This window comes from Paenibacillus germinis, from assembly GCF_013141785.1.
Lineage (GTDB): Bacteria > Bacillota > Bacilli > Paenibacillales > NBRC-103111 > Paenibacillus_E > Paenibacillus_E phytorum.
The window spans coordinates 173015-230685 of record NZ_WHOC01000183.1; the positions used below are offsets into that span (position 1 = coordinate 173015).

A 57671-nucleotide genomic window follows, 5' to 3' on the forward strand; every position below is an offset into this window, starting at 1 on the left:
GTAGCCGATGCGCTTGCTATTGCTATTTGCCATGCCCATTCTTCTGCTTTGCAATCTAGGATAAATGAGGTCAGGAAAAGATGATAGATTTCTTAAGAGGGAAAGTTGCTGCACGCGAGAGCGACTATGCGGTGCTGGATGTAAATGGCGTAGGTTATCGTGTGTTTTGTCCGAATCCCTATGCGCTGCCGCATAAGGAAGATGAAGCTGTCACGATGTTCATTCATTATCATGTACGTGAAGATGCTCATTTGCTATTCGGCTTTATGTCACGGGATGAGCAGTCCTTGTTTCGTTTATTGCTCGATGTGTCGGGAATTGGGCCAAAGGTTGCGCTGGGCATTCTTGCTGCGGGCGGAAGACCAGAGGCTGTTATTCTAGCAATTAGCCAGGAGAATCTAGCGTTCTTGACAAAGCTCCCAGGCATCGGAAAGAAAACAGCACAGCGGATTATCTTGGATCTGAAAGACAAATTGGGTTCGGTGAGCTTCTCAAGTCCGGAAGCTGCGGTAGCTTTAAGCGTGGTTGGATCGGCGCAGCTGAGCGATGGCGGTCATGCCTGGAGCGAAGCGAAGGAAGCGTTGATGACGCTTGGCTACACGGAAGCTGAAGCTGATCGTGCTTGGTTGCAAGTGAAGCCCAAAGCGAATCCGTCTGATTCTGTTGATGTGTTGATGAAGCTTGCGCTGCAAGCTTTGTATACGATGTAGTTGAATAGGATTGGGTATGACTTAGCCAATGCTTACGAAGTCAGTTTTGCTAAAGCAAAACTCTTAGGAGGATCAACATGGACAATGACCGGATTATATCGGCTAATTTAATGATGGAGGACAACACGATTGAGTACAGCCTACGTCCTCGTTATTTGGCCGAATATATCGGCCAGAAGCAGGCGAAGGAGAACCTCAAGATCTATATTGAAGCTGCCAAGATGCGTAAGGAAGCGCTTGATCATGTGCTGCTGTATGGGCCGCCTGGCCTTGGCAAAACGACGCTGTCGAACATCATCGCCAACGAGCTTGGCGTGAATATAAGAACGACCTCCGGCCCTGCGATCGAGCGGCCGGGGGATTTAGCTGCCATCCTGACGAATTTGCAGGAGGGCGATGTGCTTTTCATCGACGAAATTCACCGCCTCCACCGTACGGTGGAAGAGGTGCTTTATCCGGCGATGGAGGACTTTGCCCTTGATATTATCATCGGCAAGGGGCCGAGTGCACGCTCGGTGCGTCTAGACTTGCCGGCGTTTACCTTGATCGGCGCGACGACACGCGTCGGATTGCTTTCTGCGCCGCTGCGCGACCGTTTTGGGGTCGTCAGTCGGCTGGAGTTTTATACGGTGGAGGAGCTCACCTACATCGTCAGCCGAACGGCCGACATCCTACAGGTCGGCATCGTCGGTGAAGCTGCGCGCGAGATCGGCATGCGCTCGCGGGGAACGCCGCGAATCGCGAACCGCTTGCTGAAGCGGGTGCGCGACTTCGCGCAAGTGAAGGGCGATGGCATTATCACGCTGGACATCGCCAAAGAGGCACTCAAGCTCATACAGGTCGATGACCTTGGGCTTGATGAGATTGATCATAAGATGCTGCGCGCCATCATTCAAAACTTCCAGGGCGGCCCAGTTGGGCTCGAAACGATTGCCGCAACTATTGGCGAAGAGAGTCAGACGATCGAAGACGTCTACGAGCCTTATTTGCTGCAAATTGGATTCTTGCAGCGTACCCCTAGAGGCCGGATGGTAACGCCTCAGGCCTATCATCATTTAGGGTTACCGGTGCCGGAACAACGGTAATTCGTGATCTTTTGCCGCTGCTGAAAGGCGGGCAAAAGATTTTTTTTGTTTCAAGTCAAGTTGTGCGGCGCTAGAGAGTGTTTATTTCCGTCAAGCTTACTGAGCAAGAAAGTTTCTTAGTTTTAGTCGAGCTTAGCGATACAAGAAAGTTTCTTTGCCTCAGTCGAGCTTAGCTTGTACAAGAAAGCTTGTTGAACTTTCTCCAAATTGAAGGTGTAAGTGAGGGAATCTCTGGCTCGAGCACAATTTATAGCGATGTTGTACTTTCTGCAACAATTTAGGGCTTTAAATGGTTTTACTAAGCGATTGTTGTACTAAGTACAACAGTTTAAGGCCACATCTGCCCATTTGGTCTTCAGCAGTGGAAATTGTTGTATTTTTTACAACATTAGGAGGAGTATGGGGGGAATTCGAACGAATTGTTGCACTTTCTCAACAATCGAGGTCCTGAAGTTTCTTTATGAAATTGCCCCTAAAGTACAACTTCTAAGAGCCAGCCTCAGCTTCAACAAGCAATTTACTAGAGAAATTATTGTTAATTTTGCAATGTTACATGTGAAGCAGCAATGAATCGACGATGTTTTTGCCTATGTAAAATTCTATCAACCAAAACTTCTTCCAATTTCTAGAGTCTAATTTAGTAGAATGCTGCAAAAGAAAGGAAATTGTGTCGAATGAATTGGAGAAATAAGCTGCTTACCCCTAAGAGAATAGCTTTAATAACGACGGCTGCTTTGACCTTTGGAACATTCTCTTCGCTGGTGCCCCATGCAAATGCAGAGGGGATCAAACATTTGGATCAGATTCGTGTTGCACTTTTGATAGATTCAACCAAATATAAGAAAGTAGAACCTGTAGTTACCCTTACTGCATCTGGCGGTCTGGATATTGCTGTACGTAATTCAGCCGGTACTGCTGCTAAACCGTGGGCGTCGATTCCGGATGCTTCAATTCGAATATCGATTGATCAGTATAGTGTAATTATGCTCGAAACGATAGACTACATAGCAGCCAAAGCCTTATATGCTAAATTAGCTGTGATGCCAGAAGATAGCTATGTGTTAAGTAGAGTGAAACAAGGCAGAACCGTGTACCAAGTTTATTACGGCAGCTTCGCCTCTAAGGAAGAAGCCGAGGGTGCTGCGGCGCAAGCGCTCAAAGATACAACCGTTTCGGCATTAACGAAATCAGCTCCTCCTGTATTTAAAGGTCCACTGCATTGGAGTGCGGGTACGTATGCGGATGAGGCGGCTGCTTTGCAGCAGTTGCTTGTATTTAACCAAGCGGGACTCGATGCAGATATTGCGCTGCAAGAAGATGCGGCAGGTAAACTAACCTATAGCGTATGGGTAGGTAATGAAGCTACTACAGGACAGTTAGAAGCAGTAAAACAGGCTGCGTTACGCGCAGCTCCCAACTTGCTTTTACAAACCGTGAATACGAAATCATCCTATTTAATACGCAGATCGGATGTAACGGCTTCCTCGAATGGCTCCGCTTCTGTATCTCATTATGCCGCGGCAGCAGGTGATCAAAAAACGGTTATCCATCCTAAGAGTCAGGGAATTGCAATCAAGGAGCGGGCTAACCTCAGTTACCGTGGAGACATGGAGATAAGTACATATCATGGTAAGTTAGCTTTAGTGAATGAAGTGCCGATGGAGCAATATTTATATGCTGTCGTAGGCTCTGAGCTTAGTTCTGGTTGGCCAACAGAGGCGTTGAAGGCACAAGCTGTAGCTGCCCGTACTTTTGCAATCAAACAGGGGAATAAGTATGAGATAGCACAAGTTACGGATACAACGTTAGATCAGGTTTACTATGGGATACAAAGGGAATTTACTGCGGGAATACAAGCTGTTGATGCAACGAAAGACGAAGTATTATCAGATAAAAATGGACTGATTTCACCTGTATTTTCTTCGAATTCAGGCGGGATGACTGCGGATCCCTCTGAAGTATGGGGGAATCCATTAACATATTTGCGTAGTGTACCAAGTCCAGATGATGGTGCAGAAAAAGGGAAGGCCATCTGGTATCGCATTCAGTTAACCGATGGTCGAACGGGCTACGTACACAGCATGTACCTCAAAGACAGTGGTCAGAAGGGCAAAGAGGGCGCTTCTTACTACGAGGCCACGGAACAAGGTGTAAATGTCCGTACGGCACCTTATGTAGATAATGCAGCTAATCCTTCGATCGCTCAGCTTTCCAATAAAGAGAAAGTATTAGTGTTGGGCCAAGAAAAAGAATCGAATGCCTATTCTTGGATTAGAGGTCCTTACACTGGTAATGAGATTAAAAGTAAATTAGCGGCAGCCAATGTAAATGTAAGCGGAGATCTGCAATCACTTGAAATATCGAAGCGAGGACCTTCAGGGAGGGTAACCGAACTTAAAGCGAATGGAGTTGTGGTGAAGGTGCCTTATCCCGATGCCTTACGTTCGGCACTTGGGGGATTACCCAGCACCCGGTTTGAAATTGTACAAGCAGGAAGTTATACTGGTAATACCCCAGATCCTATTGGCCTAGCGATTGCTGGTGCAGGAAGTAGTGAGACAAGTAGTGCTGGCTCTGATTCGGTCTATGTGCTGTCTGGTGGTCAATCACAGCCTACAGCTTTGAAGATAACCGATTTAACGGCTTTAGGCACAGCAGGACAGTCGAAACCGACGTCTCCGTCAGTAACCCCTGTGATCCCTCCTAATCCACAAACGTCAGGTCAAGGCAATCAGTTCATTTTCCGTGGAACAGGCTTTGGACACGGACTTGGCATGTCTCAATGGGGTGCAAGAGGTTATGCCGAATTAGGCTACGATTATAAGAAAATACTTCAGTCTTATTATGCTGGAGTCAACATAACTAAGGAATGAATACATAATATGGATGTACAAGCTTTCGATTTTGAGCTACCTGAATCATTGATTGCCCAGACGCCGCTGCTTGATCGCACGGCGTCTAGACTTCTTACACTGAACAAACAATCAGGTGAGATAAGTCACCGGACTTTTGAACAGCTTATTGATTATGTAGAAGCCGGGGATTTGCTCGTGATGAATGACACACGAGTCATTCCAGCACGGCTTTTTGGTGCGAAGAAAGACACCGGCGCCAAAGTGGAGATTTTGCTCCTGAAGCCCCTTGGCGAGGATCGCTGGGAAGCCTTGGTAAAGCCTGGAAAACGCATGCAATTAGGGGCTGTGGCGGTTTTCGGCGTGAACGCCAACTCAACCAATGGAGAAAAACCCTTGTTAACGGCGGAAGTTGTGGAAGTTGGAGATATGGGTGGTCGAGTGCTCCAATTTAGTTATACAGGCATTTTCAATGAGATTCTAGATCGATTGGGCGAAATGCCGCTTCCTCCTTATATTAAGGAGCAGTTGTCCGAGCGAGAACGCTATCAAACGGTATACGCAAAGCATGAAGGCTCAGCTGCCGCACCAACGGCAGGGCTGCACTTTACCGAAGCCTACTTGGATAAACTTCAAGCTAAGGGTGTTCGTCTTGCATTTGTCACCTTGCATGTCGGGCTCGGGACTTTCCGTCCTGTATCTGTGGACACCATTGAAGAACACCAAATGCATGAGGAGTATTATATGCTGTCAGCAGAAACGGCAGCACTAATTAACGAAACCAAAATGAATGGTAAGCGTGTGATTGCCGTAGGGACTACATCCGCGCGCACGTTAGAAACGGCAGCTGGCTTAAGCCGTAAGCAAGCAGGTAATGAGACTGATGAACAATTAGTTATTCAACCTTCACAGGGCTGGACTTCAATTTTTATTTATCCGGGATATACGTTCGGTGTGGTGGATGCTTTGTTAACCAATTTCCACTTACCTAAGTCAACCCTGCTTATGCTCATTAGCGCAATGGCTGGGCGAACGAAAGTGTTGCAAGCTTATGAAGAAGCTGTTCGAGAGCAATATCGCTTTTTTAGTTTTGGAGATGCTATGTTAATTTACTAAGATCAGTAGTCAGAAAGACGCTTAGAATAGGAAGTGGATGTATTGGCAGCAGCAGTTACGTACGAACCAATCAAAACATGTAAACAATCCGGAGCACGTCTTGGACGTGTTCACACCCCTCACGGAGTCATTGAAACGCCAGCCTTCATGCCAGTTGGCACACAGGCAACGGTAAAAACGATGAGCCCTGAGGAATTGAAGACAATGGATGCTCATATTATTTTAAGTAATACTTATCATCTCTTTATCAGACCGGGTCATGATATTGTGAAAGCTGCTGGCGGTTTGCACAAATTCATGAATTGGGACCGACCTATTTTGACAGACAGCGGCGGGTTTCAAGTATTCAGTCTTAGTAACATGCGTAAGATTACGGAAGAAGGCGTACAGTTTAAGTCCCACTTGAACGGGGACAAGCTGTTTCTTTCCCCAGAGAAAGCCATGGAGATTCAGAATGCACTTGGTTCTGATATTATGATGGCTTTTGATGAATGTCCGCCTTTTCCGGCAGAGTATGAATATGTGAAGAAATCACTTGAGCGTACGACGCGGTGGGCCGAGCGATGTCTGCAAAGTCATAGCAGACCGAATGATCAAGGATTGTTCGCCATCATTCAAGGCGGCATGCATGAAGATCTTCGGAGGTTGAGTGCTGAGCAGTTGACTTCCATGGATTTCCCGGGGTATGCTATTGGTGGACTGAGTGTTGGAGAGCCTAAGCATTTAATGTATGAAGTGCTGGATTACACAACACCTCTTATGCCTGCGAATAAACCTCGCTATTTGATGGGTGTAGGTTCGCCAGATGCTTTAATTGAAGGCTCTATCCGCGGTATCGATATGTTCGATTGCGTACTACCAACAAGGATAGCTAGGAATGGGACATGTATGACTAGCGAAGGCCGTCTTGTTATTCGTAATGCTAAGCATGCGACCGACTTTGGTCCGCTGGATCCTAAATGTTCGTGCTATACCTGCAAGAACTATAGCAGAGCTTATATTCGCCACTTGATTAAAGCGGACGAAACGTTCGGGATTCGCTTAACAACGATTCATAACCTTCACTTTCTACTACAGCTCATGCGTGATGTAAGAGGAGCCATTCAGGAAGATCGATTGCTTGATTTCCGCGATGAATTCTTTGCTGCATATGGGCTGAATGATAATGAAAGAGGATTTTAAGAAAGGAGGATACCTATGTTATTATCAGCAGACGCTGCAGCGAATACTGGTGCAGTTGGGTATTTGTATACATACGGGCCTTTAGTGCTCATGTTTGTCGTTCTTTACTTCTTACTTATTCGTCCACAACAAAAAAGACAGAAAACACGCAGTCAAATGCTTGGTGGATTGAAAAAAGGGGATAAGGTCGTTACGATTGGTGGGTTACACGGAACGATTATGGAAATCACCGATGACATTTGTGTACTTCGTGTTAATGATGCTACGAAAATGACGTTTGACCGTTCCGCCGTTAATGCTGTTTCCAAAACAACAGCAAAAGAATAAAATAAAAAAGCGAGATCCTTCAATCAGGTTCTCGCTTTTTATTTGGTTTTCTACAAGGATATAAAGTTATTATAGTTCATTATTCTTTAGCCGTTTCAGCAGAGCTTGCTCGCCAAGAACGAGACGGCCATCGGAAATGCGTAATCCCACTCTGGCTGCTACGACACCAAGCACAACACCTGCACACATGTCTGATAACCAGTGGATACCCAGATAAAAGATCGTGAAGATGATGAAGGCCGAAGAGCAGGGCACGAATATTTTCCAAAACGTACTGCGGCTTTTCACTGCGATTACAGCCATCGAAACCGAGATCGATGTATGTAAGCTTGGAAAACAATTATCAAGTCCAGAAAGTGGCCGATAATCTTGCTCAAAGGTTGGGAACACATCTAGTATCAGAAGCTTAACATTAGGATGAAACGACCAAACTTCGTTAACTGGGAAAAACAGATAGAATGGAATGGCGATCATATAGTTAAACATGAGTGCGTAACAAATGGCGTAAAAGAGTCTATAATTTTTCTGGTACGTATAAAGTGCAATCGATGTTATCATTACAGCAGGAAAAACGACCACATAAAAATAACTGATAACTAAAGTCAATGTATCATTATGGAAAAAGTGCTGAATGGCTGAAACAAAGTTGCCTTCAATGCCGTAGATCGACTTGGTAAAATCGGTTTTGATATCGATCCCTTTTTCAACCCACATCTCGACTTTATTAAAAAATAGGATCGTAATCAGTGCCACAAAGTGAAGGAGATACTTACGAGAAGTAAATATTTCTTGAACAAAACTTCCAGCAATGTTAAATGGACTTTTACGGGTTGCAGCGATCAGAAAAATTAAAACAGTAATTACTATATAGACCGTTGCATGTGTCATAGAATGAAAAGGGCTCATGGTGTTTTCCCCCTAATATTGGAAATTATTTGCGGCAATAACTATGATATTATACCACAATCTAAGGGGGAAAGTGATATCTTCACGGAAACGTCTTATTTTTGCGTGTTAACGCCGAGTATTCCGCCCAATGCTCCTGACACGAAAAGAATGCTAAGCAATTGAAGGGATTGAAGATTCAAACCTGCATCGAAAGCAAGAAATCCAACCAAAAAAATGAGGATAAAATAGACAAACCCAACAATACCCCCGTGATACCAGCCGCGGTTTCCAGCTCTTTTGCCTGAAACCCAGCCTCCAATAAATAGAGAAACTGCATGGATAATCGTAGTTAACATATGCAGAGAGCTTTCTTGTGTGATGGTTAAAAGAAGAAATAATGACGTCACTATTGTTCCAATTGTCATCATACATAATGAATAAACAAGTCCGGAAAATAAAGGAGACGTTATTCGAACCTGACTGACCGTTTTCATAGGGTTCACAGGCCACCAATCCTTTCGTATATTCGTTCGTTTCATTAACATCATTGTATGGCCAAGCACATAGAATTAGTACAGACTGTTCAAAGGGAAGGGGATAATTATGACGGAATTTTCTCAAGGTCCAGCTTTATGGCAAGCTATCGTTGCCTTGATCATTTTTGCCGCGGCTTATGTGTGTATCTTGATTGAGAAATGGGATCGGATGTATACAGCATTAGGTGGAGCCCTTCTGATGATAATGTTGGGGATTGTTCCTCTTGGCAAGGCAGTTACAAGTTACGCGAACTGGCATGTTCTTTTACTTATCACAAGCTTATTTGTTATTTCTGGTATTTTCCAGAAAGCAGGAATTATCGATTATACGGCAAGTCATATCCTACGAAAGTTTCGATTAAAGCCTATTTCGGTTCTACTTAGTTTGTCAGTCCTTTCAGCGATAATATCAGCGCTTTTGGGCGGTTTGCTAGCTATAGTTGTACTAGTACCCATCTTGCTGAAGACGACGAAAATGATGAAATTATCTGCAGTTCCTTTTCTGATTAGCATTCTCTTATCCGTGAATATAGGCGGAGCTGCAACGCTCATGGGGAATTTGCCTAACCGAATGATTGGAGCTGCAGAAAACATATCAAATGGGGAGATGCTAATAAAGCTTGGGCCTCTTGTAATCATCTTGCTAGCCATCGTATATCTCGTGATATGGTTAATTTACGGGAAGAAAATGATTGTAGCAGAATCGTATAAAAGAGAGCTGCTTACTTTACAACCCGCATCCTATTTAGCTTCAGATCGAGTATTTCTTACAGGGAGCTGTTTAATCACCGGACTTACATTGTTGGCATTGTTGCTTCAAGGCGTTCTAGGGTGGAATGCCTCGTATATTGCTGCATGTGGGGCAGTGACCTTATTGGCATTAAACTACAAAGAACTAATCCAACTTTTTAAACGAAGAGACTATCTTTCCATATGGCAAGGCTTGAGAGAAACACAATTGCTATTTTTCTTTGGATTATTCATCATGATCGGTGGTTTAACGTATGCCGGAATTACCGGATTTATTGCAGTGAGAGGTTTAGAAATCAGTCAAGGAAACATCCCTTTCTTATCCATTCTTCTATTGTGGCTTACTGGCTTTGGCTCTGCCATGATGGATTACATTCCTTACACTGCTGCCATGATTCCAGTCGTAGAGCGCATGGGGAGTATGCTGCCAAGTGCAGCCGGTATCTCATCCGTTTCTTCATTATGGTGGTCGTTAATCGTTGGAACTGCCATTGGCAGCGGGGTAACTCTTCTAAGTTCTATGACTAGCATGTATGCGGCCGCTCTTTCTGATCAGGAGGGGGGAGGGCTAACTCAGCGTGGATATATGATCGTGGCCGCTCCGATTTCCCTGCTTTTATTCATAACAGCTACAATTTATTTCAAGTTATTTCTGTAGGAATTGCCAACAATTGAATACGTAAATTCTGCATGATGAAGTGCATGAGCGGTCAGAATACCATTGAACTCCGAGAAGCAAGAGCTTAGATCAGGGGAGGCTAACAATGGATATTCTGACCATTTTTTTACGTACCGTGCTGATCTACTTTGTCGTTTTTCTCATGTTAAGGATCATGGGGAAACGTGAAATTGGTAAACTTTCGCTGTTTGATCTTGTGATCTCGATTATGATTGCAGAAATTGCGGTCTTTGTTCTTGAGGATTCCAACAAACCACTCATGGATGGGCTTGTCCCGATGGCAACGCTGGTACTCATCCAAATCATCATTGCGTTTATTACGCTAAAAAGTAGAACCGTTCGAATTCTGTTTGACGGAAAACCGAGTGTCTTGATCCACAAGGGAATGATTGACCGAGAGGAAATGAAGAAGCATCGATATAATTTAGATGATCTGATGCTGCAGCTAAGACAAAATAAGATTATGAATGTAGCAGACGTGGAGTTCGCAGTGTTAGAACCTTCGGGGAAATTAAGTGTAGTCGAGAGAGAAGTAAAAGAGACAGCCGATGTGAATGATGGAGTGAAGGGCACGATTCGCTATGAAGGACTTCCGCTGCCTCTCATTATGGATGGTAAAGTGCAGGACGAGAATTTGGAGAAAATAGGAAAAACCAGATTTTGGTTGAAAAATCAACTCCAAGTTAAAGGAGCCCGTGATTTTAAAGAAGTGTTTTATTGCTCTATTGATCATAGAGGGCGAATGTTTTTGGATCGTAAAAGATAAGCTGCTCATCAGCGTATGATTTTTTTGCCCATGTTCATAAGCCGGGTTATATCTTTTAAGCTAATCAGACGAAATACAGTGATGAACAATAAATATACAATAAATCCTATTAGAAAAGAGGTTGCAAAACGAAGCCAATCGGTTGAAGTCCAAGACGTATACATGACGAAATAGCTGCAAAGCCCGGAAAGCGCCATAGCCGCCCCGATTTTACCGAAGTCACTGCCTTCCATGCGGAATTTCAACAAGCGTACAACACTATTCCAATGCAGAAGCGTTACCAAGACGATGTTCACATTGATGGCGAAAACAGCTCCGTGAATACCCATTTCAGGTTTGCTGGCTAGCCAATATATGAGAATAAGCTTAACAGATGAGCCAATCAACGTGTTGATTAAAGCGGCTCCTGGCTTGTTCAAAGCCTGCAAGGCGGACTGTAACGGAGCTTGAAAATAAATAAATATGGCGATAGGAGCCATCATTTTCAGCATGACCCCTACATCAGGTTGATTGTACATGTATGTACAGATTGGTTCAGCAAGAACGAACATAAGGACAGCAAATGGAGCGCCGGTTACTAAAGCCAACTTCAAGGATTGATGCAGCCGCATGTGAATGGTTTTGATATCTTTGCGGGCGGCTGCTTCGCTTAAGGAGGGAACGAGCGAGACCGACAATGACATCGTAAGTGCGCTAGGCAGAAGTATAATGGGGATAATCATCCCTTGTAAGGCGCCGTATTGGGCTGTTGCCAATGAAGTTGAAATACCCGCTATCGCTAGACTTTGTGCAATGAGAATGGATTCGAACAGGTAGGAGCTTGCCCCAATCAATTTACTTCCTGTTATAGGGATAGAAATTCGCATGATTCTACGAAAATTAGAAAGTCGGCCATTCGTTTTATTCGTGCCAATTTGCGCGATAGGAGCTTTAGGAGATGTTTTCTTGTCGAACTTAAAATGGATGGCTAAGACAACTAGGCCGCCAATTTCCCCCGCTAGGACCCCCATCATGGCACCAGCTGCTGCATATTCGATCCCATAAGGGATCATTACATACGAACAAACGAGAACCATGACAATACGGATGAGTGTCTCCATAATTTGAGAAGTAGCGGTAGGAATCATATTCTGTCTTCCCTGGAAATAGCCGCGATAGACAGCGGAGATACCGATGATCGGGATCATTGGACTCATACACAGGAATGTGTAGTAAACTCGTGAGTCAGTTAATAAATGAGATGTAATCCACGAAGCTCCTACGACACAAGCGCTCGTAAATACGATACTGAGACAGATCGTAATAGCTAATGAAATTTTTAGAATGCTGCGGATTCTCGTTTCGTTGTGTTCAGCCTCTGCTTCTGCTATCAACTTGGCAATCGCGACAGGTATCCCGCCTGTTATAATGGTTAAGATGACGGACAAGAATGGCCAACCCATATGATAAATACCGATACCTTCAGCACCGATGACACGCGGTAAAGTAATCCTAGGTATAAAGCCAAGAATACGGTTCAAAATGCCTGCGGCTAACAGGATCATCGTGCCTCTAATAAACGACTGCTTAGTCACTGCCATTCCCTCTTCCGATACGTGTCATATTCTATGACTATGCGAGGGTTGGCCAAGCTCATGCTAACATTTTGTGGACAGGTCACAGTTTGGCAGGAAAATGGTGGATGAACATCGAATTATTCTAATGAGTAAAGGTAAATCACACCTTAGGAGGTTCTCCCAATGAACGGAGAAGATAACGATCAAGTACCTCATCATCCTGAGGACAAGAAGAATGAACAGGTAGAGGCTAGCGAGACAGCATCCATTGACTCTGAGGAAGAAGGGGTTTCCCTTACCGATCTGGAACTTAATGAGGTTATCGAAAGCTTATGTTTAAGCAAAGTTGAAGAATTTATTATGCTTGGCTACGAACACGTGAGTGGTAAAGATATATGGGATTGCGTTAGCGACAAATACCGCAAAACGGGTGTCCCTTCGCTTCATCAAATCGTAAATGACATTTTGTCGCTTAAATCAACGGCGTTCATGAACTGGATGACGATTAGCATGTATAGAGGAGCCCAATTCTAAGAATGGGCTTATTTTTACGTGAAACGACTTAAATTGACTCGATTTTCAGACCTGAGTATAATAGGCATATTGAGTATGGAAGGGAGACAAGCAAGAGATGGTGGATTGGAAAAGAATATCGTTCTTTTTTCTAACGGTTGTTATTGTTCTCGGAGCGATCGGAGCAACAAGCCCTAGTCTTGTAGAACGAATTAAGCTTGGATTGGATTTAAAAGGCGGGTTTGAAATTTTGTACACCGCAGAGCCTTTGGCAGCTGGTGCACCATTGACGAAGGAAACGCTTACGCAAGCAGCAGAGAGTCTTGCGAAACGAGCTGACAAACTTGGTGTAGCCGAACCTGAGGTTTATCCGGAAGGATCGGATCGCATTCGTGTACGTCTTGCGGGTGTGAAAAATGAAGAAGAAGTTAGAGGCTTAATGTCTAAGCCTTCCGTTCTTACCTTTAGAGGTCCGGATGGAACGGTTTATATGAACGGAACGGATTTCGTGGAAAATGCGGCTAAATTAAGCTACGATCCGAATACGAAGCAACCGATTGTCGAAATCAAGATGAAAAGCAGAGAGAAATTTAAAGAAGTAACGACCAAGCTTACTGGCAGTACATTATCCATTTATTTGGATGATGAAGTGAAGTCGACAGCATCTGTTAATTTTCCCATTGACAGTGATTCGGCGATTATTACACAAACGAGTGTAACAGAAGCAACGAATGTAGCCAAGATGATTAACTTGGGTGCGATGCCATTGAAATTAACAGAGAAATATATTCAGCGTGTGGATGCCACTTTAGGTAGTGCATCGCTGCACCAAACGGCTAGAGCTGGTTTGATTGCTTCGATCTTAATCTTCATCTTCATGGTACTGTATTACCGTGCACCGGGCCTTGTGGCTGCCTTTACGCTGATTACTTATGTATGGGTACTATTGGCAATATTCGACTTTATGAATGCAACATTAACGCTGCCAGGTATTGCGGCCCTCGTCTTGGGAGCAGGTATGGCGGTCGATGCGAACATTATTACTTATGAAAGAATCCGTGAGGAAATACGTGCCGGCAAGAGCATTCTTTCATCTTTGAAATCAGGTTCGAAACACTCTTTCCGTACAATTATGGATGCTAACGTAACGAATTTGATTGCTGGTATCGTTCTGTACTACGTCGGAAACGGCGCAATTCGCGGATTCGCGGTTATTACGATGATGAGTATTATTATCAGTATCTTAACGAACGTATTGTTCTCCAGATGGCTGCTGCATCTTATCATACGGGGCAACTTGCTGAAAAAGCCAAGTTATTTCGGTGTGAAGGAGGCAGACATTCGTGGACTCTAAGAAAAAGTTTGATTTTGTAAGAAACCGCAATAAATTTTTTGTCGTTTCAATTGCTCTACTTGTTATTGGACTAGCCGTTATGCTGTTCTCTGGCATGAACTTCGGTGTTGATTTTAAAGCAGGGACCAATATTGATCTTGTCGTTGGCAAACAATTAGACAAGGTCAAGGTTGAAGAGATCTTGCATACTCTTACAACGAATGGCGATTTAAAATCGAACTTTGCGGATCCAACAATCGGCGGTAATAATAGTGACCGTGTCTCCATTCGATTCGATGATGTTCTGAATGATGATACAGTAAATAAGATCCAAAAAGCGTTCGCAACCGCTTATGGTACTGAGGTTTCCAAAGAAATCAACACAGTTGATCCACAATTAGCGAAGGAATTGTTGCTTAAAGCGGTATATGCCGTTGCCATTTCCAGCGTGTTGATTTGTTTGTATGTAAGTATTCGTTTCGAATGGCGCTTTGCCGTAGCAGCGATTATTGCCATACTACATGATGCTTTCATGGTTATCGCTATGTTTGCGATTTTCCGCTTTGAAGTGAACTTACCGTTCCTAGCGGCAGTTTTGACCACGATCGGTTATTCCATCAATGATAAAATCGTTATTTTTGACCGTATTCGTGAAAATCTGCGATTTGCAAAACTCAAAACGGACGAAGATCTCGTTGCATTGGTCAACGATAGTATCTGGCAAACGATGGCGCGTAATATCAATACTGTATTAGTGGTATTGTTAGCCGCAGGGTGTTTGTATATTTTCGGTAGTGAGTCCATTAAACTTTTCGCACTTGCGAAATTAATCGGTTTAACAAGTGGAGCTTATTCGTCTATTTTCATTGCATGTTCACTCTGGTATTTATTGAAAAGAAAATCTTTGCGTAGTTCTAAAAAGAAAGCTGCAGCGTAATAACCATAATAACCGGCCGCGTGAATGTTGCGCGGCCTTTGTATCCGTTCAGGGGGAGTGTCCACGTGAATGACGAGCGTTTTCAAAAGACAGAACTCACTGTCTGGGTAGGTATTGCTGGCAATATTGCTCTTGCCTGTCTCAATGTTATTATTGGGTTTATGTCGCAGAGTAAAGCACTTCTCGCTGACGCGGTACATTCAGCATCTGAGGCAGTAAGTTCATCTTCAGCATTAATTAAACAAAGAACCGAAGAAGGGGCGCCTCAAGAAGCTTACCCCAATCGTCATGATAAGAAGATATCTATCACATCTATTTTAATGTCGATTGTTATTCTAGTCTTAGGTGTTGAACTGGGAATCTCTACCATCAAATCCATATGGGTTGACGTCGAGCATGCTCCTAAGGTGTACGCTCTGGTTGCAATTGGGATTTCGCTCTTGGTGAAAGAGATTATGTTTCAATATACATACAGGAAAGGCAAGCGTTTAGGATCTCAGGAATTAATTGCTAATAGCTGGGGACATCGTTCCGATATATACTCTTCTATTGTAGCTCTTATTGGTGTGCTAGGTGCTTTAATAGGCAATTACCTAAACATATCTTTTCTTTATTATTTGGATTCACTTGCGGGATTATTTATATCTCTAATGGTACTGAAGATGGGGTATTCGTTACTTAAGGAAGCTTTACATACGAAAATGGATTATGTTCTGCTGCAGGAAGATGCCGCTGAATTGATTGCTGCCGTACAGATGATAAAAGGTGTAATAACCGTCGATGACTTGCAGGCAAGGGAACATGGCCATTATGTCGTTGTCGATATCAAAATAAGCGTGAATCCAAGGGTATCTGTATGGGAAGGTCATGAAGTCTCCAAAAAGATCAAACAGCAGTTGATGAAACGATTCCATCATGTTTCCGATGTTTTTGTTCAAGTAAACCCCTATGATGCAGGATATCCTTACAAAAATAATACGGATACCGAGTTAAATGAATTTCCATCCGTTATTCACTAAATATGCGCAAAAACTATGCTTACGAAGAAAGTTTTCCATACGGAAAACTCTAAGACTATGCTTACGTAGAAAGTTTTGCACAGCAAAACTCTAAGGAGGACACCCCGAGTGCTAGCACCGAAGGCAAGATGGAGCATAGGAAATGCGGATGAAATGCTCGTTGAATCATTTGTACGCGAGCTGCAGATAGACCCGCTCGTTGCCAGGATGCTTGTTCTTCGAGATATACGCACCGTGCCAGATGCTGAACAATTCTTGCATGGCGGAGTCCACTATTATTTTGACCCGTATCTGCTTGACGGGATGCTCCCAGCTGTAGAACGCATCCGAAAAGCTATTCAGAATGATGAATTAATACGTGTATATGGTGATTACGATGCAGATGGTGTAAGCAGCACCTCATTGATGGCCCATTTGTTAAAAGGCCTAGGCGCTCGTTTCGATACGTATATCCCTCATCGCATTCGAGAAGGCTATGGGCTGAATCGCTCTGCGATTGAATTAGCCAAAGAACAAGGCGTCATGCTATTAATCACCGTTGACACAGGCATTAGTGCCGTTCAAGAGATAGCCTATTGTCAGGAATTAGGCCTAGATGTTATCGTAACGGATCATCATGAGCCTCCTGAGATACTGCCTCAAGCTTTAGCCGTCATAAATCCGAAGAAGCCAGGTTGCCCATACCCTTATAAGCATCTTGCAGGCGTTGGCGTTGCTTTTAAGTTGGCCCATGCAATACTTGATCGATTGCCTGAAGAACTGCTGGAGTTTGCAGCGCTAGGTACGGTTGCTGATTTAATGCCTCTCACGGGGGAGAATCGTTTAATCGTAAAGCAGGGGCTGCTGCGAATGCAGGATTCTACTTATGCAGGATTTCGTTCACTCATTGGTGTATCCGGTATTGAAAATAAGGAAGTGACGGCATCTCATATTGGTTTCTCGCTAGCACCGAGAATTAATGCAAGCGGCCGATTAGAAGCTGCAGATATAGCCGTGAAGCTGCTCACAACATTGGATGAGAAAGAAGCGGAGCAAATTGCCTTTGAACTGGATATGCTGAATAAAGAACGTCAGCTTATTGTAGAAGACATGGTGAAAGAAGCTTTTGTTCTAGCCGAACAGCAGCAAGCCCAAGGTTTAGATAAAGTGATAGTTGTTGCTAAGGAACAATGGAACGTCGGTGTTGTCGGTATTGTTGCATCCAAGATTGTAGAGAAATTTTACCGTCCGACCTTAGTGCTAAGCATAGATCCACAGACGGGTATGGCCAAAGGTTCTGCTCGCTCGATTGCTGGCTTTGATTTACACAAAGCTTTGACGGCTTGTGATGAGATGCTCGACCACTACGGTGGCCATCAAGCGGCTGCAGGTATGAGTTTGAATAGCAGTCATTTGGAAGCATTCACTCATAAGCTGAACGAACTTGCTGCTGCACTAACGGAACAGGATTTCATTCCACTTCTGAAAGCCGATGCGGCGTGCAGCTTGGCAGATGTTCCGATTGCAAGTATTGAGCAATTAGAGAAGCTTGCGCCCTTCGGTATGGGTAATCCTTCACCGAGGTTCTTGTTCACCGATTTATCGCTCGGCGATATCCGGACGATGGGCAAGGAGAAACAGCATCTTAAGCTAGCCCTGTCCCAAATGAAGGAAGAAGTAAGCTGCTCCGTGGAAGCTGTCGGCTTCGGCAAAGGGAGTTTGGCTGGTCTAATCGCACCTGCCGCTAAGGTAGATGTACTAGGAGAGCTTTCAATCAACGAGTGGAACGGCGTGCGGAAGCCGCAAATCATGATGCAGGATCTTCGAATAACGCATATGCAGCTGTTTGATTGGCGTGGAGCAGGACAATTGAGCACAAAGCTTAGCGTACTTCAGAGCACGATTGCTGCGGGGAATGGTAATCGCACACTCACTCCAGCTATCGTTCTGTTTGACGAAGCAGACGCAGCCTTGTTCACTTCAACAGCGTTTCAGTTAGGTGGATCAGTGCCTTACTGGGTTGTTCAAGATAGTGAACAATTACGGCCGGGTAACGAATCAGCCAAGCAATTGGAATTTGCTAACATGCAGGATATTATTTTGTACACGATCCCACGCAGCGTTGCTAGTTTGCAAAGTGTGCTTCATCAGGCCAGTGGAATGATGCGCTGTTATCCAGTATTTGCAGAGCTAGGGCCTGACAGCGGCAGTACCCTGCCATCCCGAGAAATGTTTAAAATGCTGTATGGCACTTTGCAAAAAGAAGGATCGCTGAATGTTCAGGATGTACGATTAATGACCTCGTTTAGTAAACGATCGGGTCTTTCTCCTGCAATGATTCAATTTATTTTATCCGTTTTTGAGGAGCTTGGATTTGTTGAAAAACAAGGCGGCTTCGTTAAACTGCATGCGTCACCGGCAAAGAGAGATCTAACAGCATCCCGCTTGTATCAACATAGATTGCATCGCCAGGAAGTTGAATCCATTGTCATGTACTCCTCAGCCAAAGAGCTGGAGGAATGGATTGCCGATCAAATAAAAAAAGAAAATCACATTTTGGAGGAAATTATATGAATTTCAAAGAACACATTCGCGTTATCCCGGACTTTCCACAACCAGGCATTCGTTTCAAGGACATCACAACGTTATTGCAAAACGGACCTGTTTATAGAGAAGCTATCGATCAAATGAAAGCATTAATTAAAGATAAACAAATCGATGTTATTGCGGGTCCCGAAGCACGTGGCTTCGTCATTGGCGCTCCGCTCGCTTATTCACTTGGAGTAGGCTTTATTCCAATTCGTAAAAGTGGCAAATTGCCTGGAGAGACGATTGAGGCTGACTATGCTCTTGAATATGGCAAGGATAAATTAGCCATGCATAAGGATGCTATTAAACCAGGTCAAAAGGTACTGATTGCAGATGATTTACTTGCAACAGGTGGAACGATTCAAACATCGATCGACCTGATTAACCAGCTTGGCGGAGAAGTTGTAGGGGCTGCGTTCTTGATCGAGTTATCCTACTTAGACGGTAGAAGTAAGTTTAATGGGATTGACGTGGTTTCCTTAGTTCAATATTAAAATTAAAAGCCCAGAATCGAATGTTAGTGTTCGATTCTTTTTTATACAATTAAAGCTAACAATTCATAAATACTTCAGTGAATTGGGAGAAAATGCTGCTTTTTGTCGAATGCATGGTGCGAACAGTTGACGTGGAGCCTGCCTTGCAGGCATAATGAATAAAAATCGATTAAAGGGAATGGGTAGATGCATGGGTATAGAGCAGCTGCTGGAGAAGGCCGCCACCTATCTGAAAGAGAATGATTTGCAGAGGATTCGGGAGGCCTATGAATTCGCGGATGAAGCCCATCATGGCCAAGTACGCAAATCGGGTGAGCCCTATATTCTGCATCCACTCGCTGTTGCAGATATATTGGTGAACATGCAGATGGATGTTACATCCATCATTGCTGCGCTTCTGCATGATGTCGTTGAAGATACAACAGTTTCACTGGAAACTGTTCTAGATAAATTCGGGAAAACTTGCGCGATGCTAGTGGATGGCTTGACGAAGTTGGAACGGATCAAGTTCAAGTCCAAAGAGGAGCAGCAGAACGAGAACTACCGCAAAATGTTCGTTGCCATGGCGCAGGATATTCGCGTTATCCTTATTAAATTGGCGGACCGTTTGCACAATATGCGCACATTGAAGTACCAATCCGAAGAAAGCCAGCGCCGTATTGCGGAGGAAACGCTGGAGATCTTCTGTCCGATTGCGCATCGACTCGGTATTTCCACGATTAAGTGGGAAATGGAGGATATTGCTCTTCGTTATTTGAATCCGCAGCAGTATTACCGGATCGTTAACCTCATGCAGAAGAAGCGTACTGAGCGTGAGCAATATATTGAGGACGTTATTCACAGCATTAAAGAAAAGCTGGATGAAATGGGCATTCAGGGAGATATTTCCGGAAGACCTAAGCATCTTTACAGTATTTATAAAAAAATGAGCTCCCGCGGCAAGCAATTCAATGAGATTTACGATCTCATGGCGCTTCGTGTTATTGTCGATGGCATCAAGGACTGCTACGCTTCTTTAGGTATTATTCACACCTTATGGAAACCAATGCCAGGACGCTTCAAGGATTATATTGCGATGCCGAAGCCGAACATGTATCAGTCTTTGCACACAACGGTGATTGGTCCTAAGGGAGAGCCGCTAGAAGTGCAGATTCGCACATGGGAGATGCATAGGACGTCAGAGTTCGGTATCGCTGCGCATTGGGCCTACAAAGAAGGCGGTTCTGTTGTACCTTCGGGCACTTTCGAGGACAAAATGAGCTGGTTCCGTGAAATTCTGGAGCTGCAGCACGAGACCAATGACGCCTCCGAGTTTATGGAATCCATGAAGATGGATTTCTTCTCAGACCTTGTTTTCGTCTTTACGCCAAAAGGGGAAGTTATCGAGCTTCCTGCTGGTTCTGTACCTTTGGATTTTGCCTATCGGATTCACACTGAAGTCGGCAATCGCACAATTGGCGCTAAAGTAAATTCACGGATCGTTCCCTTGGACCACAAGTTGAAAACAGGGGATATTATTGAAATTCTAACTTCTAAGCACTCTTACGGACCAAGTCAGGATTGGATTAAAATCGCACAATCCTCTCATGCTCGAAGTAAGATCAAGCAGTGGTTTAAGAAAGAGAAGCGCGAAGAGAATGTCGAAAAAGGGAAAGATATGATTGAGCGTGAGCTCAAACGATTAGCGATCGATCCACCGACTTTGATGAGTGACGATAAAATGCTTGAAGCCGCGAAGAAGTTTAATTTTAGCGATATTGAAGATATGCTGTCAGCCGTAGGTTTTGGCGGTATTACAGCTGCACAAATATGCACGAAGTTAACAGAGAAGCTGCGTAAGGAAGCTGAAGAAGCGCAGGTGCTGAAGCTTACTAGTGAGGTCAAGGAGGTCAAGGCGCAGGCATCATCCGAGCGTAAAAGCCGTCCAACCAACGGTGTCCGGGTCAAAGGCGTCGACAATCTGCTTGTCCGTTTCGCTCGCTGCTGTAATCCTGTACCTGGCGATTTGATTATTGGGTACATCACAAGAGGACGCGGAGTGTCCGTGCATCGTTCTGATTGTACGAACATTCCTTCGAGTATGGGGGAAGAGGAACGGGTCATTGAGGTCGATTGGGCCGAAGCGGTAGAATCCAATTTCAATGTAGAGATTGAAATCACAGGTCATGATCGCCGTGGATTTTTAAACGAAGTACTCCAAGCTGTTTCTGAAAGCAAAACAATGATTTCCGCTGTATCGGGGCGATCAGATAAGAATAAGATGGCTACGATTCATATGACCATTTTAATCAAAAATATAGACCATCTGCAGTCCGTTGTTGAGAAAATTAAACGTGTCAAAGATGTTTATTCCGTTCAGCGTATTATGCAAAGCTAACCGATGTTGTAAAGTTAAGGAGATTAGGACAGGTAATGAGAGTAGTTGTTCAACGTTGTAAACGTGCCGAAGTAACTGTGAAAGATGTAACCATTGGTCGTATTGAACAGGGGTTAATGCTCCTAGTCGGGATTACCCATGACGACACCGAGCAGGATGCGAAGTATTTGGCGGATAAAGTGGCTGGGCTGCGTATTTTTGAAGATGAAACCGGCAAAATGAATCTTTCCGTCTTGGAGACGGGAGGACAAATCTTATCCGTTTCGCAGTTTACCTTGTATGGCGATTGTCGTAAAGGGAAACGACCCAATTTCATGTCAGCGGCAAAACCAGAGCTTGCAGAACCGCTATATGATAAGTTTAATGAGCTGCTAAGGTCTCTAGACATACACGTGGAAACAGGTGCTTTTGGTGAAATGATGGATGTATCTTTGACGAATTGGGGACCTGTTACGTTGGTTATCGACAGCAAATAGGTTGCTCCGAAGGATAATAAACTAGCTGACTGGTTATACTTAATGTGTATATACTAGCGGTTAGGAGCACCCAGATGCGTCAATCGATCAAACACAGAGCCATGACAGCACCGGAGCAGCAACTGCTCCATACCACACTTGCTGAGCGGATGAGTCAAGCACCTGCGCTCGCTGATGTAGAAATTAGTGCAGAATTCACATCCGAACAAGAAAAGATGAAAAGCATTCCCAAAAAATCCTATCGGTAACCATAAAGCCACGCGTGCTGTTCATTCAGCCATGCGCGGCTTTATTTGTTAATGCCGCAATATTTCTCTACACGTTCGAAATGTGGTAAACTAACATGTGATGTTTTTTGGCTAGAAATTAATCAACTGCTCCAAAGAAGCTTATTAAATATCTATCTGGTAAGCCGTATGAAAAGCAGGAGACAAGGTGGGTGCTTTCGTCCTAATGGCAAATTCGAATCGTAACAATTCCACATCCAAAGGATGGCTTTGGTTGATGGGGACATTGATTGTACTTGCGGTGCTGGCAGCTGCAGCATCTCTCTACTATCAGTATAAACACCTTTCACATGGAGAACATAGCTTAAAAAAGCAAGCTATTCAAGAAGTGAAATCAGTAAAGAAAGCCAAAGAGGCATACGACGTCATTGTAGTGGGTACGGACCCTGAGGGGGTTGCTGCTGCCGTTTCGGCTGCTCGTAATGGATTAAGTACACTGCTCGTAGACGGGCGGAATCGGACTATGTTGGGTGGTTTGATGACGCATGGTGGACTTAATACGATTGATATGAACTACGCGCCCAAAACGAATCCGCTCAGCAAACATGAGGTGTTTAACAAGGGCTTTTTCTCAGAGTGGTACAGCAAAATCGAAGGTGATTCCTTCGATGTTAACACAGCTGCTAATGCTTTCTATGACATGGTTCGTGCGGAGAAAAATATAGATATTTTATTGCAAATGCAAAAAATAGATCCTATTCTTGAATCATCAGGATCTGGAAATGTGAAGTTACAAGGCGCAGCACTTACTTTGTCAGATGGAACCAAACAAACGGTGAAAGCAGCCTCTGTCATCGATGCCACACAAGATGCTGATTTTGCAGCTGCGGCGGGTGTTCCTTTTACATTTGGTCGAGAAGATTTGGGTGATCCTCAGTCTAGAATGGCAGTTACACTTGTTTTTCGTCTTAAAAACATAACTCCAGAAGTATGGAGTCTGATGGCAAAGCGTCTAAACGGAGACGATGACGTGAATTCTGGCGTTAATGAAGTTAGTGTTTGGGGCTATAAAGAAATGAGTAATTATCCACCTCTTAATAAAGAACGTGCTAAAATGCGTGGCTTGAACATGGGAAGAGAGAACGATAATACTGTACTTGTGAACTCATTGCAAATATTTGGCGTAGATACATTTAATCCGAAATCTGTTCAAGATGCTTTTGATATAGCCAATCAAGAATTACCGAATGTGGTTACCTATATGCAGAAAACGTTCCCTGAATTTGCAGGTGTGGAGCTAGCGGGGACTGCTTCTGAGTTGTATGTGCGTGAAACACGGCATATACAGGGAGAATACCGAATGAACATAGTTGACGTATGTACGAATGGGGACCAATGGGACCGTATTGGCTTCGGTTCTTATCCTGTAGATATCCAACGTGTAACACCAACTGATTCCGGTAACGTGGTATGTTCTCCGACACAGTACGCTATTCCTTTCCGCAGTATCGTCCCACAGAAAGTGGATGGACTACTTGTTGTCGGTAGAGCAGCTAGTTACGATACGCTTCCGCATGGAAGTGCTCGAGTGATGCCTACTGGGATGGCTGAAGGCGAAGCGGCAGGGGCTGCTGCTATGTTCGCTAAGCAAGAAAAAATGACATTTCGTCAATTAGCTGGCTCCAAAGAAGTTATTGCTAAATTGCAGGATCATTTGATTAAACAAGGCATGGAGCTTCAGCCTATTGCGCTCAAGCCTCAACCTTTTATGGAGCATAAAGCCTATGAAGGTTTGAAATCCGCTCTGATGCTGGGCTTAGCTTCAGGTGCTTATGACAATAACTTTCACTTGGATGACGCGGCCAATCCAAAGCGGATGGTTAATCTCGTCAGTGGCGCGAAGAAGATGAAACCTGATGCCTGGGGCGGGGATGTCAGTCAGGCTATTGCGAATCTGCAAAACGCAGATAAAATACCGCTGACACTTGAACAAGCCAGTTATACAATCACACAAGCGTTAGGGTTGAAAGCTACATCTACTGAAGCGCAATCCAAGCTAATGGAGAATAAGCTGCTCACTGATATGACCGTAAAACTTATTGCCGACAAGCAAAAGTTAACGAATGCGGACACGTATTTGCTTATTAAAGATTTGAAAGTTGGCGTTACTGGTAAGCCATAGAAGAACGAATAAGAGCCTTAATGCCGCTTTATAGATGTGGCACTAGGGCTCTTAACTTTTCGAAGCTAAGGAAGTTTTTGTGACTGCGCTTACATGCTTACTTTGTTCAGTCTGCGTCCGCAGCATCCTCTTCTGCTTGCACCGAATCTTCCGAATCTTCTTCGGCTGATTCTTCACTTTCCGCTTCGGCGTCCTCCTCGGACACATCCTCAGCTTCTACTTCTTCCTCATCAGATGCTTCTTCTTCCGCTTCCTCAGCTTCGTCCGATTCTTCAATGGCCTCTTCTTCGGCTGTTTCTTCAGCTACTTCTTCTTCAACTTCGGCTTCGGTTTCGGAATCTTCAGAGAAGAGCACCACTAGATCTTGCCGTTCCTCTTGAAACTCGTTTTGTATTGTCATTGTTACAGCCTCCTGATGATAAATTCAAGGCCATCTGCCTTGTTGTACATGTATATGTGAAAATGGTCTGAATATACGGTGAAAATAAATGAAAATGATTGAAAATACGGAGAAAATGCTGTAATGAAATTGTAATTTAATTTTCATATCTCTTTAATCAAGAGGGGATATAATAATAGTCGACCCCCTTTAAAATATATATTTATTTGAGGCCTGCAGCCCTTGTGCTGCAGGCTATTTTCTTTACACAAAAAAACCGTCTCAGCTTGAGCTGGACGGTTTAACATCATTTTTACATCAAAGCATCTAAGGAATATTCACCGGCTCCGATAAGTGCAACACCAACGGCGATAGCAATCAGCGTTAAATTGTATTCATAACCATTGGAAGTTACCCAGTAACCGTTTTTGGCATGAACTTTAATAATAGCACCAAGCATAATCAGAACGATAAGAGCAGCACCTAATGGTGTCCAAAGACCTGCGGCGAAGAGCAACCCACCTGCAATTTCCGCTAAACCTGCAAGAACAGCCATGAGCACACCTGGCTTGATTCCTATTGAATCGAAGAAACCTCCGGTACCTTTGGGACCATAGCCACCAAACCATCCAAATATTTTTTGTGAACCGTGCGCCGCGAATGATAAACCGATCACTAAACGAATAATAAGTAGACCTAACGCCATCACTAACAACTCCTCTTTTAATATATTTTGTTTAATTACTTACTTTATGTTAGTATATTATTACGAAGCACTTACTTTTGTCAAGCGACTATGCTAAAATTGTTTATAAGGAGATGATTTATATGGAAGACTATCAACTGTGTCCCAAATTCGAGAATGCTTTTGAACTTCTAGGAAAGCGTTGGACAGGACTTATTGTTCATGTCTTACTTTCTGGACCGAAGCGCTTTAAAGATATATCAGTTCTCATCCCGAGTATGAGTGATCGCATGCTTTCGGAGAGATTCAAGGAGCTCGAGGCTGCAGAGATCATCATCCGTCATGTATACCCAGAAACGCCGGTTCGGATTGAGTATGAATTAACCGCCAAAGGAAAAGGGCTTAAACCCGTTATGGACGAGTTGCAAAAATGGGCGGACTTACATTAACTAATATAGTGGAGGTATAGGAGGATTAGTACCTCTATCTCTTGACTTTGTATCTGCCAATGTTTACAATAAACAATAATGTAATTCGATACTTTTGTGATCCGTTGAAGGGACAAAGTAAGTCGCCCCCACATAAGCAGAGAAGGAAGTCTAGGCTGCAAGCTTCCTAATGATGAGCGAACGAAAAGACCTCCCCGAGGACCGGCTGGGAAAAGCATATTGGCTGATGTCAACTTGTCTAGTAGCAGCTGTGCGTATAGCGGGCGTTAACCGTAAAGAGCAGAATTCTGTTTCGTTGCCTCTGGCAAACGATAGCAGCATTTCTGAATGTGGGTGGTACCACGGGTGAATTTGTTAATCAAATCTCTCGTCCCTGACGTTAGTCGGGGGTGGGAGATTTTTTTGTTGTTATTTGACAGGAACGACAGAGAAGAGGAGGCCCAGCACATGAGCATACAAAAGCCAAAAGGAACACAGGATCTTCTTCCCGGTGAGGTGGAGAAGTGGCAGTACCTAGAGAGCAAAGCAAGAGACTTGTGCCAAAGATTTAATTACAAAGAGATCCGTACGCCGATATTTGAGGAAACCGATCTGTTCATTAGAGGCGTCGGTGAAACGACAGATATCGTAGGTAAAGAAATGTACACCTTTCTCGATAAAGGGGACCGCAGCATGACGCTTCGTCCCGAGGGAACAGCCGGTGTTGTTAGGGCTTATGTAGAGAATAAGCTTTACGGGATTCCGGATTTAACGAAGCTTTATTATGTTGGACCCATGTTCCGCTATGAGCAGCCACAAGCTGGGAGATATCGCCAGTTCCATCAGTTCGGCATTGAAGCTTTCGGGTCCGTTGATCCAAGCATTGACGCTGAAGTGGTTGCGCTTGGTTATACGTTCTATAAAGAAATTGGTCTTAAGGAAGTAACCGTTGAAATTAATTCCGTTGGCACACCAGCGGTTAGAACGGTTTACCGTGAGAAACTGCAGGAGTTCTTTGCACCTGTCAAGCATTTGCTTTGCAAAGATTGTCAGTCCCGATTTGATCGTAATCCGATGCGTATTCTTGATTGCAAGGTGGATCAAAAGTATGGCGAAGGCGCTCCAGAAATTTTAGATTTTTTGGATGAAGAGTGTACGTCGCATTTCGCGCTAGTCCAAGAGCATTTAACAGCGATGGAAATCCCGTATCGGATTAATCCCCGCCTCGTTCGCGGTCTTGATTACTACACGCATACAGCTTTTGAGTACAAAGCAGCCGGAATCGGCGCGATTGATACGATTGGCGGAGGCGGACGCTACAATGGTCTAGTTGAGCAGATTGGCGGCCGCGGCACCGATCAGCCGGGAGTTGGTTTGGGGCTTGGCCTTGAGCGTATTCTGCTCGTACTGCAGGCACAAGGAGTCGAAATTCCGAAGCCAGAGCCGCTCGATGTATATTTGATCGGTTTAGGAGACGCGGCGGAGAAGGAAGTAACGAAGCTGCTGCACCAGCTTAGAGTGCAAGGACTGAAAGCGGAGAAGGATTACCAAGGCCGTAAAATGAAAGCACAAATGAAATCAGCTGACCGCTTTCAAGCCACCTATGTGGCGATTCTTGGAGATGACGAATTGGTGCGTGGCGAAATTACGTTGAAGAAGATGGATACAGGCAGTCAATTGACTGTGAGTTTAGCCGATCTTTCTTCGAACGCTGCAAAGACACTTTTCGAATAGATAAACAAAAGGAGACTTTGAGTTCGGCTCAAAGATCCCTATATTAGGAGGAAAAATAATCATGATGCTCAAAACACATCATTGTGGGCAGCTTACTAAAGCTCAGGTAGGACAGACAGTTACACTAAACGGATGGGTGCAAAGAAGACGTGACTTAGGTGGCGTTCTATTCATCGATCTACGCGACCGCAGCGGGCTTGTACAGACTGTATTTAACCCAGACTTCTCAGGGGATGCACTTGCCATTGCTGACCGCGCTCGTAATGAATACGTGCTTGCTGTTAAAGGGAAAGTTGTAGAACGTGATGCCGAAACGGTTAACAAAAATATTACAACGGGTGAAATTGAGATTCAGGTAACTGAAATCGAAATTATGAATGCTGCCAAAACACCTCCGTTCTTCATCGAAGACGGCGTAGATGTGGATGAAGCCGTTCGTTTGAAATATCGTTATCTGGATCTGCGTCGTCCGGAAATGCAAAAAACATTAATGCTTCGCTCCAAAGCGTCCAAAGTATTCCGTAATTTCTTAGATGATCAAGGATTTGTTGAAGTTGAAACACCGATTTTGACGAAAAGCACACCGGAAGGCGCTCGCGATTATTTGGTGCCAAGCCGCGTGCATCCGGGCGAATTTTTCGCGCTTCCGCAGTCCCCGCAAATCTTTAAACAATTGTTGATGGTTAGTGGTTTGGAGCGTTACTACCAAATCGCACGCTGTTTCCGCGATGAGGATCTTCGTGCAGACCGTCAACCTGAATTTACACAAGTCGACATTGAGACTTCCTTCATTTCTCAGGATCAACTGCTTGAGATCTTGGAAGAACTCGTAGTCAAATTAATGCAAGAAACAGCTCAAGTTGAAATCCCGCGTCCATTCCAACGTATTACGTATGCGGATGCCATGGCGAAATATGGTTCGGATAAACCGGATCTGCGTTTTGGTCTAGAACTCGAAGATGTTTCTGATATCGTTGAAACTTCAGGTGTTCAAGTGTTTGCAAACGTCGTTAAAGGCGGCGGTCAAGTAAAAGCTTTGAACGCAAAAGGTTGCGGCACTTGGAGTCGTAAAGAAATCGATGACCTTCTGCCATTCGCAGCACGTTACGGTGCCAAAGGCTTAGCTTGGATTCAAGTGAAAGACGGCGAATTCAAAGGGCCTATCGTTAAATTCTTCAATGAAGCTGAAATCGCTGCGTTAACAGAGCGTTTGGGCGCTGAAGAAGGAGATTTGCTTCTATTCTCCGCTGATAAGAAAAAAGTTGTTGCTGATGTACTTGGTAACCTACGTCTCAAAATCGGTCGTCAACTTGGCCTTATCGATGACTCGAAGTTCAAATATGCTTGGGTTGTGGACTTCCCACTTCTTGGGTATGACGAAGAAGCTAAACGTTATGTTGCTGAGCATCATCCGTTCACGCGTCCAAATGAAGAAGATATTCATTTCTTTGATACAGATCCAGGTCAAATTCGTGCGCAAGCTTACGATCTTGTCTTGAACGGATACGAAGTGGGTGGCGGTTCGATGCGTATTTACCAACGTGAAGTACAGGAGAAAATGTTTGGCGCACTGGGCTTCTCCAAAGAAGAAGCTGTTGAGAAATTCGGCTTCCTACTTGAAGCTTTTGAATATGGAACACCTCCGCACGGTGGATTTGCTTTTGGTTTCGACCGTTTGGTGATGCTGATCACAGGCCGCACGAACCTCAGAGAAACGATTGCATTCCCGAAAACGGCAAGCGCAACAGACTTGTTGACCGATGCACCGGGGACAGTAGACGACAAACAGCTTGAACAGCTGTCGATTCGCTTAGCGCTTAAGCAGCCTGCTGCTAAAGCCTAAGAACATAGAAGAGGAAGTGTTTTCTATGCTTCACCAATTTTCACGAACTGAACTAGCGATTGGCCCTGAGGGGCTTGAAATCATGAAGAATAGCACGGTTGCCGTACTAGGTATCGGCGGTGTTGGTTCAATCGCTGCTGAAGCTCTAGCGCGTACAGGGGTTGGACGTCTTATTTTGATTGACAAAGATGTTGTCGACATCACGAATATTAACCGTCAGATTCATGCTCTTACGACAACAGTAGGTCAGCCAAAGGCCGACCTGATGCGCGATCGCATCAAATTGATTAATCCGGAATGCGATGTTATCGCGCTCCGGATGTTTTACACAGAGGAAACGTACGAGGAAGTATTCGCATATCCAATTGATTACGTGTTGGACGCAAGTGATACTATCTCCTATAAAATCCATCTGATCAAGCAGTGTCTGGAACGGAAGATCCCAATCGTTTCCAGCATGGGCGCAGCCAACAAAATGGATCCGTCACAGTTCAAAGTAGCGGATATCTCCAAAACGAGCATGGATCCTATTGCACGTGTGGTGCGTCAAAAGCTGCGCAAGGAAGGGATCAAAAAAGGCGTGAAGGTCGTATTCTCGACCGAAGAGCCGATGAAACCACGCGAAGATGTAACGCAGCAAATCGTTCCCGCGAACGCACCTGAAATTCGCAAGGCGAAACAACCGCCAGCGAGTAATGCCTTCGTCCCGCCTGTGGCTGGACTGATCATGGTAAGTGTGGCTGTGAAAGAACTATTAGAGATTGGTTTGAAGAAGAAATAGAAGAACGGATGCCCTTTGGAAAGAGGGCTTCCGTTTTTTATTTTCCTAAAATGATATGGAGCATCCTATTTATGCACCGCAGTGGAATCGGCGAAATAGGAAAATTTGTATATCGATATGACATATATCAATTAATTATATGTTGACTCGATATATATAATCTGATAAATTGTTAATTAAGAAGCACATCAAGAAAATAAGGAGGACTTACAGCATGACTAGTCAGGATGTTATTTTAGGTATTTTAATGAAACGCAGTCTATCGGGATACGACATCAAGCATATGTTTGAGACGGTTTTTTCCTATTTTTACAATGCAAGTTTTGGCACGATTTATCCTACGCTTAGCAAGATGGAGAAGGAAGGTCTCATTACCAAGGAAAGTGTCATCCAAGAGGGAAGACCGAATAAGAATGTCTACTCTATAACGGAGGAAGGCCAAAAGTATTTCAAAGCCTATATGTACAGTCCCTTGCAAGCCAATGAATTCAAGTCTGATGCGATGACTCGCTTGTTTTTTGGCGAATTTATTGAGGTCGAGGTCATTATTGAATATTTGGAATATGGCGTATCGAGTACGAAAGATGATCTTGAGCGCTTGCGGAACATGTATGAGAACGGCAAGTCAAAGTCATTAATGTCTCAGACACAGGAACTTTGTATTCAGATTGGAATCGAAAATATGGAAAGTACATTGCGAATTTTAATGGCCGGAATAGAACGGTTGAGTAATTTAAATGTGGAAAAGGGGAAAAAAGAAAGTGGGTAATAAAAAAACAGGTTTTATAATACTGGCAATGGCTCTAGGGCTATTAATGTCTGCGCTAGATAACACAATTACGGCGGCCGCTATAAGTCATATCATAGGCGACATTAATGGTTTCGATAAGATCAGTTGGGTATTCACAGCGTATATGCTTGCATCGACGAGCACGATGCTTGTTTTCGGAAAGCTATCGGATATGTTTGGCAGAAAACTCTTTTATTTGATTGGAATTTCCATATTTTTGATCGGTTCGGCACTCTGTGGTACGGCCCAGGATATGACGCAGCTGATCGTATACAGAGCGATTCAGGGGATAGGTTCAGGAGCTATTTTTCCCATTAGTTTCACCATTATTTACACGCTTTTTTCAGATCCCAAAGAGGGGGCTAAGCTATCAGGGGTATTCGCTGGGATATTCGGCCTTTCGTCCGTAGCAGGGCCTCAAATCGGTACATTACTCGCCGAATCTTGGGGCTGGCGCTGGTGTTTCTATGTTAATTTACCGTTGGGTTTACTCTCATTCTTTGTTTTGCTTTTTGCTCTTAAGGAAACTCGTTCGACTCGCCGTCCGAAAATTGATTATTTAGGGACATTGTTACTCATTATCTCTACCGTTTCACTCATGCTCGCATTAGAGTTCGGTGGTAAAGATTATTCATGGGCGTCTTGGCAAATTGTTAGTCTGTTAGCTGTTGCCGTTGTTGTAGGCTTTCTGTTCATTATGGTTGAACGTAGGGCCCAAGAACCTATGCTGCCTCTACCCTTATTCAAAAACCGAATGGTTCTCGGTATGATGTTAGCTTGCCTTTGCCAAGGAGCGATTATGTTCTCGGCAATTGCTTACTTGCCTATTTTCTCAACTGCCGTGCTAGGTCGGGTGAATTCAAATGTGCTTTTGACCCCGATGATGTTTTCTTTAATGGTGGGAGCTGTTTTGTTTGGTTTCCTTCAACGATTCTTTAGCTTCCGTGCGGTTATCGCGTCCAGTATGATTACGGGTATTGTCATAAGCTATTTGTTAAGTGTAGTCAGTCATGACGCAAGTAATCTGTATATGATTACCCTGATGGTTATACTTGGCGTAGGGGCAATTGGTCCGTTAATGAGTGTTGCTCAGAATGCAGTCGCTCTCAGTGTAGATCAAAAGTATATCGGGGTCAGCTCCTCTATCATTGGCTTTTGGCGTAATATTGGAGGGGTTCTAGGAGCTTCGATTATGGCGACTGTCGTCAACACGAGATACAACAGTCTTATTCAAGTAGGCGCAGCTGAGCACAACATGCCTCTTAATCAACTGTCGTCTTTAGCCAATCCAGAACATTTGATCCGAGCGGGAGCTGTATTGCCTAAGGAAACGATGAATTTCCTCCGAGATTCATTGGGAACAGCGATTAACCATGGTTTTATCATAAGCATCGTGTTTGGTATTGTCGGACTAGCGGCTACATTCATAGCAGGGCCACTTCGTTTCACGGTACCAGTCCAACGTCCGGAACCGCAGAATGACAAGGCAACTCCTCAGTCTGTATAAATGGTATCAAGAAAGATCCTTCTGATTTCGTATCAGAGGGATCTTTTTCTATTACTCGACCGTTATGGCTTCGACGAATTCCGCATCCAGCATAAGGAGTTTACTGACAAAACATGACATGATTTCGTATGCGAGTTATAATAGAGTTTATATCTTTCAATGCAAAGTAAAGTAAAGGATAAACCACTTATGGATTTGTTTACATATGCTTCTTCACAAGAACCAACAGGAAAGCTGTTAGCTGATCGTATGAGGCCAACATCGCTCGATGAGTATATTGGTCAGGAGCAAATCGTCGGAAAAGGGAAGCTGCTAAGACGAGCGATTGAGGCCGATCAAGTGACCTCAATCTTGCTTTATGGACCTCCGGGCACAGGCAAAACAACATTGGCCAATATCATAGCGAACCGAACACAGGGTGAGTTCATGAAGCTGAACGCCGTAGATGCTTCGGTCAAAGATGTGCGAGAGATAATCGAGCTAGCGAAGACCAATAAAGCGATGTACGGTCGTAAGACGACCTTATTCCTTGACGAGGTGCATCGCTTTAATACCTCGCGGCAGGATGCGCTGCTTCCTGCCGTAGAGCAGGGCATCCTCATCTTCATCGGTGCGACGACAGAGAACCCGTTTCACCATGTGAACGGGGCTCTGCTGTCGCGCTCGACGCTGTTTCAGCTCGAGCCTCTCACGGCGGAGCATGCGCTCATCGCCATGCGAAGAGCCATCGCCGACCCCGTGAAGGGGCTCGGCTTCATGCGCCTCCACGTAGACGAGGAGGCGCTGGAGCATATAGCGCGGATGGCCAATGGTGACATCCGACGTTCACTTAACGCGCTGGAGCTTGCAGCGCTGACGACTTCACCTGAACCGGATGGAACGGTTCAGATTACGCTCGAGGTGGCGGAAGAGTCGATCCGCCGCCCTATCGTGAAAGCGGACGAGTCGACGCAATACGACGTCTTGTCCGCTTTTCACAAGAGCGTGCGCGGCTCCAGCGACGCCGCACTGTTCTGGTTCCTATATGCCGTCGAGAAGCTCGGCATGGATCCCATGACGTTCCTGCGGCGTCTTATCGTCGCCTGCAGTGAAGATATCGGCCTTGCCAATCCGCAGGCGATGGTGCAGTCCGTGACGGCCATGGACGCCTATCATAAGATTGGTTGGCCGGAATCAAAGTACATCATTTCCCAGGCAATTTTATTCGCCGTGGAGAGTCCAAAGTCAAATTCGATACCGATGGCCATTTCTCGCGCGGAACAGTTGATGGATCAAGTGAAATCTGCAAATGTACCGCTTCATCTGCGTGATACGCACTACAAAGGTGCTGATCAGCTCGGACATAAAGGCTATATGTATCCGCATAATTATCCGGGACACTATGTGAAGCAGCAGTACTTACCGGACGAAATTCGAAATGAGATCATTTTTGCTGCTAGCGAACAGGGAACAGAAGAAAAGATGAAGCTCAATCAGCATAAAAGAAGAGGGACACCTACAGGTTTATAAAATCAGTAGGTCCCCTCTTTTTTCTTTTTCCATATCGATTGTGAAAACCTTCTCTGTGATAGGATCGTACCGAATCGAAACAATCAGCGGAAATTCGACACCATGATGTCTTACCCAGAAGCGAAACTGCTGCTGCGCAACACCCGGCGCGATAGTTGAACGTCCTAAATATTTATAATCTAATAAAGTGTATAATCTACCAGCCTCCTGAAAAGCAAGACGGCTCCATTTGGCATATTCAGGATCTTGCTCAGGTTTATATTTTACGAAAATTTCTCCTGTACTTATCTTTGTACTTATCTCCGTACTTGTCTCTGTACTTGCTTCTGCACTTGCCTCTACTCTTGCTTGCAAACTTCCAGACCAACTAACCCAAATAATGAGAAATACGGCTAAGATTCTACCCATTCACTCACACCTTTCGCGATTATCCTGTGCTTAGAATTAAGCCTGCATACTTGAAAGGCAAACGGTAAATTTCTACAAGAAGCAGGATTAATTGTGCTGGCAACAGTGTTGGAAATAGAAATAGGAGCCCTCAAGGGCTCCTATTAATGTTCATTCCTATAATTTAAAAACTTTGCCTAAATAAACACTCGCGGCAGCACTAAACCGTTCTTGAAGCAGCTCTCTGAGTTGACTTTTCGCTTCCGGTGTTGGGAGTGTATTCGCCTTAATCCCATGAAGCTCCATCCAATGCTTGGCGGTCATGTAGCAGGTGCTGTTCCAGCCGTTCTTGGTGCCATTGGCATTCAGGCGTTCGCTTATACCAGCTATGACGATATCTGTTTTGCTTTGTAGTTCTATCAGAGCACGGTCGAATTCATTTTTCGACTCCTTGGCTTTCATCCCGATTTTGGATCGAAGCTCCCTAACATCGATGCCTTCGTTCTCTTCAACAGCTTGAAAAAGCTCGACTGCCGATTTGGGAAGCTCGCCATCTGCATAACGTTCTTCTACAGAATAAGGCTCGTCTAACAAATTCTTAATCAATGGAAAGAGCTCAGCAGAAATCAACAGTGGCTTCTTTGCAAAAAAGCGGCCATAAGCGGCAATGCCGTCGCCAGGCAGACGATCTCGCCATAACCAAGGATCAGTCTCTAACCCAGTATGCCATTGTTCGTGCACAGTTATAGATTCAAGTGAAGGATGATCCGGTATGAACGAAGAGAGGGGGAGAATACCGACCTCTTTCAAGATCTTCGTAACATCCTCATAAGCAGCAGCCTTCCATCCAACATCATTCACTTTGACCAAATCGATCATCCTTCCTGTTCCTATATCTGCTAATCAAACTTACTTATGAACCTTATCAATAACTCCGCCACCTAAACACATGTCTCCATCATAGAATACGACGGATTGTCCGGGCGTTACGGCCTTTTGTGGTTTATCGAAGACAACTTCACATGTACCATCTTCCATAAACGTAAGAACTACGCCTTGGTCGGGCTGACGGTAGCGAAATTTGGCTGTGCAAGCATATGCACCCACTGGTTTGTTCGATGAAATCCAGTTCACATCAGTAGCTGTTAAGCCCTTAGAATATAGTCCTGGATACTGCTCGCCTTGAACAACAAGCAGTTGGTTGCTTTCCAAATCTTTATCTACAACGAACCACGGCTCGCCAGAGCCTGAACCGCCAATGCCAAGTCCTTGTCTTTGACCCAGGGTATAGTACATCAAGCCGTCGTGACGTCCTTTAACTTCACCGTTGCGAATATCGACCATATTGCCGGGCTTTGCAGGCAAGTATTGGCTGAGGAACTGTTTAAAGTCGCGCTCGCCGATAAAGCAAATTCCAGTGCTGTCTTTCTTCTTAGCTGTCGCTAGACCTGCTGCTTCAGCAATTTCACGAACCTTAGGTTTCGGTAGGTGGCCAATCGGGAACATGGCTTTGGACAGCTGCTGCTGATTCAGCACGTTAAGGAAGTACGTTTGATCTTTGTTGGCATCATTACCACGCAAAAGCACATATTCACCATCTTGCTCTTTCACTTGTGCATAGTGACCTGTTGCAATGTAATCCCCACCTAAATCAATGACCTTCTGAAGCAATTCCCCGAATTTAATTTCTCGGTTACACATCACATCCGGATTCGGCGTGCGGCCCTTGGTATACTCGTCCAGGAAATAGGCGAAAACTTTGTCGTAATATTGCTTCTCGAAATTAACTGTATAAAAAGGGATGTCGAGCTGATCGCACACTCTTCTAACATCCTCTGCATCTTCTTCAGCGGTACAATGGCCAAACTCATCGGTATCGTCCCAATTTTTCATGAAAATGCCAATAACCTCGTAGCCCTGTTCCTTAAGCAACAGCGCAGCAACCGAAGAATCGACACCTCCGGACATTCCCAAAATGACACGTGTTTTTTTACTCATAGCTGTGAACCTCTTTTCTATCTTGTGGGACTTTTTTTAAAACTCTTACTATTATACCTCTCTATTGTTCAAAATTAAAATATTTCATGAGAATGTCATTGTTTTTCCCCCACAGAACAAGGAATTTATGATACCATATATACGATATACGGATGTTTAGGAATGTTTTTGCGAAAAATGGAAACGCTGTGTACCAAGATAGGGAAGACCATAGTGTCTGAACGTGGATAAAATAGATGGTAGGCAAACAGAAGTTTTAGCAATATCGATCAGACTCCTTGATGGCATATAATGTTGAATGAGGTGTAACTTTGAAAATTTCTACAAAAGGCCGCTATGGTTTAACGATCATGATGGAGCTGGCCAATCGATTTGGTGAAGGACCGACTTCACTCAAAAGTATTGCCGAAAAGCATCAGCTTTCCGAGCATTATCTGGAACAACTTGTAGCTCCACTTCGCAATGCAGGATTGGTCAAAAGTATTCGTGGTGCTTACGGTGGATATATTCTCTCCAAATCCGCTGATACAGTAACAGCAGGCGAGGTTATTCGTGTATTAGAAGGACCGATTAGTCCTGTCGACTTTACGGAGGAAGATGATCCGGCTAAGCGTGATCTGTGGATTCGTATTCGTGATAGTATTGCGGATGTGCTAGATTCTACTACACTTGCGAACTTGATTTCTTTTGAAGACCAAGGCAAGAACGATAACTACATGTTTTACATTTAAGGGTGTCCTATGAATCCCATTTATCTTGATCATGCAGCAACTACACCCGTGCATCCTGAAGTATTAGAAGCGATGCTTCCATTCTATACAGCCTTTTTTGGTAATCCTTCGAGTACACATAGCTTCGGCAGAGCTACTAGAACAGCACTCAACCGGTTTCGGGACGCTATGGCGAAATCGTTAGGCTGTTTACCTGCTGAGCTTATTTATACAAGCGGAGGGACCGAAAGCAATAACATGGCGATCTTTGGGATCATGAATGCAAACAAGGATGGCAAGAAGCATATCATTACGACAGAGATCGAACATCATGCTGTTTTGCATCCCTGTGAGCGATTGGAGAGCCTCGGATACGAGGTGACCTACCTTCCAGTAGGTCCGACCGGTCTTATTCAAATAGAAGATGTGGAAGCGGCTATACGTCCTGATACAGCTCTCATCTCCATGATGTATGTGAATAATGAAGTGGGTACGATTCAACCGATCGAGCAAGTAGGTCATTTAGCGCGGAGTCGGCAAATTCCTTTTCATGTAGATGCGGTGCAAGCTCTAGGTAAATTGCCGCTGAATGTTAGTGAACTTCCTGTTGATTTAATGAGTTTCTCAGCTCATAAGATATACGGACCCAAAGGTGCAGGCGCTTTATTTGTATCGAAGAACACAAGGTTGACACCTCACGTCTTTGGCGGTGCTCAGGAGAGAAAGCGCCGCGCAGGTACAGAGAATGTAGCAGCTATTGCAGGCTTTGCCAAAGCTTTGGAAGTTACTCTCCCAATGATGGACAGTATGCAATCCAAAGTTGCAGAGTTTCGCAGGCTTATGATAAGCATACTTGAGCAGCAATTAGGCTTTGATAGCTTCACGATTAATGGCCACAAGGAACAGTGTATCCCGCATATTCTGAACATCAGCTTCCCAGGTATCCAGACAGAAACACTTCTTATGAATCTTGATTTAGAAGAAGTGGCTGCTGCAAGCGGTTCTGCATGTACGTCAGGTTCACTTGAAGTATCGCACGTATTACAAGCCATGAAGCTCCCAGAAAATGTTACAGCCTCCGCGGTTCGATTTAGCTTTGGAATGGGGAATTCTAAAGAACAAATCGAAACAGCTGCCCAGAAAATTGCAACCATTGTCAAGCGGTTGCGTACTATATAGTACCGGGTGGTTCTAGGAGGAATACAACTTGCGCAAAGCGCATGATTTGATCGGGCTTCCCGTTCTAACGGTAGATTCCGGTAAACAAATAGGTCAAGTTAAAGATTTGTTGATAGGCCCTGATTGGAACATACGAGGTATCATTCTCGAAGTGAAGATTTGGTTCTCCTCCTTACGTTACATACCGTGGGAGGGAATCGTCGCTGCCGGAGAAGATGCCATTACCATACCGAACGAAAGTGTCATTCGCGAGTTTGAGCATGTGGAAGAGTGTCATGCTTTTCTTGAAGGAAGCCGCAAAATCAAAGGTCTTCCCATCATTACGGTGGGAGGGCACAAATTAGGCGTGGTAGAAGATGTTTATTTAAACCAGAATTGGGGTAAACAAATAGTAGGTTATGAATTGTCCGAAGGGTTTATTTCTGATTTAAAGGAAGGGCGAAGATGGCTTCCCATGCCGGCGGCGGCAACCAAAGGGGAAGATGCCATCATAGTGCCTGTACATTGCGCTCAGGAAGTAGAAGAACTCTTCGTATCCAAAGAAGAATAGGGTGAGCATTATGCGTTGTCCAAACTGTAATTCCAAAGATATTGGAAAGATCGGTTCCCATCAATTCTACTGCTGGGGTTGCTTTATTGAACTCAGTGTTAACGGAGACAAAATGTCCGTGTATCAAGTAGAGGAAGACGGTACGTTGAGTTCTCTGGATGATTTATTTTTTGAGGAAGAAATTCCTCAAGTCCACGAACATGCAAATTAATCATTAATACACATTACGAAACGTTATTTTTTGAGCGCAGCGGCGCTTAAGAAGTAGCGTTTTTCTTGTTTAGCTCATGATTTAACGGGTTAATTTGGACGGGTTGTACATATACTGTATGAGCGTATGTTTAAAAGGATTAACAGAGGTGAAGAGAATGGAACGTTTTTGGAAAAATAAATGGTTTGTCGGGTTGGTCTACCTCCTACTTGTTCTAGCCAGCTTGTATATGCTGCTGCAAATAAAGCCAATAATGTTTAGCGTATTTACCTTTATCAAAGCTATCTTGACGCCATTTTTTATAGCAGTGATTATTTCGTACATTTTAAACCCGGTCGTGAATATTCTTAACCAGCGGAAAGTGCCAAGAACTATTGCTGTACTGCTTATTTATAGTGTCTTTCTCTCATCTCTGACCGTTATTATCATGAATATGACACCGATGTTTGTATCCCAAATTGCGGAACTGAATGAGCATATGCCGCAAATGGCTATGCGTGCGCAATCGATTGTAGACGGCTTTAATCAAAATAAACTGCTTCCCGACAGTGTGCGCAATGGATTTAATCATTCACTTACGAAGCTGGAAAATAGCATTTCCATGGCCATCTCGAACTACATGAATCAGATTGGAAATACCATCAATATGCTGTTCATCGCTTTTATCGTACCGTTCGTTGCCTTCTATATCTTAAAGGATTTTCAAATTATTGAGAAAACAGCCTTGGCTATTGTGCCGAAAGAGCATCGTAAGAAAACAATCAAGCTGCTCATTGATATTGACACAGCTCTTGGTAATTATATCCGGGGTCAATTATTAGTTTGCTTGATTATAGGAGTTCTGGCCTATTTGGGGTATTGGCTTATTGGTATGCAATATGCCTTGCTGCTCGCTAGCGTTGTGGCGGTGTTTAATATTATCCCTTACTTAGGGCCTTTTTTTGGAGCAGCGCCGGCAATCATTATGGCATCAACGGTCTCTTTGAAAATGTTGTTATTCGTCGCACTCGTTAATTTAGCCGTACAAATTCTCGAAGGCAACGTGATCTCCCCACAGGTGGTAGGAAGAACGCTTCATATGCATCCGTTGTTTATCATTTTCGCCTTACTTGTAGGTGGGGAAGTCGCGGGTATAGTGGGGTTAATATTGGCTGTACCTTTCTTTGCCGTCATGAAGGTTATCATTCAACATGTTTTCCTTCACTATGTTCATAAGCCCACGACATGAGATTTCATTAGGAGTGGACGCACAGAACCCCTCTGAGCCATGACTTGCGGGATCATGGTTCAGAGGGGTTCTGCACGAGGGTTGAGGATATGAAAGGTGTGGCCATGCGTAAACCATCAAATGGGCTACGGAATAAGTATACGAATTCTAGTTATATGTCTTTTGTTCGATAATGAAAATCATTATCATTAAACTTAGTATACGTTCATTGAGAATGATTGTCAACTGTGATTTTTAAATTTTTATCTTTGTCGTCTCCTTGGTCGTCCTTTTCTTCTTTTTGCTCTTTTTGTTCTTGAAATTCTACCCGAGTTTGACCTGTAATATAGTCAAAAGGATGAGAGTCTTGGCCATAATGTAGATGATTAATACAAAGATAGGTGTGATTACACCAAGTAGGGTGAGGGTTGAGAAATCCAATTGAAACACCTCCGAGGATCATATAAATGACTCAAGCTTACAGTACATACGATTCCCTTAAAGGTTTGGTTTCATTAACATTTGTTACATTGAATGGAAGTAGAGCCCAAAGCTTTACTTGAATATTGACAGGGTACTAGCATATAGTTATAATTTGCCTTATCTATATCTGAATTGAAAGCGTTGATGAAACTTTAGTAAGCCATAGTCCATCGTCAGAGAGAAGGTTCCGCTAGAGCAGTGTTACTGCGAGTAGCGGCTGTGAGAACCTTTCGGTGCTAGGATGGCCCAAAGCTCGTTTCGGAGTGTGGATGAACTCCACCGGTTGGACCCGTTACAGATCCGCACAAGGAGATTGCGTTTGTTTCCTCTTGCTTTAAGCAAAGGTGAGCCGAACACAATAACCAGGGTGGTACCGCGATTATTCGTCCCTGTATGTTACAGGGGCGTTTTTTGTTTGTTTTTCGAACAATTGATAAATATGGAGGCTTGAATAAGATGAAAGCAAGTGAAATACGTTCCAAGTGGTTACAGTTCTTTGCAAGTAAAGGGCATAAGATAGAGCCAAGTTCATCGCTCGTCCCCCATAACGACCCCTCACTCTTGTGGATTAATGCGGGGATTGCTCCTTTAAAGCCGTATTTGGATGGACGCGAAATTCCAGAAAATCCGCGGATTACGAATGCCCAGAAATGTATTCGTACGAATGATATTGAAAATGTAGGTAAAACACGCCGACATCATACGTTCTTTGAGATGCTTGGGAATTTCTCCATCGGAGACTACTTTAAAAAAGAAGTCATTCCTTGGGCTTGGGAGTTTTTGACTGATCCACAATGGATCGGCTTTGATCCGAATCGCATTTCTGTCACTGTGCATGAAGATGATGAGGAAGCTTTTGAAATTTGGAACAAACAAATTGGTATACCCGAAGAGCGTATTTATAAGCTCAAAGAAGATAATTTCTGGGATATTGGCGAGGGTCCTTGTGGTCCTTGTACAGAGATTTTCTATGATCGCGGTGATAAATACGGTGATCTGTCTGATCCAGAATGCTGGCCAGGTGGGGAAAATGAGCGTTTCTTAGAAGTTTGGAACCTCGTGTTTACGCAATTCAACCATAATAAGGACGGCAGCTATACACCGCTCCCTAACAAAAATATTGATACCGGTGCAGGATTAGAACGTTTTGCTTCGATTCTGCAAGATGTGGACTCAAACTTTGACACGGATTTGTTTAAGCCGATTATTGATAAAACCTGTGAGCTTACAGGTGTGAAATATCATGTGAACGAAGAGCATGATGTTGCACTCAAAGTCATCGCTGACCATATCCGCACCGTTGCTTTCTCCGTTGGTGATGGCGTGCTGCCTTCTAATGAAGGACGCGGTTATGTTATCCGCCGTTTGCTGCGCCGCGCTGTACGATACGGCAAAGTGCTTGGACTGGATAAGCCATTCCTTCATAAACTCGTACCAACCGTTGGAGAAATAATGGGCGTTTACTACACGGAAGTTGTAGATAAACGAGAATTTATCGAGAAGGTCATTCGAACCGAAGAGGAGCGTTTCCATGAAACGTTAAGCGATGGTTTGGTCATTCTGGCCGAGATGGTAGAAAAGACACGTCAAGCGGGTACGAATCAGATCAGCGGACCGGATGCTTTCAAGCTGTATGATACGTATGGCTTCCCATTCGATTTAACCGAAGATTTTGCTTCTGAGAAGGGCTTAACGGTTGACCGTGCAGGTTTTGATACATCCATGAAGGAACAGCGTGACCGTGCTAGAGCGGCTAGTCATAAAGAAGGCGGAATGAAGGTACAAGGCGGACCACTGTCTGATTTGACGATTAAAAGCGAATTTGTTGGTTATAATGAATTGGTAGTTACTGCTAGTATCGTGGCGATCGTTCATGAGAATGAACTCGTTGACATTGTCGGAGTTGGTGAGACCTGTCAGGTCGTATTGGATCGGACTCCTTTCTACGCTGAAAGCGGCGGTCAGGTCAGTGATTATGGTATAATTAGAAGTAACCAAGTGTCATTGAAGGTTGAAGATGTTATCAAAGCGCCACATGGCCAACACGTTCATAAAGTTCTTGTTGTGTCGGGTGTTCTGCGTAAAGGTGATTCGGTAGAAGCAATTGTTGCTGCCGCTGAACGTGGGGACATCATTAAGAACCATACAGCTACACATTTGCTGCACAAAGCGCTTAAGGAAGTGCTTGGAACGCATGTTAACCAAGCGGGGTCTTTGGTTGAACCTGACCGGTTACGGTTTGACTTCTCGCATTTCGGAAGCATTAGCAGCGAAGAGCTGCAGGATGTAGAGCAGCGTGTGAATCGTCAGATTTGGAACAATACGAATGTAGATATTTCACTCAAAGCAATCGCTGACGCGAAAGCAATGGGAGCTATGGCTTTGTTCGGCGAGAAGTACGGTGATATTGTTCGCGTTGTGCAAGTTGGCGATTACAGCTTAGAGCTGTGCGGCGGTTGCCACGTTCAGAATACGGGTCAAATCGGCTTATTCAAAATCGTCAGCGAGTCAGGTATCGGTTCAGGTGTTCGTCGGATCGAAGCGGTGTCTGGCCGCAGTGCGTATGAATACCTTGATCAGCAATTGCAATTACTGAAAGAATCCGCGGGCTTGCTCAAATCAAATGTTCAAGATGTACCTAAACGTGTGGAAGCTACGCTTCAGCAAGTGAAGGAATTGACGCGTGAAAACGAGTCGCTGCGCAGCAAACTTGGGCGAATCGAAGCGGGTTCACTTACAGACCAAGTGAAGCAAATAGCAGGGGTTTCGGTGCTGGCTGCACAAGTCAATGCGGCGGATATGGATTCACTTCGTAATATTGTGGATGAGATGAAGACGAAGCTAGGTTCCGCTGTTATCGTACTAGGCGCAGTTGCAGATGATAAAGTCAATTTGGTAGCTGCTGTCACGCCAGATCTTGTGGCTAAAGGCTTCCACGCTGGCAAAATCATTAAAAAAGTGGCTCAGGCTGTTGGCGGTAGCGGAGGCGGTCGCCCGGATATGGCACAAGCAGGCGGTAAGGATGCATCCAAATTGCAAGCTGCATTGTCCGGAGTTGAAGGACTTCTTTCCCAATTTGCATAATTATTTTTCTGTGGGACAGGAATTTTTAAACCCATAGAGAATATATCCAGTATACATGGTTTAATTTTCAAATATTTTTCAAGGTATCAAAAGGAAAGCGAGGTGCTCCTGATGAGTTCCATGGACAAAACGATGAAGTTTAACGTAAAGGCAGAAGAAATAGAGACATCGCCCAAAGACGTGTTATTAGCGGTGTACGATGCTCTTCAGGAAAAAGGGTATAATCCGATCAACCAGATTGTCGGGTACTTGCTTTCCGGAGATCCTGCTTATATTCCACGGCATAACAATGCTCGGAGCCTCATTCGTAAACGGGAACGGGACGAACTCATTGAAGAATTAGTTCGTGCTTATCTGGGTCAACACAAATAGAAGGAAAAGAGAACCGGCATGAGATGGATAGGCTTGGATTATGGGGACAAGACGATAGGTGTAGCGATGAGCGACGAGCTTGGTTGGACGGCTCAAGGGCTTGAAGTCATACATCGTCGTAAGCCTGGGGAAGACATCGCTCGGCTGGAGGCCATTGTCAAACAGTACGGTGTTACTCAAATAGTGGTAGGCTTGCCCAAAAATATGAACAATACTATTGGGCCACGCGGCGAGCTTGCTATCGCATTTTCGCAAGAATTAGAGCAAAAACTAAGTGTACCTGTACACTTGTGGGATGAGCGGTTAACGACTGTAGCTGCGACACGCACACTTCTAGAAGCTGATGTGAGTCGGAAGAAACGTAAGCTGGTTATTGATAAAATGGCCGCACAGCTCATTCTGCAAGGATACATGGATGCCAATATGAAGAGGTGAACGAACATGTCCAAAGAAGAATTGAATGAAGAACAACCAGAAATCATTTACATCCCGGACGATGAAGGCAACGAAGAAGAGTTCGAGGTTATCATGAAATTCGAAGTGGACGGTTCTGACAAGAAGTATATGATGGTAGTGCCTACAGACGGCGGAGATGAAGAATCCGATGAAGTGTACGCATTTCGCTATGAAGAGGATGATGACGGCGAGGATTTGAAGCTGTTCACCATCGAGGATGAAGAAGAATGGAATATTGTTGAAGAGACATTCAATACCTTAATGGCAGAATTCGATGAGGAAGAAGAAGCATGAGTACGACGCCTTCTGACGTATTGCGCAAAACTTACGGGGATGATATTATTTTGTTTGATGAGCAAAATGAATCAACGGTGTATCATCTTCTTAAAGAATTCGTTTATGGAAATTATACGTATGCTGTTCTGCAATCTGATGAACTCAAGAAGGAAGACGAGGTTGCTGTTTTCCGAGTAACGACAGATAGCGACGGACAGTATGAATTGGAAACCATCGAGGATGACGAGGAATGGGAAACCGTTTCAGAACTCTACGACGAGATGGTATTTCCAGAACAGGATGAATTGTAAGAAGCATACAACCGAGCGGAGCGCATCCGCTCGTTTTTGTTTGCTTTGGGGTATACAAATGCTTACTCTTAGGAGGATTATTGTGAACAACATGCTTGAACAGGAGAATGAACAGAATAAGCCTAGACGAAGTAAGCTTAAGCTCTTCCTTCTTGTCTTTGGACTATTGCTGCTCATAATCATTGGAACTGCAGGCGGCATCGGATTGTATATCGCGAGTGCTCTCCAGCCTGTAGCTGCTTCAGAGCAAGAAGTAAGAGTTTCTATTCCACAAGGCGCCGGGTCTTTGCAAATCGCCAAGGAGCTTGAATCGAAGGGACTTATTAAAAATTCTACGATTTTTACGTATTATTTAAAGGTGAAGAAACTAGGCTCCAGACTTCAAGCAGGCGAGTACAGTATGAAACCGGGCATGACCTTCGAAGAAATGATTAATAAGCTTAATAAAGGGGAGACCGTGAAGGAAGAAGTCATCCGTATTACGATTCCTGAGGGCTATACCATTGATCAGATTGCAGCCAAATTAAGTGAGCAGACTCCTTGGAAAAAGGAAGTTTTTCTACAGATGGCGGATGCGCCTGCTGGGCTCAAGGGAGAAACAATCGCAACGATTCCTGATAATAAAAGCATCAAACACCGTCTCGAAGGGTATCTGTTCCCAGAAACGTATGAGTTTAAGAAAGACTCCACGGAACAAGATTTCATTGAGCGAACACTGCAGCAGCTGGATAAGAAGTTGGCGACACTTCCACCAGACTGGAAGGACAAGCTCAAGGAGCGCGGACTTAACATACACCAGATGTTGACTATTGCCTCTTTAATTGAACGTGAAGTGGTTGTAAATGAAGAGCGTGCACTTGTATCTGGCGTAATCCAGAACAGGTTGAAGAAGAATATGCCCCTGCAAATAGATGCAACCGTGCAGTATTTATTTGATAAGTCTAAAGAGAGATTGCTGGAGAAGGATCTTCAAATACAAAGTCCTTATAACACGTATTTAAACACAGGTTTACCACCTGGACCGATCGCGAGTCCAAGCCTTGCCTCGATGAAGGCAGCTATTTATCCGGAAGAGACGAAGTATTTATTCTATGTAACAAAGAAGGATGGGACCAAAGGGCATTTGTTCGCAGAAACTTTTGAAGAACATAAGAAGAATATTGCAGAAAGCAAGAAGGCCGCGAATTAGTAGTACGAACTTATGATAGGAAGCTGACAGAAGGTAGGGTAAGCAATTGAAAAAACCAGAGTTAGTAGTAAGCTGCAGCACTGTGGCAGAACTGAAAAGATTGATCGAAGTAGGCGCAGATGCGGTTATTATTGGCGAAGCGCGCTATGGCATGCGTCTGCCGGGAGAAGTGAAACTGGATGAGATGCAGGAAGCTGTGTCCTGGGCACATGAACAGAAGGCTAAAGTATATGTTGCTGTAAACAATATTTTCGACAATAATGCCCTTGAGGGGCTGTATGATTATTTAGCCAAATTACAGGAATACGGTGTGGATGCAATCATTTTCGGTGATCCAGCGGTACTTATGAATGCACGTAGTTTACCTAAGCCCTTAGCGCTGCACTGGAATGCAGAGATGACATCAACCAATTACGCGACTGCGAACTATTGGGCTAAGCAAGGAGCTACCCGTGTGGTCCTAGCTAGAGAACTGAATATGGAGCAGGTTTTGGCTTTTAAAGAGCATGCCGAGTTAGCTGTTGAAGTACAGGTACATGGCATCACTAACATTTATCACTCTAAGCGAGAGCTAGTGAAGAATTATATCGAGCACCAAGGGAATGATGCAGCTGACCAGGATCGTTCCATTGAGCGAGGGCTTTTCCTCATTGAGCATGAACGCCGTGATCAGCGTTACCCTGTGTACGAAGATAGTAATGGCACGCACATTATGAGTTCCGAAGATATATGTATGTTGGAAAATTTACCTGAGCTTATGGACGGTCAAATAGATAGCTTGAAAATCGAAGGTCTTTTGAAATCTTCACTGTATAACGAAACGGTTGTGAGAAGCTATCGGGCTGTAATCGATGCTTATGCTGCTGATCCTGAAGGATATATCTTTCAACAGGAATGGTTGGATGAGATAGTTAAGCTGCAAGATCCTGAACGTGAATTGTCATACGGTTTTTTCTACAAAGAACAGGTATATTGATAGATGAAAGAAGGTGCGTTTTCGTGGTGACAACAGCCATAGAAGCCCGAGCTAGAGGAAGGCGTGTTAGGCTTAACAAACCGGAATTACTGGCTCCGGCAGGCAGTTTAGAGAAGCTGAAATTTGCGATCCATTACGGAGCGGATGCGGTTTACATCGGTGGCCAGAAGTATGGTCTCCGTTCCAACGCGGACAACTTTTCGTTGGAGGAAATGCGCGAAGCCGTAGAGTTTGCTAATCAATATGGGGCAAAAGTATTCGTAGCAACGAATATTTATGCTCATAATGAGGATATAGAAGGCCTTGATGATTATTTGAGCGGACTTCAAGAGGTTGGGATTTCTGCTATTATTGCAGCTGATCCAATTATTATGGAGACATGCAGAAGAGTAGCTCCTAAGTTGGAAGTTCATGTGAGCACTCAGCAATCCGTTATGAATTGGCAAACCGTAAAGTTTTGGAAAGACCAGGGTATTGAGCGAGTTGTTCTAGCCCGCGAAGTCAGCATGGAAGAAATCGATGCGATTAAAGATCATGTCGATGTTGAGATTGAAGCCTTCATACATGGGGCAATGTGCAGCTCGTACTCGGGCCGATGCGTGCTTTCTAATCATTTCACTGATCGAGATTCCAATCGTGGCGGCTGCTCGCAATCATGCCGTTGGAAGTACGATTTATTTGCCAAGGATCAACCTCTTTCTGCTCCTTTGGCCACGGATTTGCCTATGTTTGGCGAGGAAGATGATGCTTTCACTATGGGTTCGAAGGATCTGAGCATGATTGATCACATTGCGGAGATGATCGAGTCTGGCGTAGACAGCTTCAAGATTGAGGGCAGGATGAAGAGCATTCATTATGTGGCAACGGTTGTTAATGCATACCGTCAAGCTATTGATTCCTACTTTGCCGATCCAGAGCATTTTGAGGTTAACCCTGTGTGGCAGGATGAAATATATAAAGCGGCAAACCGACCTTTGAACACCGGTTTCTTCTATGAAGCTCCGGGACATGAGGATCATATTTTTGAGCCAGAAGATAAGGTCGTTGGATTTGATTTTGTTGGTCTGGTTATGGGATATGATGCTGAATCGGGTACGGCGCTCATACAGCAAAGAAATCATTTCAAGCCTGGCCAAGAAATTGAATTTTTCGGGCCGGATGGTACGCATTTTAAGCAAAAGGTTGGCATTATACGAAATGAAGATGGGCAAGAATTAGATGCAGCTAGACATCCACTTCAATTGGTCAGATTACAAACCGACAAGCCTGTAAAGAAATGGGATATGATGCGCAAAAAAACGGGAAAATAATACCATGGAAACTTTATCCAAACTCGAGTATATTGGATAAAGTTTCTTTTTTTATTTTATTTTAGATCGGATTTTGAAGGATAATGGTAAAGTATGTCGAAATTATTAAAAAACGTAAAGTGAACCCTTTACATTCTAGTCCAAAAGTAAGGGATAGACAGGAAGTAGAAACTAATGGCGGTGACAAAATGAAAGAGAAACTTCAACGTATTTTAGACAAAGCAGTTCAAGCAATTCGTAATGTTCCGTGGGGTCGTATTGTAGGCGTGGCAAGCAAGAAATCTAAGCAAATGGGTTCGATTGCTTTTAAAGAAATGAGGCAAGTCAAGGTAGAGAACCCTGTGAAATCCGTAGGTATGAAGCTGTTTTTAATGTTTTTTGTAAGTATTCTTTTTTTCGTCCTCACTGTGGGTATGATTTCTTATTCGGTATCGAAAAATGTGATTAAGAACAAAGTGTCTGCATCCAGTCTTCAAACTGTAACACAAGCGGGGCAAAAGCTAGATTTCCTTTATCAAACGTTTGATGAAGTATCTCTACAAATTATGCTTAACAAGGACCTGCAGGATTTGCTTACGTCAATTCCTAACTTAGACCCATCCTCTTACGAAGCTCTTGACGTTACTCGTCAATTGACAGAGAAATTGAATGTGGTGACTTTCTCGAACAAAGCAATTAAAACGCTTCATCTTTACAAACCTGATGGTAAACTGATTGTCATTACAGGCTCTGGAGGAACTGCATTTAGCGATAATTCAAGTGCGAATGATTGGTTTAAGAGGATTGTTGAGAACGGTGGAAAAGTGACTTGGTTAGATAGTAAAGTCAAAGGGTATTCCAGCAGCTCGACCAATACATTTGCCATCGGTCGTGTAATGAGGAATACGCTTACGAATTCCACATCAGCCATTCTTCTAATCGAGCTTAGCACAGATCTATTGACTAAAGAGATTACTGGGATGTCATTAGGTGATGATAGTAAGGTTGTCATTACGAATACAGAGAACAAATACATAGCTAATAAAGAAATCACGGAATTAGAAAAAGATTCTGCTGTCAAATTGACGAAAGAACAGTTAGAAGAAGAACACGGTTCTTTTATAACGAAAGATGATCACTTGGTTGCCTATTATAAATCGACCGTATCCGGTTGGAATCTCGTTGGTGATATTCCTGTGAGCGCCCTTGTGAAGGATGCGAAGAAAATCTTCAATTATACGCTTCTAATCGCCTTGTTCGCGGCTATTGCTGCCGTATTAATCGGATTATTCGTAGCTAGAATGATCGGACGTCCTCTGATTAATCTACGTAACTTGATGCAGCAAGGTGCTAAAGGGAAACTTACGGTGCGTGCGAACTACAAATCACAAGATGAAATTGGACAGCTAGGTGCAAGCTTTGATGTGATGATGCAGCAGATTACAACCTTGGTACAACAAACAAGCACTTCTGCTCAAGCTGTTTTCGAAACAGCACAAGAGTTAACGAATTCCTCAAAGGTAACGGCTACAGCTGCAAGAGAAATTGCTGTGGCGACGGATGAGATTTCCAATGGAGCCGGAGGATTGGCGACGGAGTCTGAGAGAGGCAATGAGTTGACTTATCATATTGGCGAGCAAATGAAGCAGGTCATCGAAGCCAACCTCGAGATGGGAACGGCTGCTGCGGATGTTCAAAGCTCCAGTGAGCAAGGTACGAAGTATATGACTGAACTTATTTCGAAAACGAACCTGACAGAAGAAATGATCCGTTCGATGGTTGATAAAGTCGATAACTTGAAAGACAGTACCCGTTCTATTCGTAAAATCCTGGATGTTCTTAATAATATGACGAAGCAAACGAATATTTTGTCTTTGAATGCGACAATTGAGGCTGCACGTGCTGGTGCAGCGGGTAAAGGCTTCATGGTAGTTGCAGATGAGATTCGTAAACTAGCGGATCAATCTAGACAATCCATTGATGTCGTAGGTCAGATTACAGAAACCATCACGAAAGAAATCGATGAGACGGTGAAAGTGCTTTCAACGGCAACACCAATTTTCCAAGAACAAATATTAGCTGTTAAAGAAGCCGACACCATCTTCAAACAAGTAACGAATCACATGGGTGGATTTATTACACAGCTAAGTACGGTAAGTGATTCGATCTCCACACTGGAGCAATCACAAGTTGTACTTTCCGATGCAATGACGAATGTCAGCGCAGTAGCTGAGGAATCACTAGCTACATCAGAGGAAGTTGCTTCGTTGAGCTCAGAACAGCTTAGCATCAGCGACGGTTTAGTTAAACTATCGGACAAGCTGGATCAGCTGTCCAAATCGCTTAACGACACTTTATCCAAATTCGAAGTATAAGTATCATAGAATACGTAGTCCACTCTCCTTTTAGGAGGGTGGATTTTTTTGTTTTATTGAGCTTTAACGTAGATCGGACAGTTTGACCAAGATCAGGAATGACGATACTGAAAGAAACAGCAGTTATTGTTAGTTAAAAGGAGTCAGTAGCATGAGGATTAAACAATTATCGTCTTTAGAAAAACGTCGAATCTTTCTTGTTCTCCTCACGATCTTACTCTTGTTTATAGGGATCGTTGGGAAGCTTTTTTGGATACAAATTGCGACATCGGAAAGCTACTCTTCACGGGGGGTTAATTTGGTCAAGAACTCTGTCGTACAGAGGCAACGTGCCCTTGTGCTAGAAAGCGGGCGTGGGGAAATCTTAGATCGTGATCTAAAGCCCATGACGGGAAAAATGATTAAAGCCCTTGTGGCATTTCCGATAAATAGCGATTACCAAGGTGAGCCGCAGCAAGTGAATCAATTGGCCCGGATTTTGCGGACGAATACAGATCATTGGCTTGCTTTCTCTCGTGATTTGAAAGAGCCGCAAGTGTGGCGCACTGCTGAGGGTGGGAAACCTGTTGTGCTAAGCGATCAACAGGAGGAGCAAATTAATGCCCTCGGCTTACCCTTTTTGAAAGTCGTGAAGATGGAGGATCGTTATCCTTCAGGTATGACAGCGCGTCAATTGATCGGGTTTATTGGGCAAAATCCGGATAGAGTGATGAGTATCTACGGTGCTGATCTGGAGAAAGGCAAGGTTGCGCTAACCTCGAAAATCGGAGGTGCTGGACTGGAGAAAACGTTCGATCTGTGGCTTCGAGGCATTGGTGAGACGTCAATCTCTTATTTTACAGACGCAGGAAAAAGACCGTTAGCTGGCCTAGATGCCCGAATGATTGCACCGGATAATACATTTTATCCCGTCAAATTAGTGACGACACTGGATTTAAGCGTGCAGCAGCGAATTGAAGTTCTTATGGATAAGCTAAATATTCGTGAAGGTGCTGCTGTTGTTCAGGAAGTGGCACAAGGGGATATCGTCGCGATGGCGAGCAGACCTAATTTTGATCAGACAGAAGTCGATCTAGCTAGCAATAACTGGAGTAATTATGCACTCAAGGCGACGGCGCCTGGCTCGATTTTCAAAACAATCGTAGCCGCAGCAGCATTGGATAAAGGGATCGTTGATCCCAAAGAAACTTTCAATTGTGAAGGTGCCCTCGGGAAATATGGCTTTACGTGCTGGAGAAGAGATGGACACGGGCCTTTAACTTTAGAGCAGGGATTTGCGCAATCCTGTAATATTGTGTTTGCCAGAGTGATGCAGCGACTGACGCCTGCTGAGTTGGAAAGCTATGCACATAAGCTTGGTGTATTGGATGAAGTGGGCTGGACAGGGAAGACAGACAGTGAGCAAATGCTCCGTCAATTGGATACAGAAGAGAACGGACAGCTATTTGGGGCCCATACTCCGCATAATGATGAGGGAGTGCTTATGCAAACGGCGATTGGTCAAAGAGATGTCAGGATGACCCCTTTACAGGCGTCTAATATGATTGTTACCTTGCTGCATGGTGGAAAGGCTTATTCACCAAGAGTTGTTCAAGAAATTCGGTATCAGACGGATCGTGTGATGGAGAAATTTCCTGTTCAATTATTAGATTCTGAGGCGGGGCGGGTATCTGCAGCGACCAGTCATACATTAATAAACTGGATGAGAGAAGTGGTAACCGATGGAACGGGACAAGGCTTAAAGGATGCCCAGTGGAAGCTGGCTGGGAAATCCGGTACGGCACAAATTGAGACTGGTAAGCAAGAAAAGGTAAATCAGTGGTTTATTGGTTATGGACCTGTTGATTCACCGAAATATGCCGTTTCTGTTGTCATTAAGAATATGGATCCTACTGAGAGTAATAAGGCCATCCCTTTGTTCAAAGGGATTATGGATATTTTAGCAAGTGACTCAAGCGGTAGGTAATGAAATCGTGAAGCAAGTTCCGTGGTCTGGCTGGCTTGTTACTTCTATGAGTCCGCCAAATGTTTTGATGATTCTATAGGAAACCATCATGCCAAGACCGGTGCCTTTATTTTTCGTTGAGTAAAAGGGCGTTCCGAGACGGTTCACCTGCTCTGGAGTCATGCCAATACCGTTATCTTTAATTTGTAAAATAACTTTAGCGCTTTTCTTGAAGCCTGTTATTAGCAATGTGCCTCCGCTAGGCATAGCCTCGATGCCGTTTTTCGTTAAATTAACTAGGCATTGAATCATTTTTTCGCTGTTGGCTTTAATTAGAAGAGAAGACTCCATGTCGATATGAATTTCTACACCGCGCATTGACGCGTAAGGATTTATGAGATTGCTTAATTTGAGAGATAACGTGGAAACATCCACCTCTTCAAGCTTCTCGGCTTGCGGTTTAGCGAAGGATAAGTAATCCGTAATAATGCTTTGTGCTCGGTCGATTTCTTCAATAACCATGGTCGTATAAATACGTTTTTTCTCTTCCGTGACTTCGGACTGGCTGAGTATTTGCATAAAGCCGCGGGCAACCGTCATCGGGTTGCGAATTTCATGGGCGACCGAAGCAGCTAATTCGCTTAATACATTCATCTTTTCGGAACGCTGGACTTCTTGGCGCATCGCTATATTTTCTCGGATACGAACAATTAAATAGGTTATTAACCACATCGTCAGCATGTGAACAATACAGCACATTAAGCCGTAAAGCAGAAAGCTCCTATCTATGGAGACATTCGAATCGATGCGATATAGCATCGTCATGCAGAAAGTAGCTAGAGCGCTAATAAAGGCAAGAAGACTGGGAAACATCACTTTGGGGGTTCGGTACTTCCAATTGCTTAGGGCAATGAAAGCCAGGATGAAGGGTACGAGCAGAGCGGACAAGGTGACCATCCATAAAAAATCTGAACCATCGATGTAGTAGGTATAGGCTAGTATAGCTGCGGAGACAGTAAGTCCTGAACGCATGCCACTGTAAAGGAAAGCAACAAGTACAGGAATCGTGCGCAGATCAAAGTTGTTGCCTGTTATCGTAAAAAAGGGATGAGACATGCAAAATATGGCTGCCAACGAACAAATGAGCCCGACAAATGCTCGATTTGGGGGATTGGAGCTGATGGGTCCGGGCCGATCCAGCCATAAAATATGACAGAGCAGGATGGGGAGAGTTAACACAAGTATATTGAGGAGTAAGTCGTCAATTAGATTCAAGGATCTCGCCTACTTAATTAAATATTTGGGTTTATTTTTATTTCGACATAAAACTTGAAATTCCTTTGATTTCTTTCCAAAATTTTGATGTTTTTTGACAAGTTTTGACGGAAATTTGCTGTATATCCATTTTTCAGGAAAAATGTTGCTCTTCCTGTACATGCTCTTTATTGCAGCAAAGGCTTGTATCGCTTACAATTCTGTACATGGATACAAATCGTAGGCTCAGGAGATTAAGCTAATGACGACTTTAGAACTACCTTCTTCCATGGTCATTCATGATCGATCCGGTGAAACGGCAACACAACCGATCTTATATGCTTTTGCTCTGGAAGAACTTTTATGTCGAGCAATAGGTAAAACAGCACCACCGATTCTGCACATATGGAGGCATCCACGAGCCTTTGTGATGGGACTGAGAGATAGTCGCCTTCCCAAAGCGGCCGAAGCTAACGAATGGTTGCTAAGTCAAGGCTATGATACGGCTGTCAGAAACTCTGGAGGTGCAGCGGTGCCACTCGATTTAGGCGTCGTGAATGTGTCCCTGTTGTTACCAAAAAACGCGGGGGACATGGAGCATCGCAAGGATTTCGATTTAATGGTAGCCTTGATAAGAGACGTCATGAGCACTATTACCAATCGTATCGATCAGGGTGAAGTGATGGGTTCTTTTTGTCCGGGGGAATTCGATTTAAGTGTCGGTGGACGTAAGTTTTGCGGCATTGCACAGCGCAGACAACAGCTCGCCTTATCGGTACAAGCGTTCATTATCGTGGAAGGTCTAGGAGAGGCAAAAGCATCATTGGCCCGAGGCTTTTACGAGCGCGCGGCGGGCTCAGCATCACCAAACGACTATCCGGTAGTGGCGACTGGGAGTATGGCGAGTTTATCGGAATGCTTACAAATAGAGTTAAGTGCAGCACGTTTCACAGACAATTTAGTACAAATCATGGCCGCCAAAGGCGTGAAGGTACAGAGTCCTAGGGACATCCCCGGCTATCCGAGTGAAGAAGAGATACAGGGTATGATGGAGCTTTTGAAGCAGCGTTATGCGATTAAAGAATAAATAAATGCGGCCCAACTTCGCGTCAGAAGACGAAAAGTGGACCGCTTTTTTTTATCGTTATCATGCTAGAAAATAATGCAGAGCCGCGTCCAACTCTCCTTGCCAAAATCCCCATAAATGTTTCCCAGGCTTCTCGATATAGTGAAGGGTAACATTTTTATTTTCCATCTCAGCTTTGGCCAGACGGTTTTCTCTGACGAAATCAAAAGTCCCTCGTTCCGTTTTTACATCTGTCTCATCCAAGCCAATTAACATATATAGCTCCAGCCACGACAAGTCGTCCTCCGCTTTGATACGTTCTCTGGTAATGTCGAAAAATGCGCCCGATAAGGATATAACACGGCAAAAAAGGCTAGGATAATCTAAGGCGAGATGTAAGGATACGGTCCCCCCAAGGGAATCACCCGCCACAATGCGTTCGTTCCGTTCGGATCGAATCGGATATCGGCTTTCTACATAAGGGAGGAGTTCCTCTGCAAAAAAACGGCAGTACACATCATGGCGTTCACCCTCAGGCGCATATTCCGAAGTGCGGTTCATGTTATTCACATCGACACCGACAACAATGGCGGGCTCCAAGCCTTCATCCAGAATACAGCGAGTGATCGTCGTCGCAATTCGGCCGAAATTAAAGAATTGTTCACCATCTTGGCAATAAATGACCGGATAGGAGAGCAGTTCGTTGTAACCGGGAGGGAGATATATTCGCAGGGAGCGATTTTCTCCGAGAAGGACAGAGGTGAGTTCATCTTTCACAATCGTTCTTTTATAAAAGCGAGAGTCATCCGACATGGTTGTGCTCCTTTAACTTTCTCTTTAGATATAATTTGTTGTAGTAAGTGTAAGCTTGTCGTTTAGAGGGTAATGTGTATTATAGCAGTTGTAAATTTTGTGTTAACTGTATTATACATTTTCGTGAACTGTACTATTCACTCTGGCGAAAAAAGGTCATATACTACAGGGATGCTGGTGTACAATTCACAAAAACAGGTTTATAATAATACTATAACAGAAGTGAAGCTAGCAGGCATCAAAATCATATAAGAGGTGAAATGGTATGAGTAAGCCACTTGTCAGCCAAGCGAATTATGAAGTGACCACAGAGAAGGTTGAGCCTTTACAGGTTCTAGCTCCAGACGGCACAATTGTTAATTCCGACAAAATGCCTAAACTTAGTGACGACCAATTAAAAGAATTAATGAGAAGAATGGTATTCACACGCGTATGGGACGAAAGAGCAGTTAATCTCGGACGCCAAGGACGTCTTGGTTTCTATGCACCGGTATCCGGACAAGAAGCTTCGATGATCGGTAGTGAATTTGCACTAAATAAAGACGATTTCATTTGCCCGGGTTACCGCGATATGCCGCAGCTCGTTTGGCACGGACTTCCGCTCTATCAAGCATTTTTGTATTCCCGTGGGCATCAACATGGCGGACAAATTCCGCAGGATGTACACGTACTTATGCCGCAAATCATCATCGGAGCTCAAATTTTACATGCTACCGGTGTGGCTATGGCATTCAAGAAACGTAACCAACCGCGTGTAGCGATTACGTACACAGGCGACGGAGGAAGCTCCGAGGGCGATTTCTACGAAGGTATGAACTTTGCAGGAGCATTCAAGCTGCCTGTCATTTATTTTGTACAAAACAACGGTTACGCAATTACGACTCCTTATTCGAAGCAAACAGGTGCGCTTTCAGTTGCGCATAAAGCACTTGCTGCCGGAATTAAAGGCGTGCAAGTTGACGGAATGGACGTATTGGCTGTTGTTCAAGCTGTTACCGAAGCTGCTGAAAGAGGACGCAGAGGCGAAGGCGCTACGTTGATTGAAGCATTAACTTACCGTTTCCGTCCGCATTCCTTGGCGGATGATACGACGAAATACCGGACCAAAGATGAAGAGAGCGACTGGGAGCCTAAGGATCCACTTACGCGTATGCGTCTGTTCTTGACTAAAAAAGGTCTCTGGAGCGAAGAAGAAGAAGCTCAGGTGAAAGAAGAAGCGAAAGCAACCGTTGCTGAACATATCAAAAAAGCGGAAGAAACAGAGAAAATGACTGTTCCAGGCCTAATTGACTCCATGTTCGAAGTAACACC

Annotated in this window: 54 protein-coding genes (2 of these 54 running past the window's edge); 43 read left to right on the top strand and 11 right to left on the bottom strand. The window is 44.2% G+C overall.

The genetic code is table 11. The annotated features are described in order from the left end of the window. The 7 genes from ruvC to yajC form a co-directional block, all read left to right on the top strand. A protein-coding gene (gene ruvC, locus GC102_RS36035; RefSeq protein WP_057306137.1) for a crossover junction endodeoxyribonuclease RuvC crosses the window boundary here: on the top strand, positions 1 to 84 show its final stretch. The gene continues 420 nt to the left of window position 1, outside the view; 84 of the gene's 504 nt are visible here — the last part of the coding sequence; the start codon falls outside the window, past its left edge; the stop codon is at positions 82 to 84. Continuing rightward, on the top strand, positions 81 to 710 hold the full coding sequence (ruvA, locus tag GC102_RS36040) for a Holliday junction branch migration protein RuvA (protein WP_171644754.1): 630 nt from the start codon (positions 81 to 83) through the stop codon (positions 708 to 710). The genes ruvC and ruvA overlap by 4 nt, the downstream gene beginning before the upstream one ends. 77 nt (positions 711 to 787) lie before the next feature. Further along, positions 788 to 1795 carry a Holliday junction branch migration DNA helicase RuvB gene (gene ruvB, locus GC102_RS36045; RefSeq protein WP_171644752.1) on the top strand — a complete coding sequence of 336 codons (1008 nt, stop codon included), beginning with the start codon at positions 788 to 790 and terminating at the stop codon, positions 1793 to 1795. Positions 1796 to 2469: 674 nt separating this feature from the next. Continuing rightward, positions 2470 to 4668, top strand: a complete 2199-nt coding sequence (locus GC102_RS36050; RefSeq protein WP_171693758.1) for a SpoIID/LytB domain-containing protein — start codon at positions 2470 to 2472, stop codon at positions 4666 to 4668. A gap of 9 nt (positions 4669 to 4677) precedes the next feature. Continuing rightward, a complete protein-coding gene (queA, locus tag GC102_RS36055; protein WP_171693759.1) occupies positions 4678 to 5763 on the top strand; it encodes a tRNA preQ1(34) S-adenosylmethionine ribosyltransferase-isomerase QueA in 1086 nt (361 codons plus the stop codon). A 42-nt stretch (positions 5764 to 5805) separates the two neighbouring features. Next, a complete protein-coding gene (gene tgt, locus GC102_RS36060) occupies positions 5806 to 6945 on the top strand; it encodes a tRNA guanosine(34) transglycosylase Tgt (protein ID WP_171693760.1) in 1140 nt (379 codons plus the stop codon). 15 nt (positions 6946 to 6960) lie between these two features. Further along, positions 6961 to 7272, top strand: coding sequence for a preprotein translocase subunit YajC (gene yajC / locus GC102_RS36065; protein ID WP_171693761.1), 312 nt, complete (start codon positions 6961 to 6963; stop codon positions 7270 to 7272). 69 nt (positions 7273 to 7341) lie between these two features. Here yajC and GC102_RS36070 read toward each other — a convergent pair whose 3' ends face one another. Together GC102_RS36070 and GC102_RS36075 are read right to left on the bottom strand one after the other, a co-directional pair. Next, positions 7342 to 8178: a phosphatase PAP2 family protein gene (locus GC102_RS36070; protein WP_171693762.1), complete on the bottom strand. Its 837-nt coding sequence runs from the start codon at positions 8176 to 8178 to the stop codon at positions 7342 to 7344. A gap of 95 nt (positions 8179 to 8273) precedes the next feature. After that, positions 8274 to 8654 carry a TIGR04086 family membrane protein gene (locus GC102_RS36075; RefSeq protein ID WP_246321323.1) on the bottom strand — a complete coding sequence of 127 codons (381 nt, stop codon included), beginning with the start codon at positions 8652 to 8654 and terminating at the stop codon, positions 8274 to 8276. Positions 8655 to 8763: 109 nt separating this feature from the next. Here GC102_RS36075 and GC102_RS36080 point away from each other — a divergent pair, with 109 nt between their 5' ends. Then, entirely contained in the window at positions 8764 to 10104 is a 1341-nt protein-coding gene (locus tag GC102_RS36080; protein ID WP_171693764.1) for an ArsB/NhaD family transporter, read from the top strand. A 106-nt stretch (positions 10105 to 10210) separates the two neighbouring features. Next, a complete protein-coding gene (locus GC102_RS36085) occupies positions 10211 to 10891 on the top strand; it encodes a DUF421 domain-containing protein (RefSeq protein ID WP_171693765.1) in 681 nt (226 codons plus the stop codon). Positions 10892 to 10899: 8 nt separating this feature from the next. Here GC102_RS36085 and spoVB read toward each other — a convergent pair whose 3' ends face one another. Then, positions 10900 to 12465 (bottom strand): stage V sporulation protein B, encoded by a 1566-nt coding sequence (spoVB, locus tag GC102_RS36090; RefSeq protein WP_171693766.1) that lies wholly within the window; start codon positions 12463 to 12465, stop codon positions 10900 to 10902. Positions 12466 to 12630: 165 nt separating this feature from the next. On the opposite strand from spoVB, the gene GC102_RS36095 reads away from it, so the two are divergent. From GC102_RS36095 to GC102_RS36140, 10 genes are all read left to right on the top strand, one after another. Then, positions 12631 to 12981 (top strand): post-transcriptional regulator, encoded by a 351-nt coding sequence (locus GC102_RS36095; protein ID WP_171693767.1) that lies wholly within the window; start codon positions 12631 to 12633, stop codon positions 12979 to 12981. Positions 12982 to 13078: 97 nt separating this feature from the next. Then, positions 13079 to 14314: a protein translocase subunit SecD gene (gene secD / locus GC102_RS36100; protein WP_216628285.1), complete on the top strand. Its 1236-nt coding sequence runs from the start codon at positions 13079 to 13081 to the stop codon at positions 14312 to 14314. Continuing rightward, positions 14304 to 15230 (top strand): protein translocase subunit SecF, encoded by a 927-nt coding sequence (gene secF, locus GC102_RS36105; protein WP_171693768.1) that lies wholly within the window; start codon positions 14304 to 14306, stop codon positions 15228 to 15230. The genes secD and secF overlap by 11 nt, the downstream gene beginning before the upstream one ends. A gap of 65 nt (positions 15231 to 15295) precedes the next feature. Then, a complete protein-coding gene (locus GC102_RS36110; protein ID WP_171693769.1) occupies positions 15296 to 16249 on the top strand; it encodes a cation diffusion facilitator family transporter in 954 nt (317 codons plus the stop codon). Positions 16250 to 16357: 108 nt separating this feature from the next. Continuing rightward, on the top strand, positions 16358 to 18802 hold the full coding sequence (recJ, locus tag GC102_RS36115; RefSeq protein ID WP_171693770.1) for a single-stranded-DNA-specific exonuclease RecJ: 2445 nt from the start codon (positions 16358 to 16360) through the stop codon (positions 18800 to 18802). Beyond that, the gene (locus tag GC102_RS36120; RefSeq protein ID WP_171693771.1) at positions 18799 to 19311 is read left to right on the top strand and encodes an adenine phosphoribosyltransferase; all 513 of its coding nucleotides are present in this window, start codon (positions 18799 to 18801) and stop codon (positions 19309 to 19311) included. Before recJ ends, GC102_RS36120 begins: the two co-directional genes overlap by 4 nt. A 190-nt stretch (positions 19312 to 19501) precedes the next feature. Beyond that, positions 19502 to 21688 (top strand): RelA/SpoT family protein, encoded by a 2187-nt coding sequence (locus tag GC102_RS36125; protein WP_171693772.1) that lies wholly within the window; start codon positions 19502 to 19504, stop codon positions 21686 to 21688. A 35-nt stretch (positions 21689 to 21723) separates the two neighbouring features. Then, the gene (gene dtd / locus GC102_RS36130) at positions 21724 to 22164 is read left to right on the top strand and encodes a D-aminoacyl-tRNA deacylase (RefSeq protein WP_171693773.1); all 441 of its coding nucleotides are present in this window, start codon (positions 21724 to 21726) and stop codon (positions 22162 to 22164) included. Between the two features lie 74 nt (positions 22165 to 22238). Then, positions 22239 to 22412, top strand: a complete 174-nt coding sequence (locus GC102_RS36135; protein WP_154669611.1) for a hypothetical protein — start codon at positions 22239 to 22241, stop codon at positions 22410 to 22412. Positions 22413 to 22617: 205 nt separating this feature from the next. Further along, on the top strand, positions 22618 to 24573 hold the full coding sequence (locus tag GC102_RS36140; RefSeq protein ID WP_171693774.1) for an FAD-dependent oxidoreductase: 1956 nt from the start codon (positions 22618 to 22620) through the stop codon (positions 24571 to 24573). Positions 24574 to 24679: 106 nt separating this feature from the next. On the opposite strand, the gene GC102_RS36145 is transcribed toward GC102_RS36140, so the two are convergent. Next, positions 24680 to 24973, bottom strand: coding sequence for a hypothetical protein (locus GC102_RS36145; protein ID WP_171644717.1), 294 nt, complete (start codon positions 24971 to 24973; stop codon positions 24680 to 24682). Positions 24974 to 25265: 292 nt separating this feature from the next. Beyond that, on the bottom strand, positions 25266 to 25658 hold the full coding sequence (locus GC102_RS36150) for a DoxX family protein (RefSeq protein ID WP_171693775.1): 393 nt from the start codon (positions 25656 to 25658) through the stop codon (positions 25266 to 25268). Positions 25659 to 25780: 122 nt separating this feature from the next. Between GC102_RS36150 and GC102_RS36155 the strand changes: the two genes are divergently transcribed. From GC102_RS36155 to GC102_RS36185, 7 genes are all read left to right on the top strand, one after another. Beyond that, positions 25781 to 26086, top strand: coding sequence for a winged helix-turn-helix transcriptional regulator (locus GC102_RS36155; protein ID WP_056836252.1), 306 nt, complete (start codon positions 25781 to 25783; stop codon positions 26084 to 26086). Positions 26087 to 26533: 447 nt separating this feature from the next. Further along, positions 26534 to 27799, top strand: a complete 1266-nt coding sequence (gene hisS / locus GC102_RS36160; RefSeq protein WP_171693776.1) for a histidine--tRNA ligase — start codon at positions 26534 to 26536, stop codon at positions 27797 to 27799. A gap of 61 nt (positions 27800 to 27860) precedes the next feature. Beyond that, positions 27861 to 29642, top strand: a complete 1782-nt coding sequence (gene aspS / locus GC102_RS36165) for an aspartate--tRNA ligase (RefSeq protein WP_171693777.1) — start codon at positions 27861 to 27863, stop codon at positions 29640 to 29642. Between the two features lie 25 nt (positions 29643 to 29667). Continuing rightward, on the top strand, positions 29668 to 30423 hold the full coding sequence (locus tag GC102_RS36170) for a tRNA threonylcarbamoyladenosine dehydratase (protein WP_029196910.1): 756 nt from the start codon (positions 29668 to 29670) through the stop codon (positions 30421 to 30423). A 214-nt stretch (positions 30424 to 30637) separates the two neighbouring features. Beyond that, a complete protein-coding gene (locus GC102_RS36175; RefSeq protein ID WP_171693778.1) occupies positions 30638 to 31192 on the top strand; it encodes a PadR family transcriptional regulator in 555 nt (184 codons plus the stop codon). Continuing rightward, positions 31185 to 32720 carry an MFS transporter gene (locus GC102_RS36180; RefSeq protein WP_312883482.1) on the top strand — a complete coding sequence of 512 codons (1536 nt, stop codon included), beginning with the start codon at positions 31185 to 31187 and terminating at the stop codon, positions 32718 to 32720. Before GC102_RS36175 ends, GC102_RS36180 begins: the two co-directional genes overlap by 8 nt. 189 nt (positions 32721 to 32909) lie before the next feature. Continuing rightward, a complete protein-coding gene (locus GC102_RS36185) occupies positions 32910 to 34229 on the top strand; it encodes a replication-associated recombination protein A (protein ID WP_171693780.1) in 1320 nt (439 codons plus the stop codon). Here the strand turns inward: GC102_RS36185 and GC102_RS36190 are convergent. The 3 genes from GC102_RS36190 to mnmA all read right to left on the bottom strand — a co-directional run bounded on the left by GC102_RS36190 (position 34224) and on the right by mnmA (position 36614). Beyond that, complete coding sequence (locus tag GC102_RS36190) at positions 34224 to 34637, bottom strand: DUF3889 domain-containing protein (RefSeq protein WP_171693781.1); 414 nt, start codon at positions 34635 to 34637, stop codon at positions 34224 to 34226. The genes GC102_RS36185 and GC102_RS36190 overlap by 6 nt on opposite strands. 156 nt (positions 34638 to 34793) lie before the next feature. After that, positions 34794 to 35495 (bottom strand): AlkZ-related protein, encoded by a 702-nt coding sequence (locus tag GC102_RS36195; RefSeq protein ID WP_171693782.1) that lies wholly within the window; start codon positions 35493 to 35495, stop codon positions 34794 to 34796. A 30-nt stretch (positions 35496 to 35525) separates the two neighbouring features. Continuing rightward, positions 35526 to 36614 (bottom strand): tRNA 2-thiouridine(34) synthase MnmA, encoded by a 1089-nt coding sequence (gene mnmA / locus GC102_RS36200; protein ID WP_171693783.1) that lies wholly within the window; start codon positions 36612 to 36614, stop codon positions 35526 to 35528. Between the two features lie 311 nt (positions 36615 to 36925). Between mnmA and cymR the strand changes: the two genes are divergently transcribed. The 5 genes from cymR to GC102_RS36220 all read left to right on the top strand — a co-directional run bounded on the left by cymR (position 36926) and on the right by GC102_RS36220 (position 40492). After that, positions 36926 to 37345 (top strand): cysteine metabolism transcriptional regulator CymR, encoded by a 420-nt coding sequence (gene cymR / locus GC102_RS36205; RefSeq protein WP_171644699.1) that lies wholly within the window; start codon positions 36926 to 36928, stop codon positions 37343 to 37345. A 9-nt stretch (positions 37346 to 37354) separates the two neighbouring features. Further along, positions 37355 to 38503, top strand: coding sequence for a cysteine desulfurase family protein (locus GC102_RS36210; RefSeq protein WP_171693784.1), 1149 nt, complete (start codon positions 37355 to 37357; stop codon positions 38501 to 38503). Between the two features lie 28 nt (positions 38504 to 38531). Further along, positions 38532 to 39053 (top strand): PRC-barrel domain-containing protein, encoded by a 522-nt coding sequence (locus GC102_RS36215; protein ID WP_171693785.1) that lies wholly within the window; start codon positions 38532 to 38534, stop codon positions 39051 to 39053. A gap of 7 nt (positions 39054 to 39060) precedes the next feature. After that, positions 39061 to 39264, top strand: coding sequence for a YrzR-like zinc ribbon domain (locus GC102_RS39860; RefSeq protein ID WP_029196901.1), 204 nt, complete (start codon positions 39061 to 39063; stop codon positions 39262 to 39264). A gap of 157 nt (positions 39265 to 39421) precedes the next feature. Continuing rightward, entirely contained in the window at positions 39422 to 40492 is a 1071-nt protein-coding gene (locus GC102_RS36220) for an AI-2E family transporter (RefSeq protein WP_171693786.1), read from the top strand. Positions 40493 to 40697: 205 nt separating this feature from the next. Here the strand turns inward: GC102_RS36220 and GC102_RS36225 are convergent, their stop codons facing one another. After that, on the bottom strand, positions 40698 to 40934 hold the full coding sequence (locus GC102_RS36225) for a hypothetical protein (RefSeq protein WP_246321307.1): 237 nt from the start codon (positions 40932 to 40934) through the stop codon (positions 40698 to 40700). A gap of 476 nt (positions 40935 to 41410) precedes the next feature. On the opposite strand from GC102_RS36225, the gene alaS reads away from it, so the two are divergent. The 10 genes from alaS (at position 41411) to GC102_RS36275 (ending at position 53248) form a co-directional block, all read left to right on the top strand. Then, positions 41411 to 44038 (top strand): alanine--tRNA ligase, encoded by a 2628-nt coding sequence (alaS, locus tag GC102_RS36230; RefSeq protein WP_281367743.1) that lies wholly within the window; start codon positions 41411 to 41413, stop codon positions 44036 to 44038. A 111-nt stretch (positions 44039 to 44149) separates the two neighbouring features. Further along, positions 44150 to 44410 carry an IreB family regulatory phosphoprotein gene (locus GC102_RS36235; RefSeq protein ID WP_028555746.1) on the top strand — a complete coding sequence of 87 codons (261 nt, stop codon included), beginning with the start codon at positions 44150 to 44152 and terminating at the stop codon, positions 44408 to 44410. An 18-nt stretch (positions 44411 to 44428) separates the two neighbouring features. Further along, the gene (ruvX, locus tag GC102_RS36240) at positions 44429 to 44845 is read left to right on the top strand and encodes a Holliday junction resolvase RuvX (RefSeq protein ID WP_171644688.1); all 417 of its coding nucleotides are present in this window, start codon (positions 44429 to 44431) and stop codon (positions 44843 to 44845) included. A gap of 6 nt (positions 44846 to 44851) precedes the next feature. Then, on the top strand, positions 44852 to 45160 hold the full coding sequence (locus tag GC102_RS36245; protein WP_047676265.1) for a DUF1292 domain-containing protein: 309 nt from the start codon (positions 44852 to 44854) through the stop codon (positions 45158 to 45160). Further along, positions 45157 to 45453 carry a DUF1292 domain-containing protein gene (locus GC102_RS36250; protein WP_057306100.1) on the top strand — a complete coding sequence of 99 codons (297 nt, stop codon included), beginning with the start codon at positions 45157 to 45159 and terminating at the stop codon, positions 45451 to 45453. The genes GC102_RS36245 and GC102_RS36250 overlap by 4 nt, the downstream gene beginning before the upstream one ends. A gap of 91 nt (positions 45454 to 45544) precedes the next feature. Continuing rightward, positions 45545 to 46642 carry an endolytic transglycosylase MltG gene (mltG, locus tag GC102_RS36255; RefSeq protein ID WP_171693873.1) on the top strand — a complete coding sequence of 366 codons (1098 nt, stop codon included), beginning with the start codon at positions 45545 to 45547 and terminating at the stop codon, positions 46640 to 46642. A gap of 46 nt (positions 46643 to 46688) precedes the next feature. After that, positions 46689 to 47618 (top strand): peptidase U32 family protein, encoded by a 930-nt coding sequence (locus tag GC102_RS36260; RefSeq protein ID WP_171693788.1) that lies wholly within the window; start codon positions 46689 to 46691, stop codon positions 47616 to 47618. A gap of 26 nt (positions 47619 to 47644) precedes the next feature. Further along, a complete protein-coding gene (locus GC102_RS36265; RefSeq protein ID WP_171693789.1) occupies positions 47645 to 48928 on the top strand; it encodes a peptidase U32 family protein in 1284 nt (427 codons plus the stop codon). A 188-nt stretch (positions 48929 to 49116) separates the two neighbouring features. After that, positions 49117 to 51282 carry a methyl-accepting chemotaxis protein gene (locus tag GC102_RS36270; protein WP_171693790.1) on the top strand — a complete coding sequence of 722 codons (2166 nt, stop codon included), beginning with the start codon at positions 49117 to 49119 and terminating at the stop codon, positions 51280 to 51282. 151 nt (positions 51283 to 51433) lie between these two features. Then, positions 51434 to 53248: a peptidoglycan D,D-transpeptidase FtsI family protein gene (locus tag GC102_RS36275; RefSeq protein ID WP_171693791.1), complete on the top strand. Its 1815-nt coding sequence runs from the start codon at positions 51434 to 51436 to the stop codon at positions 53246 to 53248. On the opposite strand, the gene GC102_RS36280 is transcribed toward GC102_RS36275, so the two are convergent. Beyond that, the gene (locus tag GC102_RS36280) at positions 53234 to 54466 is read right to left on the bottom strand and encodes an ATP-binding protein (protein ID WP_312883489.1); all 1233 of its coding nucleotides are present in this window, start codon (positions 54464 to 54466) and stop codon (positions 53234 to 53236) included. The genes GC102_RS36275 and GC102_RS36280 overlap by 15 nt on opposite strands. A 277-nt stretch (positions 54467 to 54743) precedes the next feature. On the opposite strand from GC102_RS36280, the gene GC102_RS36285 reads away from it, so the two are divergent. Continuing rightward, entirely contained in the window at positions 54744 to 55568 is an 825-nt protein-coding gene (locus GC102_RS36285; protein ID WP_171693793.1) for a lipoate--protein ligase family protein, read from the top strand. 60 nt (positions 55569 to 55628) lie between these two features. Here GC102_RS36285 and GC102_RS36290 read toward each other — a convergent pair whose 3' ends face one another. Beyond that, complete coding sequence (locus tag GC102_RS36290; RefSeq protein ID WP_171693794.1) at positions 55629 to 56360, bottom strand: alpha/beta hydrolase; 732 nt, start codon at positions 56358 to 56360, stop codon at positions 55629 to 55631. 265 nt (positions 56361 to 56625) lie between these two features. On the opposite strand from GC102_RS36290, the gene pdhA reads away from it, so the two are divergent. Next, positions 56626 to 57671 carry the 5' portion of a pyruvate dehydrogenase (acetyl-transferring) E1 component subunit alpha gene (gene pdhA, locus GC102_RS36295; protein WP_171693795.1) on the top strand. It continues 37 nt past the right edge of the window, so 1046 of the gene's 1083 nt are visible here — the first part of the coding sequence; it begins with the start codon at positions 56626 to 56628; its stop codon lies beyond the right edge, outside the window.

What these genes read in the sequence shown, in the direction of transcription:
- ruvA (WP_171644754.1), top strand. Translation starts at nt 81, where the DNA reads ATGATAGATTTCTTAAGAGGGAAAGTTGCTGCACGCGAGAGCGACTAT.
- ruvB (WP_171644752.1), top strand. Translation starts at nt 788, where the DNA reads ATGGACAATGACCGGATTATATCGGCTAATTTAATGATGGAGGACAAC.
- GC102_RS36050 (WP_171693758.1), top strand. Translation starts at nt 2,470, where the DNA reads ATGAATTGGAGAAATAAGCTGCTTACCCCTAAGAGAATAGCTTTAATA.
- queA (WP_171693759.1), top strand. Translation starts at nt 4,678, where the DNA reads ATGGATGTACAAGCTTTCGATTTTGAGCTACCTGAATCATTGATTGCC.
- yajC (WP_171693761.1), top strand. Translation starts at nt 6,961, where the DNA reads ATGTTATTATCAGCAGACGCTGCAGCGAATACTGGTGCAGTTGGGTAT.
- GC102_RS36070 (WP_171693762.1), bottom strand. Translation starts at nt 8,178, where the DNA reads ATGAGCCCTTTTCATTCTATGACACATGCAACGGTCTATATAGTAATT.
- GC102_RS36075 (WP_246321323.1), bottom strand. Translation starts at nt 8,654, where the DNA reads ATGAAAACGGTCAGTCAGGTTCGAATAACGTCTCCTTTATTTTCCGGA.
- GC102_RS36080 (WP_171693764.1), top strand. Translation starts at nt 8,764, where the DNA reads ATGACGGAATTTTCTCAAGGTCCAGCTTTATGGCAAGCTATCGTTGCC.
- GC102_RS36085 (WP_171693765.1), top strand. Translation starts at nt 10,211, where the DNA reads ATGGATATTCTGACCATTTTTTTACGTACCGTGCTGATCTACTTTGTC.
- GC102_RS36095 (WP_171693767.1), top strand. Translation starts at nt 12,631, where the DNA reads ATGAACGGAGAAGATAACGATCAAGTACCTCATCATCCTGAGGACAAG.
- secD (WP_216628285.1), top strand. Translation starts at nt 13,079, where the DNA reads ATGGTGGATTGGAAAAGAATATCGTTCTTTTTTCTAACGGTTGTTATT.
- GC102_RS36120 (WP_171693771.1), top strand. Translation starts at nt 18,799, where the DNA reads ATGAATTTCAAAGAACACATTCGCGTTATCCCGGACTTTCCACAACCA.
- GC102_RS36125 (WP_171693772.1), top strand. Translation starts at nt 19,502, where the DNA reads ATGGGTATAGAGCAGCTGCTGGAGAAGGCCGCCACCTATCTGAAAGAG.
- dtd (WP_171693773.1), top strand. Translation starts at nt 21,724, where the DNA reads ATGAGAGTAGTTGTTCAACGTTGTAAACGTGCCGAAGTAACTGTGAAA.
- GC102_RS36135 (WP_154669611.1), top strand. Translation starts at nt 22,239, where the DNA reads ATGCGTCAATCGATCAAACACAGAGCCATGACAGCACCGGAGCAGCAA.
- GC102_RS36140 (WP_171693774.1), top strand. Translation starts at nt 22,618, where the DNA reads ATGGCAAATTCGAATCGTAACAATTCCACATCCAAAGGATGGCTTTGG.
- GC102_RS36145 (WP_171644717.1), bottom strand. Translation starts at nt 24,973, where the DNA reads ATGACAATACAAAACGAGTTTCAAGAGGAACGGCAAGATCTAGTGGTG.
- GC102_RS36150 (WP_171693775.1), bottom strand. Translation starts at nt 25,658, where the DNA reads ATGGCGTTAGGTCTACTTATTATTCGTTTAGTGATCGGTTTATCATTC.
- GC102_RS36155 (WP_056836252.1), top strand. Translation starts at nt 25,781, where the DNA reads ATGGAAGACTATCAACTGTGTCCCAAATTCGAGAATGCTTTTGAACTT.
- hisS (WP_171693776.1), top strand. Translation starts at nt 26,534, where the DNA reads ATGAGCATACAAAAGCCAAAAGGAACACAGGATCTTCTTCCCGGTGAG.
- aspS (WP_171693777.1), top strand. Translation starts at nt 27,861, where the DNA reads ATGATGCTCAAAACACATCATTGTGGGCAGCTTACTAAAGCTCAGGTA.
- GC102_RS36170 (WP_029196910.1), top strand. Translation starts at nt 29,668, where the DNA reads ATGCTTCACCAATTTTCACGAACTGAACTAGCGATTGGCCCTGAGGGG.
- GC102_RS36175 (WP_171693778.1), top strand. Translation starts at nt 30,638, where the DNA reads ATGACTAGTCAGGATGTTATTTTAGGTATTTTAATGAAACGCAGTCTA.
- GC102_RS36185 (WP_171693780.1), top strand. Translation starts at nt 32,910, where the DNA reads ATGGATTTGTTTACATATGCTTCTTCACAAGAACCAACAGGAAAGCTG.
- GC102_RS36190 (WP_171693781.1), bottom strand. Translation starts at nt 34,637, where the DNA reads ATGGGTAGAATCTTAGCCGTATTTCTCATTATTTGGGTTAGTTGGTCT.
- GC102_RS36195 (WP_171693782.1), bottom strand. Translation starts at nt 35,495, where the DNA reads ATGATCGATTTGGTCAAAGTGAATGATGTTGGATGGAAGGCTGCTGCT.
- mnmA (WP_171693783.1), bottom strand. Translation starts at nt 36,614, where the DNA reads ATGAGTAAAAAAACACGTGTCATTTTGGGAATGTCCGGAGGTGTCGAT.
- GC102_RS36210 (WP_171693784.1), top strand. Translation starts at nt 37,355, where the DNA reads ATGAATCCCATTTATCTTGATCATGCAGCAACTACACCCGTGCATCCT.
- GC102_RS36220 (WP_171693786.1), top strand. Translation starts at nt 39,422, where the DNA reads ATGGAACGTTTTTGGAAAAATAAATGGTTTGTCGGGTTGGTCTACCTC.
- GC102_RS36225 (WP_246321307.1), bottom strand. Translation starts at nt 40,934, where the DNA reads ATGATCCTCGGAGGTGTTTCAATTGGATTTCTCAACCCTCACCCTACT.
- alaS (WP_281367743.1), top strand. Translation starts at nt 41,411, where the DNA reads ATGAAAGCAAGTGAAATACGTTCCAAGTGGTTACAGTTCTTTGCAAGT.
- GC102_RS36235 (WP_028555746.1), top strand. Translation starts at nt 44,150, where the DNA reads ATGAGTTCCATGGACAAAACGATGAAGTTTAACGTAAAGGCAGAAGAA.
- ruvX (WP_171644688.1), top strand. Translation starts at nt 44,429, where the DNA reads ATGAGATGGATAGGCTTGGATTATGGGGACAAGACGATAGGTGTAGCG.
- GC102_RS36245 (WP_047676265.1), top strand. Translation starts at nt 44,852, where the DNA reads ATGTCCAAAGAAGAATTGAATGAAGAACAACCAGAAATCATTTACATC.
- GC102_RS36250 (WP_057306100.1), top strand. Translation starts at nt 45,157, where the DNA reads ATGAGTACGACGCCTTCTGACGTATTGCGCAAAACTTACGGGGATGAT.
- mltG (WP_171693873.1), top strand. Translation starts at nt 45,545, where the DNA reads ATGCTTGAACAGGAGAATGAACAGAATAAGCCTAGACGAAGTAAGCTT.
- GC102_RS36270 (WP_171693790.1), top strand. Translation starts at nt 49,117, where the DNA reads ATGAAAGAGAAACTTCAACGTATTTTAGACAAAGCAGTTCAAGCAATT.
- GC102_RS36275 (WP_171693791.1), top strand. Translation starts at nt 51,434, where the DNA reads ATGAGGATTAAACAATTATCGTCTTTAGAAAAACGTCGAATCTTTCTT.
- GC102_RS36285 (WP_171693793.1), top strand. Translation starts at nt 54,744, where the DNA reads ATGACGACTTTAGAACTACCTTCTTCCATGGTCATTCATGATCGATCC.
- GC102_RS36290 (WP_171693794.1), bottom strand. Translation starts at nt 56,360, where the DNA reads ATGTCGGATGACTCTCGCTTTTATAAAAGAACGATTGTGAAAGATGAA.